General features: G+C 46.5%; 51 protein-coding genes, 1 tRNA gene and 3 pseudogenes (2 of these 55 running past the window's edge). 24 read left to right on the forward strand and 31 right to left on the reverse strand.

What is annotated here, in order from left to right:
• The 3 genes in view from ACGHVY_RS00490 to ACGHVY_RS00500 are tightly spaced (at most 34 nt apart) and all read right to left on the reverse strand, a layout consistent with a single transcriptional unit that may run on beyond the window.
• Nucleotides 1-392: the start of a hypothetical protein gene (locus ACGHVY_RS00490; RefSeq protein WP_175628409.1), read on the reverse strand. Its footprint begins 466 nt before the window's first position; the window shows 392 of its 858 coding nt (coding positions 1-392); its start codon is at nt 390-392; its stop codon lies beyond the left edge, outside the window.
• 34 nt (nt 393-426) lie between these two features.
• Nucleotides 427-1,101 (reverse strand): 16S rRNA (cytidine(1402)-2'-O)-methyltransferase, encoded by a 675-nt coding sequence (gene rsmI, locus ACGHVY_RS00495; protein ID WP_390596290.1) that lies wholly within the window; start codon nt 1,099-1,101, stop codon nt 427-429.
• A gap of 10 nt (nt 1,102-1,111) precedes the next feature.
• Nucleotides 1,112-1,711 (reverse strand): hypothetical protein, encoded by a 600-nt coding sequence (locus ACGHVY_RS00500; protein WP_390596291.1) that lies wholly within the window; start codon nt 1,709-1,711, stop codon nt 1,112-1,114.
• A 139-nt stretch (nt 1,712-1,850) separates the two neighbouring features.
• Between ACGHVY_RS00500 and ACGHVY_RS00505 the strand changes: the two genes are divergently transcribed.
• The 3 genes from ACGHVY_RS00505 (at nt 1,851) to ACGHVY_RS00515 (ending at nt 3,769) form a co-directional block, all read left to right on the forward strand.
• On the forward strand, nt 1,851-2,450 hold the full coding sequence (locus ACGHVY_RS00505; protein ID WP_277134362.1) for a thymidine kinase: 600 nt from the start codon (nt 1,851-1,853) through the stop codon (nt 2,448-2,450).
• Between the two features lie 18 nt (nt 2,451-2,468).
• On the forward strand, nt 2,469-3,578 hold the full coding sequence (locus tag ACGHVY_RS00510; protein WP_390596294.1) for an AI-2E family transporter: 1,110 nt from the start codon (nt 2,469-2,471) through the stop codon (nt 3,576-3,578).
• Nucleotides 3,579-3,696: 118 nt separating this feature from the next.
• Nucleotides 3,697-3,769: transfer RNA gene (locus tag ACGHVY_RS00515), tRNA-Lys, on the forward strand.
• A 364-nt stretch (nt 3,770-4,133) separates the two neighbouring features.
• Here ACGHVY_RS00515 and ACGHVY_RS00520 read toward each other — a convergent pair.
• From ACGHVY_RS00520 to ACGHVY_RS00535, 4 genes are all read right to left on the reverse strand, one after another.
• Complete coding sequence (locus ACGHVY_RS00520; protein WP_390596297.1) at nt 4,134-8,429, reverse strand: two-component regulator propeller domain-containing protein; 4,296 nt, start codon at nt 8,427-8,429, stop codon at nt 4,134-4,136.
• 531 nt (nt 8,430-8,960) lie between these two features.
• Entirely contained in the window at nt 8,961-10,706 is a 1,746-nt protein-coding gene (locus ACGHVY_RS00525) for a phospho-sugar mutase (RefSeq protein WP_308745837.1), read from the reverse strand.
• Between the two features lie 162 nt (nt 10,707-10,868).
• Nucleotides 10,869-12,512: a C69 family dipeptidase gene (locus tag ACGHVY_RS00530; RefSeq protein WP_308745838.1), complete on the reverse strand. Its 1,644-nt coding sequence runs from the start codon at nt 12,510-12,512 to the stop codon at nt 10,869-10,871.
• Nucleotides 12,513-12,538: 26 nt separating this feature from the next.
• On the reverse strand, nt 12,539-14,194 hold the full coding sequence (locus tag ACGHVY_RS00535; protein WP_390596300.1) for a M23 family metallopeptidase: 1,656 nt from the start codon (nt 14,192-14,194) through the stop codon (nt 12,539-12,541).
• A gap of 196 nt (nt 14,195-14,390) precedes the next feature.
• On the opposite strand from ACGHVY_RS00535, the gene ACGHVY_RS00540 reads away from it, so the two are divergent.
• The 6 genes and pseudogenes from ACGHVY_RS00540 to ACGHVY_RS00565 all read left to right on the forward strand — a co-directional run bounded on the left by ACGHVY_RS00540 (nt 14,391) and on the right by ACGHVY_RS00565 (nt 23,524).
• Entirely contained in the window at nt 14,391-17,024 is a 2,634-nt protein-coding gene (locus tag ACGHVY_RS00540; RefSeq protein ID WP_308745840.1) for a zinc-dependent metalloprotease, read from the forward strand.
• A 33-nt stretch (nt 17,025-17,057) separates the two neighbouring features.
• Nucleotides 17,058-20,384: a SusC/RagA family TonB-linked outer membrane protein gene (locus tag ACGHVY_RS00545; protein WP_390596303.1), complete on the forward strand. Its 3,327-nt coding sequence runs from the start codon at nt 17,058-17,060 to the stop codon at nt 20,382-20,384.
• Between the two features lie 18 nt (nt 20,385-20,402).
• Nucleotides 20,403-21,734 carry a RagB/SusD family nutrient uptake outer membrane protein gene (locus ACGHVY_RS00550; RefSeq protein WP_308745842.1) on the forward strand — a complete coding sequence of 444 codons (1,332 nt, stop codon included), beginning with the start codon at nt 20,403-20,405 and terminating at the stop codon, nt 21,732-21,734.
• Nucleotides 21,735-22,738: 1,004 nt separating this feature from the next.
• A complete protein-coding gene (locus ACGHVY_RS00555; protein WP_117703491.1) occupies nt 22,739-22,915 on the forward strand; it encodes a ribonuclease P in 177 nt (58 codons plus the stop codon).
• Nucleotides 22,916-22,928: 13 nt separating this feature from the next.
• Nucleotides 22,929-23,258 (forward strand): annotated as a pseudogene (locus ACGHVY_RS00560) (molybdenum ABC transporter ATP-binding protein).
• A gap of 8 nt (nt 23,259-23,266) precedes the next feature.
• Nucleotides 23,267-23,524 (forward strand): hypothetical protein, encoded by a 258-nt coding sequence (locus ACGHVY_RS00565; protein ID WP_117703371.1) that lies wholly within the window; start codon nt 23,267-23,269, stop codon nt 23,522-23,524.
• 361 nt (nt 23,525-23,885) lie between these two features.
• On the opposite strand, the gene ACGHVY_RS00570 is transcribed toward ACGHVY_RS00565, so the two are convergent.
• A complete protein-coding gene (locus ACGHVY_RS00570; protein ID WP_195426036.1) occupies nt 23,886-24,074 on the reverse strand; it encodes a hypothetical protein in 189 nt (62 codons plus the stop codon).
• Nucleotides 24,075-24,216: 142 nt separating this feature from the next.
• Between ACGHVY_RS00570 and ACGHVY_RS00575 the strand changes: the two genes are divergently transcribed.
• The gene (locus ACGHVY_RS00575; RefSeq protein ID WP_390596307.1) at nt 24,217-24,600 is read left to right on the forward strand and encodes a single-stranded DNA-binding protein; all 384 of its coding nucleotides are present in this window, start codon (nt 24,217-24,219) and stop codon (nt 24,598-24,600) included.
• A 94-nt stretch (nt 24,601-24,694) separates the two neighbouring features.
• Here ACGHVY_RS00575 and ACGHVY_RS00580 read toward each other — a convergent pair whose 3' ends face one another.
• Nucleotides 24,695-24,988 carry an HU family DNA-binding protein gene (locus ACGHVY_RS00580; protein WP_259296626.1) on the reverse strand — a complete coding sequence of 98 codons (294 nt, stop codon included), beginning with the start codon at nt 24,986-24,988 and terminating at the stop codon, nt 24,695-24,697.
• Nucleotides 24,989-25,266: 278 nt separating this feature from the next.
• Complete coding sequence (locus tag ACGHVY_RS00585) at nt 25,267-25,881, reverse strand: recombinase family protein (RefSeq protein ID WP_117703375.1); 615 nt, start codon at nt 25,879-25,881, stop codon at nt 25,267-25,269.
• Between the two features lie 238 nt (nt 25,882-26,119).
• Between ACGHVY_RS00585 and ACGHVY_RS00590 the strand changes: the two genes are divergently transcribed.
• The 9 genes from ACGHVY_RS00590 to ACGHVY_RS00630 all read left to right on the forward strand — a co-directional run bounded on the left by ACGHVY_RS00590 (nt 26,120) and on the right by ACGHVY_RS00630 (nt 33,659).
• Entirely contained in the window at nt 26,120-27,169 is a 1,050-nt protein-coding gene (locus ACGHVY_RS00590; RefSeq protein WP_390596310.1) for a hypothetical protein, read from the forward strand.
• A 26-nt stretch (nt 27,170-27,195) separates the two neighbouring features.
• Complete coding sequence (locus ACGHVY_RS00595; RefSeq protein ID WP_390596313.1) at nt 27,196-27,642, forward strand: hypothetical protein; 447 nt, start codon at nt 27,196-27,198, stop codon at nt 27,640-27,642.
• Nucleotides 27,639-28,040 (forward strand): hypothetical protein, encoded by a 402-nt coding sequence (locus tag ACGHVY_RS00600; RefSeq protein ID WP_289757081.1) that lies wholly within the window; start codon nt 27,639-27,641, stop codon nt 28,038-28,040. Before ACGHVY_RS00595 ends, ACGHVY_RS00600 begins: the two co-directional genes overlap by 4 nt.
• A complete protein-coding gene (locus tag ACGHVY_RS00605) occupies nt 28,031-28,621 on the forward strand; it encodes a hypothetical protein (RefSeq protein ID WP_390596316.1) in 591 nt (196 codons plus the stop codon). The genes ACGHVY_RS00600 and ACGHVY_RS00605 overlap by 10 nt, the downstream gene beginning before the upstream one ends.
• Nucleotides 28,611-29,456 carry a MarR family transcriptional regulator gene (locus ACGHVY_RS00610; RefSeq protein WP_390596318.1) on the forward strand — a complete coding sequence of 282 codons (846 nt, stop codon included), beginning with the start codon at nt 28,611-28,613 and terminating at the stop codon, nt 29,454-29,456. Before ACGHVY_RS00605 ends, ACGHVY_RS00610 begins: the two co-directional genes overlap by 11 nt.
• A 219-nt stretch (nt 29,457-29,675) precedes the next feature.
• Nucleotides 29,676-31,133, forward strand: a complete 1,458-nt coding sequence (gene mobV, locus ACGHVY_RS00615) for a MobV family relaxase (RefSeq protein WP_390596321.1) — start codon at nt 29,676-29,678, stop codon at nt 31,131-31,133.
• A gap of 53 nt (nt 31,134-31,186) precedes the next feature.
• Entirely contained in the window at nt 31,187-32,596 is a 1,410-nt protein-coding gene (locus tag ACGHVY_RS00620) for an OmpA family protein (RefSeq protein WP_390596324.1), read from the forward strand.
• A gap of 359 nt (nt 32,597-32,955) precedes the next feature.
• A complete protein-coding gene (locus ACGHVY_RS00625) occupies nt 32,956-33,432 on the forward strand; it encodes a hypothetical protein (protein ID WP_390596327.1) in 477 nt (158 codons plus the stop codon).
• Nucleotides 33,429-33,659, forward strand: a complete 231-nt coding sequence (locus tag ACGHVY_RS00630) for a hypothetical protein (RefSeq protein WP_390596330.1) — start codon at nt 33,429-33,431, stop codon at nt 33,657-33,659. Before ACGHVY_RS00625 ends, ACGHVY_RS00630 begins: the two co-directional genes overlap by 4 nt.
• A 227-nt stretch (nt 33,660-33,886) precedes the next feature.
• Here ACGHVY_RS00630 and ACGHVY_RS00635 read toward each other — a convergent pair whose 3' ends face one another.
• The 17 genes and pseudogenes from ACGHVY_RS00635 to ACGHVY_RS00715 all read right to left on the reverse strand — a co-directional run bounded on the left by ACGHVY_RS00635 (nt 33,887) and on the right by ACGHVY_RS00715 (nt 49,826).
• On the reverse strand, nt 33,887-35,569 hold the full coding sequence (locus tag ACGHVY_RS00635) for a zincin-like metallopeptidase domain-containing protein (protein ID WP_390596332.1): 1,683 nt from the start codon (nt 35,567-35,569) through the stop codon (nt 33,887-33,889).
• Nucleotides 35,570-35,574: 5 nt separating this feature from the next.
• Entirely contained in the window at nt 35,575-36,186 is a 612-nt protein-coding gene (locus ACGHVY_RS00640; protein WP_186976179.1) for a hypothetical protein, read from the reverse strand.
• An 83-nt stretch (nt 36,187-36,269) separates the two neighbouring features.
• On the reverse strand, nt 36,270-36,446 hold the full coding sequence (locus tag ACGHVY_RS00645; RefSeq protein WP_186976180.1) for a hypothetical protein: 177 nt from the start codon (nt 36,444-36,446) through the stop codon (nt 36,270-36,272).
• Between the two features lie 12 nt (nt 36,447-36,458).
• Nucleotides 36,459-38,015, reverse strand: a complete 1,557-nt coding sequence (locus ACGHVY_RS00650) for a glucosaminidase domain-containing protein (RefSeq protein ID WP_390596335.1) — start codon at nt 38,013-38,015, stop codon at nt 36,459-36,461.
• Between the two features lie 11 nt (nt 38,016-38,026).
• Nucleotides 38,027-40,288 carry a zincin-like metallopeptidase domain-containing protein gene (locus ACGHVY_RS00655; protein WP_390596337.1) on the reverse strand — a complete coding sequence of 754 codons (2,262 nt, stop codon included), beginning with the start codon at nt 40,286-40,288 and terminating at the stop codon, nt 38,027-38,029.
• Nucleotides 40,289-40,315: 27 nt separating this feature from the next.
• Nucleotides 40,316-40,912 (reverse strand): annotated as a pseudogene (locus tag ACGHVY_RS00660) (hypothetical protein); the annotation flags it as partial.
• Nucleotides 40,913-41,193: 281 nt separating this feature from the next.
• A pseudogene (locus tag ACGHVY_RS00665) lies at nt 41,194-42,112 on the reverse strand (hypothetical protein); the annotation flags it as partial.
• Between the two features lie 9 nt (nt 42,113-42,121).
• Nucleotides 42,122-42,403: a hypothetical protein gene (locus tag ACGHVY_RS00670; protein WP_186976184.1), complete on the reverse strand. Its 282-nt coding sequence runs from the start codon at nt 42,401-42,403 to the stop codon at nt 42,122-42,124.
• 23 nt (nt 42,404-42,426) lie between these two features.
• Nucleotides 42,427-43,257: a M23 family metallopeptidase gene (locus ACGHVY_RS00675; protein ID WP_390596340.1), complete on the reverse strand. Its 831-nt coding sequence runs from the start codon at nt 43,255-43,257 to the stop codon at nt 42,427-42,429.
• Nucleotides 43,258-43,282: 25 nt separating this feature from the next.
• A complete protein-coding gene (locus tag ACGHVY_RS00680) occupies nt 43,283-43,948 on the reverse strand; it encodes a hypothetical protein (protein WP_390596342.1) in 666 nt (221 codons plus the stop codon).
• Between the two features lie 11 nt (nt 43,949-43,959).
• The gene (locus tag ACGHVY_RS00685; protein ID WP_288911762.1) at nt 43,960-44,643 is read right to left on the reverse strand and encodes a hypothetical protein; all 684 of its coding nucleotides are present in this window, start codon (nt 44,641-44,643) and stop codon (nt 43,960-43,962) included.
• Nucleotides 44,644-44,656: 13 nt separating this feature from the next.
• Nucleotides 44,657-45,364 (reverse strand): hypothetical protein, encoded by a 708-nt coding sequence (locus ACGHVY_RS00690; RefSeq protein WP_390596345.1) that lies wholly within the window; start codon nt 45,362-45,364, stop codon nt 44,657-44,659.
• Complete coding sequence (locus tag ACGHVY_RS00695; protein ID WP_390596348.1) at nt 45,345-45,839, reverse strand: PH domain-containing protein; 495 nt, start codon at nt 45,837-45,839, stop codon at nt 45,345-45,347. Before ACGHVY_RS00695 ends, ACGHVY_RS00690 begins: the two co-directional genes overlap by 20 nt.
• A complete protein-coding gene (locus ACGHVY_RS00700; protein WP_390596351.1) occupies nt 45,836-47,224 on the reverse strand; it encodes a toprim domain-containing protein in 1,389 nt (462 codons plus the stop codon). The genes ACGHVY_RS00695 and ACGHVY_RS00700 overlap by 4 nt, the downstream gene beginning before the upstream one ends.
• Nucleotides 47,225-47,227: 3 nt before the next feature.
• Nucleotides 47,228-48,799 carry a hypothetical protein gene (locus tag ACGHVY_RS00705; RefSeq protein ID WP_390596354.1) on the reverse strand — a complete coding sequence of 524 codons (1,572 nt, stop codon included), beginning with the start codon at nt 48,797-48,799 and terminating at the stop codon, nt 47,228-47,230.
• A 24-nt stretch (nt 48,800-48,823) separates the two neighbouring features.
• Nucleotides 48,824-49,048, reverse strand: a complete 225-nt coding sequence (locus ACGHVY_RS00710) for a hypothetical protein (protein WP_117703399.1) — start codon at nt 49,046-49,048, stop codon at nt 48,824-48,826.
• A 19-nt stretch (nt 49,049-49,067) separates the two neighbouring features.
• Entirely contained in the window at nt 49,068-49,826 is a 759-nt protein-coding gene (locus ACGHVY_RS00715) for a DUF4099 domain-containing protein (protein ID WP_390596357.1), read from the reverse strand.
• A gap of 220 nt (nt 49,827-50,046) precedes the next feature.
• Here ACGHVY_RS00715 and ACGHVY_RS00720 point away from each other — a divergent pair, with 220 nt between their 5' ends.
• On the forward strand, nt 50,047-50,727 hold the full coding sequence (locus ACGHVY_RS00720; protein WP_390596360.1) for a M23 family metallopeptidase: 681 nt from the start codon (nt 50,047-50,049) through the stop codon (nt 50,725-50,727).
• On the opposite strand, the gene ACGHVY_RS00725 is transcribed toward ACGHVY_RS00720, so the two are convergent.
• From ACGHVY_RS00725 to ACGHVY_RS00735, 3 genes are all read right to left on the reverse strand, one after another.
• Nucleotides 50,719-51,726: a nucleotidyl transferase AbiEii/AbiGii toxin family protein gene (locus ACGHVY_RS00725; RefSeq protein WP_390596363.1), complete on the reverse strand. Its 1,008-nt coding sequence runs from the start codon at nt 51,724-51,726 to the stop codon at nt 50,719-50,721. The genes ACGHVY_RS00720 and ACGHVY_RS00725 overlap by 9 nt on opposite strands.
• Nucleotides 51,723-52,331, reverse strand: a complete 609-nt coding sequence (locus ACGHVY_RS00730) for a DUF6088 family protein (protein ID WP_390596365.1) — start codon at nt 52,329-52,331, stop codon at nt 51,723-51,725. The genes ACGHVY_RS00725 and ACGHVY_RS00730 overlap by 4 nt, the downstream gene beginning before the upstream one ends.
• A 68-nt stretch (nt 52,332-52,399) precedes the next feature.
• The gene (locus ACGHVY_RS00735) at nt 52,400-52,543 is read right to left on the reverse strand and encodes a hypothetical protein (RefSeq protein WP_390596368.1); all 144 of its coding nucleotides are present in this window, start codon (nt 52,541-52,543) and stop codon (nt 52,400-52,402) included.
• 157 nt (nt 52,544-52,700) lie between these two features.
• Here ACGHVY_RS00735 and ACGHVY_RS00740 point away from each other — a divergent pair, with 157 nt between their 5' ends.
• Nucleotides 52,701-52,925, forward strand: coding sequence for a hypothetical protein (locus ACGHVY_RS00740; RefSeq protein WP_390596371.1), 225 nt, complete (start codon nt 52,701-52,703; stop codon nt 52,923-52,925).
• 28 nt (nt 52,926-52,953) lie between these two features.
• Nucleotides 52,954-53,580, forward strand: a complete 627-nt coding sequence (locus ACGHVY_RS00745) for a hypothetical protein (RefSeq protein WP_390596373.1) — start codon at nt 52,954-52,956, stop codon at nt 53,578-53,580.
• A 140-nt stretch (nt 53,581-53,720) separates the two neighbouring features.
• Here ACGHVY_RS00745 and ACGHVY_RS00750 read toward each other — a convergent pair whose 3' ends face one another.
• Nucleotides 53,721-53,927 (reverse strand): hypothetical protein, encoded by a 207-nt coding sequence (locus ACGHVY_RS00750; RefSeq protein ID WP_186976196.1) that lies wholly within the window; start codon nt 53,925-53,927, stop codon nt 53,721-53,723.
• Between the two features lie 250 nt (nt 53,928-54,177).
• Here ACGHVY_RS00750 and ACGHVY_RS00755 point away from each other — a divergent pair, with 250 nt between their 5' ends.
• Nucleotides 54,178-57,219: an N-6 DNA methylase gene (locus tag ACGHVY_RS00755; RefSeq protein WP_390596375.1), complete on the forward strand. Its 3,042-nt coding sequence runs from the start codon at nt 54,178-54,180 to the stop codon at nt 57,217-57,219.
• Between the two features lie 112 nt (nt 57,220-57,331).
• Nucleotides 57,332-57,671: the 5' portion of a tyrosine-type recombinase/integrase gene (locus ACGHVY_RS00760; RefSeq protein WP_008655076.1), read on the forward strand. Its footprint extends 872 nt past the window's final position; the window shows 340 of its 1,212 coding nt (coding positions 1-340); its start codon is at nt 57,332-57,334; its stop codon lies beyond the right edge, outside the window.

Here is a 57,671-nt window from a genome sequence, read left to right on the forward strand (position 1 = left end):
GCAGTCAAAGCGGCAACAGCCTTTTTCATCTGTGCAGAATTGTAACTGCTATTCTTCAACTGAGCCTGCAATTTGGCAATCTGAGCCTTGTTTTCTTCCATCTGTTTAGAGATGAACTCGATGTCAGAAGCTATCTGCTGTTTGGCGCTGGCTGAGTTTTCAGTAATCGTCCCGCGTTGTAAGTCCACGCGGCTTTCGGCAGCATTGATCTTACGGAAACCTTCCTGTACTTCATTGAAAGTTCCCATCATATCATCCAGTTCAGCATTGCGCTGGGTCAGTTCCATCAAAAGAGAATCATTTTCAGCCTTCAGGTCTTTGCTTCCACCTTTAAAGCTATCACACGAAGCCAACATGGCTGCGCATACAAATAAAACTGCTAACTTTTTCATACGTTTACGTTTTACGTTTTTAAATGAAGTTATTTTAATCGTCTATTCCTGCTAATACTATCACAATCTCGCCCCGTGGTTCGGTGGCGGTAAAGTGTTCTATCAGTTCTGCCAAGCTGCCGCGAACCGTCTCCTCATGGAGCTTGGATATTTCACGCGACACGGTTGCCTGACGTTCAGCACCGAAATATTCGGCAAACTGTGTCAACGTCTTCAACAGACGGTGGGGCGATTCATAAAACACCATGGTACGGCGTTCTTCTGCCAATGCCTTCAGTCGTGTCTGACGTCCTTTCTTTTGGGGCAAAAATCCCTCGAAGCAAAACTTCTCGTTCGGCAGTCCCGATGCTACGAGTGCCGGAACAAAAGCCGTTGCTCCCGGCAAGCATTGCACTTCGATACCATTGCGTACACATTCACGAACCACCAGGAATCCGGGATCCGAAATCCCGGGCGTTCCGGCATCCGAAATCAACGCAACCGATGCACCGCCCCTTATTTTATAAACAACACTTTCCACCGTTTTATGTTCATTAAATTTGTGGTGAGATTGCATTGCATTCTTTATTTCAAAGTGTTTCAGCAAGATACCGGAGGTACGCGTGTCCTCTGCCAGAATCAGGTCAACCTCCTTCAGAACTTTGATAGCCCGAAAGGTCATGTCCTCAAGATTTCCTACCGGCGTAGGTACTACATACAACTTTCCCATATATTTTTGTTTATGCTGATTGGTTAAAATACTTCTTCAATAACTCCAAAAAGTCAACTACCGCTTCTTTCTCTTCGTCTATTTCAACTTTCGAGGAAAGAAATGCGACAGCAGTTTTATAGGAACCCATTACCGATATCTGCTCAATCACACGATTCATCAAATCAGTATCCCCTTTAAATAATTCGCGTGAGAAACGGAAAGAATCATTCAAGCTGATAGAATGACGCAAACCGGCAGCCAGTTTGATACTTTCTCCCAACACTGAGGACTTTGGCTCTTCCTTCTTTATAACAATAGGGGCTTCTTCGGAAATAACAGGCTGAGGGGATTGAATAACAACAGGTGACTGTTCTTCAGAGACAACAATCTCTTTTTCTTCCACTATTGTTTCTTCTACAACAGTTTCTTCTATGATGGAAGAAGGAACATCACTCACCACAACAGAACCTATTTCCTGCGACAGTTCATCCAGACGTCCCTGCATACGCGCAATACTCCGCTTCAACAGTTCAGACAAAGTCTGATTCGGCTCTTTGGAAAAAGACTCCATGAGACACTTTAACTCATGAACATCCAGTTCGATATCTGTTAATAGCTTCTGTTTCATGTCTATCCATTATTAATATGGTGCGAATGTAGGAATAATTTATGCAATAACTTAAAATAATGGATATTTTAACAGTTCTTGCACATTGAATTGTTTACCTTTGTGCAGTCATTATTTAATCAAGAAAGCACAAAATCACATGGTATTATTTTCAGAAGACCACATACAGGAGACCAAAAGAAGAGGTCGAATTGAAGTTATCTGCGGTTCTATGTTCTCAGGAAAGACAGAAGAGTTGATTCGCAGAATGAAACGGGCAAAGTTTGCACGTCAGCGTGTGGAGATATTCAAACCGGCTATCGACACCCGTTATTCGGAAGAGGATGTCGTTTCGCATGACAGCCATTCCATCGCTTCCACCCCTATCGACTCATCGGCAAGTATCCTGCTGTTTACTTCCGAGATAGATGTGGTAGGCATCGACGAAGCGCAATTCTTCGACAGCGGACTGATAGACGTATGTAATCAGCTCGCAAATAATGGAGTTCGCGTCATTATTGCAGGCTTGGATATGGACTTCAAAGGGAATCCTTTCGGACCAATGCCACAACTTTGCGCCATAGCCGATGAAGTATCCAAGGTGCATGCCATCTGCGTAAAATGTGGAGATCTGGCATCATTCTCACATCGTACAGTCAAGAACGACAAGCAAGTCCTTCTGGGTGAAACAGCGGAGTATGAACCTCTTTGCAGGCAATGCTATCTCCGGGCGTTGGAAGAGGACGGGCAAAAGATATAAACTCAACAGAAAACAACTATGGAAAGGAAGAAGATAACATTCGACAGTTTTATACGTGGTGCCATCGGATGCATGATGGTGGTAGGAGTCTTAATGCTTGTAGAACGACTGAGCGGAGTGCTATTACCTTTCTTTATTGCCTGGCTGATTGCCTATATGGTTTATCCGTTAGTCAAGTTCTTCCAATATAGGCTGAAGTTGAAAAGCCGTATCCTTTCCATTTTCTGCGCTTTGTTTCTGATCACTGTTGTGGGAGTGGCATTATTCTATCTGTTAGTCCCGCCTATGGTTTCCGAAATAGGCAGGATGAATGATTTATTGGTAAGCTATCTCACAAACGGCGGTGGCAGCAACGTCCCCAAGACGCTTTCCGAATTTGTCCATGAGAACCTCGATTTGGTGGCATTGAACAAAATGCTGAGTGAAGAGAACATCCTTGCCGCAATCAAAGAAACTGTACCTAGAATGTGGGCTTTGCTTGCAGAATCACTCAATATTCTGTTCAGTATCTTCGCTTCCTTTATCATATTATTATATGTAATCTTTATATTACTGGATTATGAAGCCATAGCCGAAGGATGGCTGCACCTGCTCCCCAATAAATACCGCAAATTCGCTTCCAACCTGGTTTATGACGTGCAGGACGGCATGAACAGATATTTTCGTGGACAGGCACTGGTTGCATTTTGCGTAGGTATTCTTTTCAGTATCGGTTTCCTGATTATTGATTTCCCGATGGCTATTGCCTTGGGACTTTTCATCGGAGCTCTCAACATGGTTCCTTATCTGCAAATCATCGGTTTCCTCCCCACTATCGTATTGGCTATCCTCAAGGCTGCCGATACCGGACAGAACTTTTGGATTATCATCGCGTGCGCATTGGCTGTCTTTGCCATCGTACAAATTATACAGGACACTCTCCTAGTCCCCAAAATCATGGGAAAAATTACCGGACTGAATCCTGCCATCATCCTTTTATCTCTTTCTATTTGGGGGTCTTTAATGGGAATGTTAGGAATGATCATCGCGTTACCTTTAACCACTTTAATGCTTTCCTATTATCAACGCTTTATTATCAACAAAGAAAAGATAAAATATGATGAAGCAGAAATTACTGATAATCAATAGACAAGCAGTAAAGAAGAAAAATAATTGAAACTTTTTTCTACGAAACACTTGCAGATTAAATAAAAGTCACTACCTTTGCACCCGCAATCAGGAAATAACTGATTTGCAAATAAGGATTGATTCGCTAGCTCAGCAGGTAGAGCACAACACTTTTAATGTTGGGGTCCTGGGTTCGAGCCCCAGGCGGATCACTTTTTAAAACAGCAAAAATGCATAAAGCTCTGATAATCAAACTTATCAGAGCTTTTTATTTTATATCAAACCTGCATTTTACCGCAAATTGGAACACCTAATACAGGTGAAATCGTTCTTTTCACTACCAACATCAGGAACATAAGATGAAAACTCTTGTAGGTTCATATGGCGATATAGTTTGAGATTGCAGAACAAATATAGGCATAGAACAACACAGGAAAAAAGGTTTTATAGGTTTTTCAGAGAGAAGATGAAAAAAAGTCAAAACTATGTAGAGATTATTGAGCGGGTGCCCTGTTTTGGCTTACTCTTTCACAAAGGGAAGGATTCTGACATGGTTTATTATGTCAGAATCAGTTCTTATTCCTGTGGCTCCGAAGAAGCAGCATCCGTATTCACCCCACGTTGATAAACAGACGGCGCTACGCCGAACTGCGCCTTAAAACATTTACTGAAATAGAACGGGTCGCTGATACCAACTTTATAGGATACTTCCGCAACAGTCAGGTTATCTTCCGAGAGTAGCAGTTCCGCTGCTTTTTTCATACGCACCACACGCAGGTATTCATTAGGCGAATATCCGGTCACGCCGCGCAGTTTCCGATAGAAGACCGTTCGTCCCAACTTCATAAGCTGCGCAAACTCGTCAATAGAAAATTCAGGACGGGCGAGATTCTGTTCAAGTATAGCAGCCAGCCGGTCGGCAAATTCCTTATCCCGGTCAGTGGTACACATGGCAGGACGCACGATACCCGGTTCATTGGAAAACTTCTCACGCAGTTTGTCGCGTTGCTCTATCAAACGGAACACACGTGCCAACAACAGTTTTATGCTGAACGGCTTTGCGATGTAAGCATCCGCTCCCGCTTCAATACCTTCCAAATGCTTTTCCGGTGAGCTTAGTGCAGTCAGCAGAATGATAGGAATATGGCTTGTTTCAAAATCAGATTTCAACTTCCGGGTTACTTCAAATCCTGTCATTCCCGGCATAAGTACGTCACAGATTATCAAGTCTGCCTCGGACGTACGCGCCTTCTCAAAGCCGGATGTCCCGTCGGCAGCAACTTCTACTTCAAAATATACACCGACTTCCTCTTTCAGGAATTCACGAATATCGTTGTCGTCCTCAATAATCAGGACTTTCCGTTTATTCAAAGGAGCAGGTAGCTTTTCCGGGTCGGGAAGTTCTTCCGAGAGTTGCAATAAATGATGCGCCTGTCCGTCCGCTTCTTTCAGTAATACGTTGCCGGGAATCAAAAAGTCCTTCTCTGCATAAACCGTCTTATCCGTCGGGATACATACGGTAAATACGGAACCACCGCCTTCGTTGTCCTTATAGTCAATCGTACCTTTATGCACCGACACCAGTTCGTGGCTCAAATGCAGACCTACGCCGATACTGTCACCGGAGAAGTTGCTCTGCATAAAGCGTTTGAACAGTTCATTCTGTTTCTCTTTAGGAATACCTACTCCTGTATCCGATACTTGAATCTGCAATGTTTTCTTGGCTTCGTCCACGCTCACCGCAAGGATGATAGTGCCGTTGGAAGGCGTATATTTAAATGCATTGGAAAGCAGGTTGTAAGTCACCTTATCCAGATTCCCCTTGTCAATGAACATCTTATAGGACGGCACAGAAGGCAGAAAACGGAAATTCATGTTCTTCTGTTCCGCCACGTCACCGAAACTCAGGAATATTTCATAAAGGAAAGAAATCACATCGGTTTCTTCCAGAGAAAGTGCCAGTTTATTGTTCTGCATCTTTCTGAATTCCAGCAACTGGTTGATTAGTCTCAACATACGTTGCGTGCTCTTATCCATCGTCTTCAACGGATATATAAGTTCACGCGGAATATCCGTGACGCGCTGTATCTTCTCCAGTGCTCCTTGAATCAATGTAAGCGGGGTACGGAATTCGTGGGAGATATTGGTAAAAAACACCAGTTTATATTCGGTCAACTGCTTCTCTACATTGATACGGTTGCGCAGCCCGTTAAAGTTGCGGACAATACGGAATGAGAAATATAAAGCTATAATCAAGAGCAACACATAGCACAGCATCGCCCAGGTAGTCTTCCAAAATGGGGGGACAACCACAATCTTCAAAGTAGTCTCGCTATCATTCCAAATACCCGACCCGTTGCTCGATTTTACATGAAGCACATACGTCCCCGGATTCAAGTATTTGAAAGAAGCGAAATTCAAGGGAGAGGGTGCACTCCAATCCTGGTCGTAGTTCTCCAGCCAGTACATATACTTCGTATGCCCGCTATCGGAATAATCAAAGGTAGAGAAATCTATCAGGAACGAGTTCTGATAATATTTCAAAGTGATTTCATCCGAATAGGCAAGAGACTGCTTCAACGGAGAATCTTCCATTTGCGGATTCATCTGAGTCCCGTTGACATACAAATCAGTGAAGACTACCGGAGAAAAAGTCTCGCTATCCTGAATCTTTTCGGGGTCGATGACAATCAGACCGTAGTTTGTTCCAAACAACAGCTTTCCGTCTTCGCGCATACAGGCGCTATTCTCGCTATACACATTCCCCAGGGTATAGGAAGAGAAGAAGTAGTTCTCGAATGAACGATTAGCCGGATTAAACTTGGAGATACCATATTCGGTAGCCACCCACAGATTTCCGTTCTTATCTCCCAGGATAGATTGAATCACATCGTTGACCAACCCTTCGGAAGTGCCGTAGTGCTCATACTTCAAGGAATTGTAATTATCCTGAGGCTCACAAAGATTCAACCCCGAACCGGAAGTACCAATCCACATGCGTCCTTCCGTATCCCGATAAATGCACTTGATTTCGTTACTACAAAACTTGCCGTTCGTGTAACTGAACAGGTGATAATTATCAGAATCGGCAATCAATGAATCGGGATGAAAGATACAGATTCCTTCGCTGGTTCCTACCCAGACCATTCCGTTCTCGTCTTCCTCTATCACGCGCACCATTCGCATTCCGAATGTCTGCTGGAAGAAATGACGGAATTTATATTTTCCGTCGGGCGTAGGTTCTGCCAGTTCGAGTCCGCCGCCAAATGTTCCTATCCACATACGGTCTTTACGGTCGCGATAAATAGTAAAGACATTATTGTCGGACAAAGCCGTGAGGTCGGAAGGATTATTATAATACCACGTATCCCCTACTTTCAGTCCGTTTCCACGGGTTCCCGTCCACATTCGTCCCTGCCCGTCTTCGGCAATGGCGTAAATATTGGAATGGAAATACTGATTGGTCATCTTCGAGCGGAGATTGGAGTCAAAGGTGTAAAGTCCCCCTTTACGCGTGCCGACACAAATATCCCCGTTCGACATTTTGGTGAGCATACGGATGGTGTTCGAACGGTCGAATAAATCACGGGATTCGGGATAGATGCGGGAAGTCCCTTCATTCAAGACGGATATACGGGATAGTCCCGAATACTCGGAAGCTACCCAAATACCGCCGGCACGGTCTTCCATGACGTAAAGCAGGAAGTCCGAACTGATATGGCTTTGGTCATTTATATTGGCTACGAAGTGTTCCAGTTTGTCTTCAGCAGTATTATAGGCAAAAAGTCCGTTTCCATAGGTTGAAATCCATATAATTCCACGGGAATCATGGACGATATGATAACGTTCAAAGTCAATATATCCCATCTTGTCCTGCGGAATCAACTGGAAGTCCTTGATTTCTCCCGTTTCGGCAAGCACATAAGTAAGATGTCCCGTATGGTTGTATATCCAATAGTCGCCGCGATTGTCACGTATCAGTTCGCCTTTCTTGATGTCCATGCGGGAATCTGCCTGAATGTCACCAGTGTTAAAATCGTACGTATATACTCCGGTGGTAGTCAGAATGACCCATTTATCCTTTAGCAAGAAGTTTCCGGTCGGCGAGGTCTTACCTGCGACAACGGCAAGGGAAGCCAGTTTCTGCATCTTTTGAGTGGCAGACTGATAAAGGTAGATATCCCCGTCGGCTGTCAGGAAATACATATCATTCTTGTAAGCCAGAGAAGAAGTGAAATGGATTAACCGGTCTTCTATCCGGTATTGTCCGTTGGTGACAGAGACTAGTCCGCATTGCGTTCCAATCCAAATACGACCGCTGGCGTCTTCATTCACGAATTTCACCCTGTTGTCCGGCAAGTTTCCACGTTCGGTTCTGAATACGGTAGAGGTCATTTCACCGTCGGGTTGATGGGTCATCTGGCGACAGCCATTTCCTGAATGTGACAGCCAAACATCCCCGTTGGCAGCAACGAATACGGTCGAATAGTTCTGTCTCGACTCACCGCAACCGGTATAATCTATAAAGCGGGCACGTTGCAAATCGTAGCAGCTATATAATTCCGGTGTAGTGGAAATCCACAGGAAACCGTCTTTATCTTCGGTAAGGTCATAAATCCGGTTGTCCGCCAAAGAGACTTTGTCTCCGGTTTCCGGTCGGAAAGTAAGGAAAGAGTTGCCGTCATAACGGCTCAATCCGTTCAAGGTAGCCAGCCACAGAAAGCCTTTGCTATCCTGATAGATATAACGGACAGAGTTATTGGGAAGACCGTCACTGGTTCTCATTTGTGTAGAACGGAGTTCTATTGCACCATAAGCATTCAAAACGAGGCTAATAAAAAAGATGAAGACAAAAAAGCATCTTTGTGTCATATAGATTCCAAGATTAATAATAAATGATGAGCAAAAATAGTCAAGATAATTGAAATAATAAAGAAACAGCTCACAAAATAACATTGAAAAGACACTTGTTTTTGCCAAACATCTTCTAACATTTATTCAACCGACTATAAAAACAATCTATATGAAACACTTTTAGTAAAAATATAGTATGAGAAATAAAGAAAGCAGGCTACGAAATACACTCAAACTACAAACGAACAACTTATGAATATGAAACTGAACGTATCACTCTAAAGCATCAACAAAACATGTGTATCCGCAGCCTGCCTGTTGAAATTGAGATGATGCCAATAGAACAAGATTCTTCTAAGAATGATTAGAAAGTCGGCTTAAAGAATGCAAAGGAATTGAAAGAACTGTGCTTAATCGGGCGAAACGCTTGAAAACAGGGGAAATCAAGACTATCATATAGATAAAAAAGAAACGCCTCTATACTCTTCGGAAAGATTATAGAGGCGATTTTATTATTGTTCGATTCTGAAACTATCAGAAGAAACAGAATCAGATACCCAATGACTTCTTCACTGCTTCAATTTTTTCCATAGCGGCAGATTCGGCAGAAGCGAAACAGTTACGACATCCCATTTCACCTTGAACTTCCATATAGAACTTAATCTTAGGTTCTGTTCCGGAAGGACGGACTGAAACTTTACTACCGTCTTCTGTGAAATACTGAAGAACATTTGATGATTCCGGCATATCAATTGCCGTTACATTTCCCTTGTCGTCTGTCTGCTTCAGAGTCTTGTAATCTTTGCTCAGGATTACTTTAGAGCCACCCAGTTCTTTCGGCGGGTTAGCACGGAAGTTTTCCATCATGGCTTTGATTTCTTCAGCACCGCTCTTACCCGGCTTCACAACGTTTACGGTGAATTCTTTAGAGAATCCGTATTCTACGTAAATATCGAGCAGTAATTGATACAGTGACTTACCGTTATCTTTTGCCCAGGCAGCAACTTCGGCAATCAAGCAACAAGCTGAAACAGCATCTTTATCGCGAACGAAGTCTTCGGCAAGGAAACCGTAGCTTTCTTCACCACCACCGATGTATTTCTGTTTGCCTTCACGCAGACGGATTTCACGTGCAATCCATTTGAATCCTGTATAGCAGTCGAGCATCTCGATGTTGTTCTTGTCGGCAATCTTCTTGATAAGTTCGGTAGTTACGATGGTCTTCACACAGAATTCATTACCTTTAATCTTGCCCAGTTGTTTGTACTGAGTAAGAATATAGTAAAGATACATCATGCAAGTCTGGTTACCGTTGATAAGTACCCACTCGCCTTTGTCATCCTTGCAGGCAATACCTACACGGTCAGCATCCGGGTCGGAAGCCATTACGAGGTCAGCGTCAATTTCTTTGGCCAGGTTCACAGCCATAGAAAGAGCTTCCGCATTTTCCGGGTTCGGCGATACAACAGTCGGGAAGTTACCATCCTTAATCATTTGTTCGGGAACAGTGAACACGTTTTCGAATCCCCACATCTTCAACGCACGCGGAATCAACATCATACCTGTACCGTGAATCGGAGTATAAACAATCTTCATATCCTTGTGGCGGGCGATAGCTTCCGGATCAATAGAAACAGTTTTCACCATATCCAGATAAATCTTGTCGATATCTTCACCGATTATCTGAATCAAATCAGGATTACCCTGGAATTTGATGTCGGCAGCGGAAGCAATAGCATTTACTTCATCGATAATACCCTTATCGTGCGGAGCCAATACTTGCGCACCGTCATCCCAATATGCCTTGTAGCCGTTGTATTCTTTCGGGTTGTGGGAAGCAGTCAGGATAATACCGCTCTGGCAACCGAGGTGACGGATAGCGAAAGACATTTCCGGGGTAGGACGCATATCATCGAACAGATATACTTTAATACCGTTGGCAGAGAAGATATTGGCAGAAGTTTCCGCAAACAAGCGGCTGTTGTTACGGCAGTCGTGGCCAACCACAACAGAAATCTGCGGCAGGTCTTTGAAGTTCTTCTTCAGATAGTTGGAAAGTCCTTGAGTAGCGGCACCCACCGTATAGATATTCATACGATTGCTACCTACCCCCATGATACCGCGCAGACCACCTGTACCAAATTCCAGGTCTTTGTAGAATGCTTCAATTAGTTCGGTCTTATCATCGTTTTCCAACATACGTTTCACTTCAGCCTGAGTTTCGGCATCATAAGCCGGGGTCAGCCATTTTTCGGCTTTCTCAGTGACCTGTTTAATAAGTTCCTGATTTTCCATTTCGATTATTATTTATATGGTTAATGAATTATTTACTGTTATATTCTTGAGCACACAAATGTAAAATAATAAGTTTATAATTCCTATTCTTTTAATTGAAATTTGAGAATTAAGAATCAAAAAAAACAATATACTCAATACCTTATATCCAATACTCATTATCTATTCTTGCGGCACTTTATATCTCTCTCCGGTCTGTTTGACATATTCCTGCAAGAATTCCTTCGGATAACCGGGACGGAGCACTCCGGCAGGCTGTCCGATAGAATTACGTTCAAATTGTCCGTCCTTCACACGTTTCACCACTCCATCGTTATACTTCACAATCAGGAAAGTACCCAGTTGCTTCCATGTATCGAACGTACTCTGGGCAGTCATGCTGGTATAGTTTGTCAGGAAATCAACAGCGGCGTTCTTATCTTTTTCCAACAATTTGGCTGCCATCTCTTCAATACCTTGCTGCGCGTTGTTAAAGGTCGTTTCCATCTCCTTCTGTGCTTCGCGTACATCACCAATCATCAAATCATAACGCGGATAAACCATGTTTGATACCCAGTTGAAAATCCAGAAAGCAGAATTCCAAGAGAAGGTTATATAATCGGCTCCGTCCACACGCGTATAGCATACCGGCACTTTCGTAGCACAGCAATAGACAGGAGTAAATACTGCCATATTCGCATCGTCCACACCAAACCAAAGAACGCCGCCTATCGGGTCGGGCATATTAGCACGCATTTGTGCAACAAATACAAAACCACTTTGTTGAGTAGAGATAGGACGTTCGTTAAAATATTCCTGACCGTCCACCTTGAAGTTCAGCGGCGAAAGACGGTACGGAGTTTTGTAAGGGCCTGCTCCGAAGTCATTAGAGATGTCAAGCGGAGTTCCCTCGTAATGGTCGCGCATCATGTCTTTTACATCTTGCACGGACAGCTTCTGTTTCGGTTTCACGAAAAGTGGCATCGGGGTGTTGGATTTTCCTTCGATATAAGGAAGATAATCTTTTCCGTTATCAGTGAATTTATTGAAATAACTCCATACGCGGGCTTCGCAGAAACGGCGTGCACCGAAATCGAGGGGCGCATAAGCAAGCGAGAAACTAAAATCTTTGTTTACTCCGTTGAAGTAACCTCTTTCACGTGCGAAAGAAACAACATCGGGAGAATATATGCAGTTTTCCTTATCGTTCATGTCAAACTGATGGATGCGCGACTGGTTGGCATGAGCTGAAATACAATCATCGGGCACACGTACAGCCACCCAAACAGCTCCGCGGATACCCGGACCTTTCCCAATCATTTCCATAATCCATATTTCGTTCGGGTCGGCAATGGTAAAAGACTCCCCACTGCTATAATAGCCGTATTGCTGCACCAAGTCAGTCATTATCTTGATGGCTTCACGGGCAGTGCGCGAACGTTGCAATCCGATATAAATCAAGCTTCCGTAGTCAATGATGCCTGTAGAATCCGCCAATTCGGGACGTCCGCCGAAAGTCGTTTCACCAATCGTAACCTGATATTCATTCATATTGCCGGTCACATTGTAAGTCTGCCGTGCCTGCTCTATTTCTCCCAAGTATTTACCGGTATCCCATTCATACACTTTCATCATGGTTCCTTTCGGATAAGTAGCTGCCGGATAATGGTACAGTTCTCCAAACAGACCATACGAGTCGGCAGAATAGGAAACGATGGTCGAACCGTCGGCAGAGGCATTCTTGCCGACTATCAGATTGGTACAGGCGAAAGTATCCGCCACAGCCGCCACCAGTATGGCAGCACACAAAATAATTCTTCTCTTCATAATTATATAGGATTCACTTTTAATAATTACCAGACAAAAGTCTCACGGGCTACAGTCTCATTCCCGCAATGGTCGGTCACAGTAAGTTCGACAGTATGTTTGCCGCCTTTCTTCACACGCTTCGGATCAAGTTTACACTCCCAATATGACTTCACAATATTAGGCCGTCCGAAGAGCGCATACTCTCCATCTATCGTTCCCCGATAGGAAGCTATTCCGGCTCCCTCGTCTTTCAACCGATAGACAATCTTGCCGTTTCTTCCCCACTGGTTCTTATTGATAGGGGTGATTTCGGGCGGAACTGTATCAATAGCAACGGTATAAGTCCCCAATTCACGGACAGATGTTTTCATATAACCGTCTTCATACTTCCCGCCTACACTGTACTTACTACCTTTTGGGGTCACACGGGCTACATAATATTTCGTACTATCAGCAACCGGCTTTCTACGCAGCCCGATACGAAGCTCGCAACCCGCATGAAGCGGAACGGGTGTATCATTTATCTGATAAGTAAATGCCACTGCCCCACTGTCGGCTTTCACCTGATAGTTAAGAGGAACATCGTCATACAACATTCCCTTTGGCACAATCAGGCTCAATCCCGGTTCTTGCAGATAATTCGTCTTGTCCCAGGAAAAGAAGTATTTCTCCCGATGATTCAAAGGTTCAACCGGCTGCTTCCGCCCACGTACGGTAAAACCGTATTTGGAAGTATTCCCGAAAGCATCTTTTAAGGTATATAAGAACTGATAATCCCGTTCTTCATCAATCGTCACCAAACCACGGTTATCATTCGATGCCTTCAGCAGACGTAAAGTATTCCCCGGTTCAATAAAAGATTTCATGTATTGCCCGCACGTCCATGAGTTTATCATTCGGTTTTCATCTTGAGAAAAGCGGTCTACCGTACTGCGGAACACTTCATTTCCATCTACCGTGAGAACAACGGAATACACTCCGTAATGATTGCTGACCCCATCCATGTAATCATATGCCTTGATACCTGTGCCTATCACTCCCCATGCTTCCACCGGACGCTCCGCGTTCGGAAGAATCGTTTTGACCTGCTGTTTTCCATCCACCACACCTTTGCCAAGCTGTGGGAAAAACATAATTCCGTCGGCCTTCGGGGCACGCGTATCTTTGATTTTTGATTTAAAGAAAGGCATCGGGTCGATATAATCCCCCGATTCTGTTTCGAACACATCCAAATGGAGATGCGGGCCGAATGAATAGCCGGTATTCCCGCTCCATGCTATCTGCTGACCGCCTTTCACCGGATATTCATCCGGTTCGGGAATAATCTCCACTTCCCAACTCTCATTCTCGTATTGAAGTTTCTCCACCCTTTCGGCAATAGGGGAAATAAAACCGTTCAGATGCCGGTTGATAGTAGAATAACCGTTGTGATAACAGACATCAAGTACATACCCCGAACCATTGGTGACACGGATACGTGAAATATACCCGTCGGCAAGGGCACGGACAGGTTTGCCAATAACTCCGCCTGTCTTAAAATCCAATCCGCCATGAAAGTGGTTAGAGCGGATTTCTCCGAAGTTTCCGCTCAATGTAAGAGGAAAGTCAAAAGGTGGCACAAAGGTGGCTTGCTTCTTTTCTTGTCCACAAACTCCGATGCAACAAGCCAGCATCAAAGCAGTGATATATTGTTTTATCATTCCATTCACTTTTTTACTCCCCGCAAATGTACACTATTCCAACTAAATTACGAAATATCCGGGCGGATATGATAACCGGAGATACTAGTTAATATTTCTTTTTATTATTATATTCATTGCAAACCTGTATCTATTATGTTATTTATATTAGTACTTTTGCATCCGTTTTTAATTTTAATTAAATATAAAGAACTCAATGAGAATGTATGTAAAAGTAATGGCAGCGGTCATTGCATGTATGCTGCTGGGCGGTGAAGCACACTCAGCATTTGCAACTACCCCCGCTACAGAAAATCTGAGTTGGTTTAAAAAGAAAAAGAAGAAACCAGAAGGAAGAGAGGAGAAGAGTAAAAGCGACTACGAAAAATTAGTGGAAGGCAGCAAAACAACCAAAGGAATGTTTGCTGTACATCAAAAAAAGAATGATTATTATTTTGAAGTTCCCACATCCCTTTTAGGACGTGATTTATTAGTTGTCAATAAACTGCAAAGAGTTCCTGCCGAACTGAACGACGCAGGTGTAAACCGTGGAGTAAACTATGAGAATCAGATGGTTTGCATGGAATGGGATAAGGCTAGCGGAAAACTGATGTTCCGCCAACAGCGCCCGTTGCCCCTGGCTCCTCAGAACGATGCCATATTCCGTTCGGTAAAGGATAACTTTATCTCTCCGCTGATTGCCGCATTCAAAATCGAAGCAATCAATGCGGATTCTACTGCATTGGTAATCAAGGTGAATGATATTTATGATGGTACGGAAACCAGTATCAATAATGTATTTACCAATATTAATCTGGGTACTTCGGCTATCAAGAACTTATCACGTATCCTTTCTATCAAATCTTTCTCGAACAATGTCGTGGCGACTTCCGAGTTGACCACCCGGGTGACAGAAGGAACCACAACCGTATACGTTACGGTGGAAGTCAGTTCTTCCATTCTCCTGCTGCCTGAAACACCGATGATGGGACGTTTCGACAATCAGAAAGTCGGATACTTCACCAACCCGCTATTAAGTTTCAGCGACGCACAGCAAAGAACGGATAAAACGCAATATATCACACGTTGGCGCATGGAGCCCAAACCGGAAGACCGGGAAGCTTACCTGAAAGGGCAAATTGTGGAACCTGCCAAACCTATCGTATTCTACATTGATAATTCAACTCCTTACCAATGGCGTTCGTATATCAAGAAAGGAATTGAAGACTGGCAAACCGCTTTTGAAAAAGCCGGCTTCAAGAATGCGATTATCGCCAAAGAAATCACGGACAGCATGCATGTAGATATGGATGATGTCAACTACTCCGTGCTGACTTACGCCGCTTCGGAAAAGAAAAACGCAATGGGCCCTTCCCTATTGGACCCACGTTCAGGAGAAATCCTGGAGGCGGACATTATGTGGTGGCATAATGTGCTTTCTATGGTACGCGAATGGATTACAGTGCAGACGGGAACCGTTTGCCCGGAAGCCCGCAGCGTGCAGTTGCCTGATGCCTTGATGGGCGACGCCATCCGTTTTGTGGCTTGCCACGAAGTAGGTCACTCTTTGGGATTGCGTCATAACATGATGGGGTCATGGGCTTTCCCGACAGATTCACTACGCTCGGAAGCCTTCACTTCCAGAATGAATTCTACCGCTTCATCCATTATGGACTATGCACGTTTCAACTACATCGCCCAGCCGGGAGACGGCGTGAAAGTACTTTCTCCGCATATCGGTCCTTATGATATGTTCGCTATCGAGTATGGTTATCGTTGGTATGGCAAGAGCACTCCTGAAGAAGAAAAAGACCTCTTGTTCGATTTCCTGAGCAAACATACAGACCGTCTTTATAAATACAGCGAAGCACAAGATGTACGCGATGCCGTAGACCCACGTGCGCAGAATGAGGATTTAGGAGACGACCCAGTTCGTTCTTCTTTACTCGGTATCGAAAACCTGAAACGTATCGTCCCGCAAATTCTTCAGTGGACTACAACCGGAGAAAAGGGACAGACTTACGAAGAAGCATCCCGTCTCTATTACGCTGTTATCAACCAGTGGAACAACTATTTGTATCATGTACTTGCCAACATCGGTGGTATCTATATCGAGAATACAACCGTAGGAGATGGCGTAAAGACTTACACATTCGTCGAAAAAGAGAAGCAACAGGCTTCACTGAAATTCTTGCTTGATGAAGTATTGACTTACCCTAAATGGTTATTTGATACGGAAGTGGGAGAATACACTTACCTGCTCCGTAACACTCCGATCGGACAACAGGAGAACGCTCCTACGCAGATATTAAAGAATGCCCAAGCTTATATTCTTTGGGATTTGCTCGGCAACACCCGTCTGATGCGTATGATAGAGAATGAGTCTGTCAACGGAAAGAAAGCCTTTACAGTAGTGGAACTGATGGACGGACTACACAAGAACATTTTCGGTATTACCGAACGCGGCGGTATTCCCAACGTGATGGAGCGTTCTTTACAAAAGAACTTCCTGGATGCCTTACTTACTGCTGCCGCAGAACCTGAAGCCGTGAAAATCAACAAGAAAATTGCAAACGAGCATTTCTTGCTTGACCATGCCACTCCTTTCTGTAGCTGTTATGCTGCCGAACAACGTGCACTTCGCCAGGAAGACCGGATGGGCGCTCCACGTGTACTCAATTTCTACGGCAGCCAGCTCAACCGCATCTCTGATGCCATTTCTGTGAAACGCGGTGAATTATTACGCATCAAGAAGTTATTGCAGAATCGTTTGGGAACTTCCGATACTGCTACACGCTACCATTATGAAGATATGATTTTACGCATTAATACCGCTTTGGGAATCAAGTAAAACAAACCTATTAATTAAACTATCTTACAATTAATGAGAATCAAATTTTTGTGCATTATTATATGCTTATTTGTGAATGCACTGGCTTTCGCCAGTGCTGCCAACCGCACCATTACCGGAGTCGTAATCTCCGGTGAAGATAATGAACCTCTGATCGGTGCTTCCGTTTATGTCCATGCAGACGATTTGAAGAAAGCCGGAGCATCACAGACTTCTTTGGGTACCATAACTGATATTGATGGTAAATTCTCTATTTCCGTTCCGGAAAAAGTAACTCGTATTCATTGCAGTTATATCGGTTTTGAAGAACAGGCAATTGCATTGCAAAGAGATAAAAAAAGTTATCGCATTGTACTTCAACCTTCGGCACATGCTTTAGCGGACGTAGTGGTAACGGGGTATCAGACATTGGAACGTAGAAAGTTGACTGCTGCTATCTCAAAAGTTGAATTATCAGATGCGATGGTAGGTGCTACCAAAAGCATTGACCAAGCCTTGACAGGACAAATTGCCGGTGTAGCTGTTACAAATACTTCGGGTGCTCCGGGAGCTCCGGCCAAAATTCGTATTCGTGGTACGGCTTCATTAAATGGGACACAAGATCCGTTGTGGGTATTGGATGGAATGCCTTTGGAAGGAACAGATATTCCAAAATTAGATGATGCAACAGATAATGACATTACGAATATGCAACAATCATCTATCGCAGGATTAAGTCCCAATGACATAGAAAGCATTACTATCCTGAAAGATGCCGCAGCTACTGCTATTTATGGTGCACGTGCTGCTAATGGAGTAATTGTAGTTACTACCAAACGAGGAAGAACAGGAAAACCTGTTATCAACTTTAATACCAAATTGACTTATACGCCTAATTTGAATACTTCCCGTTTGAATCTGCTAAATTCACAAGAAAAAGTAGATTTAGAGTTACAATTAATGAATGAACCATTAGATATGTTTGGTCTTCAGGTTTATCCCAGCAAGGGAGGAGTGGCCTCTATCCTCAATCAATATAATCTAATGAACATTTACCGTGAAAAAGGCTGGAACGGATTAACTCCTGAAGCGCAAGCTGCGATCAACCGGTTAAAAACAATTAATACCGACTGGAATGACATCTTGTTTAAAGATGCATTTACACAAGAATATAATTTTAGCATTTCAGGAGGTAGTGAGAAAGTAACCTATTATAACTCTCTCGGCTATACAAAAGAGAACGGTAATGTACCGGGAGTAAGTATGAGTCGTTTTAATCTGACAAGCAAAACCTCTTACCAACTCAACAAATTATTAAAGATTGGAATTTCACTCTTTGCCAACAGACGTAAAAATGAGAATTTCGTAACTGATAAATACGGTTATTCTAACCCTGTATATTATTCACGTACCGCAAATCCTTATTTTGAGCCATATGATTCAAACAATAATTATCAATATGACTATGATATCATAGGTACAAGTGATAACACCCCTGATCCCAAACGTGGATTCAATATTTTTGAGGAACGGGACAACACCCAAAATGAAAAGATTATAACTGCAATCAATTCTATCTTTGATGCCGAATTAAGATTCAATGACCAATGGAAAGTAACAACCCAAGTCGGAATACAATGGGATCAATCTTCTCAAGAACAATACATCGGACAAAATACATTCAATCTTCGTAACATTCGTGAGGATAGCTACAATAAAGTAGACCAAATATATATCATACCGGAAGGTGGAATGCATAGAGTTGATAACAGTACAAGTTCACAAATTACCTGGAAATTACAAGGCGAATACAAAAACACCTTCAATGATATTCATTCTGTCCAATTCATGGGAGGATCGGAAATTCGTAAGAACTGGTACGAAACTCAATTTACCGCAGGGTATGGATACGACCCAAAAACATTGACTACCAAACCATTAATTTTCCCAGATGAAACAGTAGCAAAGAAGTATCCCTTGCATAGCAAAACATATCAGGAAAATGCGTTTGCCTCTTTTTACGCAAACGGTTCATATACATTAATGGAGCGTTACACTCTAGGCGGCAGCATACGTTTAGATGGCTCCGACCTCTTTGGTGTAGACAAAAAATATCGGTATTTGCCTATATATTCAGTAAGTGGTTTATGGCGTATCTCCAACGAATCATTCTTGAATCACCCCAAATGGTTGGACAACCTCGCATTCCGTTTCTCATATGGTTTACAGGGAAATATAGACAAGAACACTTCACCATTCCTGGTTGGTGTATATAACAATGTAAGTATCCTACCCGGAAATACAGAAGAAAATATCACAATCAGCAGTGCTCCCAATGATAAACTGCGTTGGGAAAAAACAGCTTCTTACAACCTTGGTTTAGACTTTGCGATACTCAACCAAGCTATCAATCTGTCAGTAGACTATTATTATCGTAAAGGTACAGATCTCATCGGGACAAAAATGTTACCGCTGGAAAACGGCTTTACAAGCCAAAGCATCAACTGGGCCAGCATGGAAAACAAAGGGATAGAAATAAACTTGCAGACACGCAACATCACTACTAAAAATTTCTCATGGTACACAACATTCAACTTTGCTTATAACCAAAACAAAGTCTTGAAAGTCATGACACCTGAAAATCAAACAACACCTGGTTTGCAAGGTTATCCAGTAGGTGCCATTTTTGCATTAAAGACTCAAGGAGTAGATCCTAAAAACGGACAAATACTTATTGAGACAAAAGATGGACAAACAGTGAATATAGAAACACTATATAAACTAACAGACGAAACCGGACTCGGATTCTATGCACCCAACGTGACTCCAGCCGAAGAAAGAGAATTCTACAGCTATATCGGAACTTCCGACGCTCCTTACACCGGAGGATTTATGAATACATTCACTTATCGTAATTGGGAACTGAATGTGAACTTCTCTTATAATTTAGGAGCACACGTACGCACCAGCCCTTCCTATGACTTGACTTCATTTGACCCGGGACGAAACACCAACCGGGATATTCTAGACAGATGGACTCCTGAAAATACTGACGGAAAATTCCCCGCATTAGTAAGCCGTAATCATAATATAGCAGATTACAGTTTCTTTGGTGACCGGAGAGATGTTTATCGCGCACTGGATATTTGGGTAAAAAAATTAAGTTACGTACGTCTTCAAAATCTACGCCTTGCTTATCGTATACCATCAGAATGGTTGCATAAACTCAGTATCGGAGGAGCAACAGTAGGGATAGAGGGACGCAATCTATTTGTATTTGGTTCCAGCTACAAAAACTACATGGATCCTGAATCTATGAGCAACTTATATGCTACTCCTGTAGCCAAATCAATCACATTCAATTTAAATCTTAACTTCTAAAATTCAGAGAAATAAGTTATGACGAAGAATATATATATAATTTTGGCATTATTAACCAGCATCCTGTTCTCTTCATGTGACAGTTTTCTGGATATACAGCCTGTTGGCAAGGTTATCCCTAATACATTGGCAGAATATCGTGCGTTGATGACTACTGCCTACAAAACCAATCAATTTCAGGACAAAGCTTACAGCGAAATGCGCACAGACGAAATTGTCATCAGCAGTGACCGTAATGACCAAAGTAGTTTTTCTGCAATTGAAACATGGAATGATCTTAATTCTCCCAGTGGTACTGCAACTTTTGGATGGAGTAATTACTATAATGCCATTTTCTATGCCAATTCCATCATAGACAAGAAAGACCAAATCACAGAAGGCAGCAAAGAAGACATAGAGCAACTAGTAGGAGAAGCTTATCTATTCAGAAGTTACCTGCATTTCATACTGGTTAATTTATATGGCCAACCTTATACAAAAGACGGAGCCCCGGAAACCAAAGCAATCCCCCTAAAACTAAGCGTAGATTTGGAAGAAGTACCTTCACGCAATACCGTTAAAGAGGTTTATACTTCTATTCTATCTGATATACAGACAGCACGAGGGCTGATCCATCAAAAAGAATGGGAATCCAAGTACCTTTATCGTTTTTCAGTACCGTCCATTGATGCTTTTGAGGCACGGGTACGCCTATATATGGGAGAATGGCAGAAAGCCTATGAAATGGCAGAGCAGGCTTTAGCACAAAAGTCCACATTGGAAGATATGAATGGAGAAATGCTTCCTAATAACTTCGAATCTACTGAAATGATTACAGCCTACGAATTCATGTTTAGTGTTTCTTCCAATAAGGCATGCCTCGTTTCTCCCTCGTTCTTGCAAAAATATGATAATACGGATTTGCGACTAACAAAATACTTTACAGCTCCGGACGAGGAGAATAATCGTATTAGTGCTAAAGGAGGAGAAGCTAAATTCACGTGCACTTTCCGTACAGGAGAACTTTATCTGAATTCAGCCGAAGCCGCCGCCCGTTTGGATAAACTTCCTGAAGCCCGTGCACGCTTATTACAACTAATGGAAAAGCGATACACTCCAACAGGATATGACAATAAGAAAAATACAGTAAACGCTATGAGCCAGACAGAATTAATCAATGAGATCCTTGAAGAACGTGCCCGCGAACTTATTTTCGAAGGTCATCGTTGGTTTGACTTACGCCGTACTACTCGCCCTCGCATTCAAAAAGAATTAGGCGGAAGCATATATGTACTTGAACAAGACGACGCACGCTATACATTACGTATTCCACAAGAAGCTATTGATGCTAATCCGGGGTTAATGAACTAAGAACATATATTATAAATCTGATAAAACTCCTCTTGCAACCTCATTTGCAAGAGGAGTTTTTTATCCTCCGTCACCACCTATCCTACATTTCCCACACACATCCCATTCACTTCTGAAATCTTTATCCCCCAAACGCATTGCCATATGCCAGGAAAATAATATCTTTGTAGCGACTTATTACGATAAATAACGTAGAAGCGTTTAGAATATTATCTCTATTCAGAATCTGGTAAATGTTATTTTGATATATAATAACATATTATAAATGAGAGTTTTATATAAATGTTTCTCGAAATAAAGAAACAAAACAGGAACAAAAACATCTTTTTTACGATTTCCCGTTTTTTTTGCTTGCACTACTTTTCATTCCTTTCAGTTGTTCACACTCGAAGTCCTTTTTCCAACCTTCTTGCATAATCTTTGTCTTCAGACAAGCATCGCAAACCTCAAAGTGCAAACCTCGATTTTCTTTCAAGGAACATCCGTTTTACAAAGATACGCTTTTTTATAAAGACATAAACATACGGACAGGTAAATGTACCTGCCTATATTTAGTTTTATTTAGTTTAGCATATATATATGACTAATATCCTAAACTAAACTATTTCTTCGGTTCTTTTAGTGGTATATTTTATGCAGCCAAAAGAGAAGAGAATCCCACAGCCTGTATTTTCTCTTTTCGCTGCAATCCTATTTTATTTATTCCCTTTTATCGGATCTCCCGTTGTGGGAGTTGCACCATTGCGTACCGACTTTCGGTCTGTCTGATGAGAATTGTGTCGCAAAGGTATATGTCCTGTCTTTCTTTTGTGCAAGGTCGGAGCCTGACGGTTCACGACCAAATCTCCACACTCTGCAATCAGAGGTAGTATTTGCTTGTGAAACCCTGCATAAAGAGCCAAGACACCTTATGAGGCGACATAATTTCAATCAATCCCGAAAGTAGTAAATACTACATGAGGGATAAAAAAGAAAATCAAATGACAACAGAAAACAGCAATCGTATGTACGAATCAGAAGAAGTAACCGAAATTATTGGCGCACATTGCAGCCTACTCGTTCCATACAAAGGATACACAGAGGGAACGGTTGTGGGAGATTACGGCAACAAAATAGTCGTTCGTCTCAACAATGGTAAGGAGATAGCGGAATACCGTGATGAAGTAATTATCTATGATTAAAAAGGGGGAAGTTATGGGACAAATAGCATTCAAATTCGTCAAATGGGATGTGCCGGAATTGGCGACACTGAAAGACTGCAAGGTTTACAGGTTACGAGAGTGACTCAATAATGGAGGCAAATTGACCCGTGATGACAAAAATTGGATAACGGAACAAGTAAGAGGATGCTGCCGTTTTCAGAAAGGCATCGCATTGATGGGCTATTACTTCGATTTCTCGGATGTTCTCAAGCGATATTACGTCAAACAGTACGGACATATTGCTGAATATTACGCAATCGACAAAACAGCCTTGCGTTCCTCACTTTACGGGAGAATTGAGAATATTATTGAAGTTAAATAACCAAGAACATGAAAGTTACAATCGAACATGTCTTCTGTCGTTACAGCGATGAAGCAACGGACATTTATTTCCGCATCATCAACACAATCCTTTTTTCAATCGACGAAGCGGAATTGCGTGCCAGCATGGAACGTCTGAAAACGGAAACACATCTTGACGATTATTTCGTATTCGGCTACGGGGCACATCATCTGTGGGTCTGCCAAAGACGCCCCAGCGATCAGGCTAAAATTTTTGAGAACCGGGTAATCATGGCTGAATTTTGATGACGGTGGGAACAGGCTGAAATGGATAACGGACAATTTCAGCCACCCGCCATTTCCTTTTGTATAATCCTATCTTTCTTTTTTGGCTGCGCCATATCCTTTTGTAAAACCGGTCATTCGTGAAAAGCGGACTGCCGCTTTGCCGATAAGACAGGTGTTGCCTTTTTCTTCCCCTCTGCTCCTTTCATCTCATCCAGTCGGGACATGATAACCACCTCGATATGCTACCACGCCTTTTTGTCGCGACTTCGTTGATATTCCCTCACAGTCATGCAACGTTTGGCGAGTTGGTGCTCCTCTTCTTGCTGCCTCAAATCAAGTCGAACTGCCCCCAGTTCCAATCCTGCCGTTTCTTGCGGACTTACCGCCGAAACAGACTACATGATGTCAACGGACGGATATGCTCTTTCATGTAACTGAACCCGAAGCTGCTGTCCTCTGCTCTTTTTCGGAATGGCTTTCCGGCGAAGTCATCATCATTTTTCCGTTGCAAAGATAGTATGCAGCCGGGAACGACTTCCGGAAGTCTTGACCAATGGCGTAGCCGCATCAATCTTCCTTTATCGAGCCTTGCGGTTTTACCTTCGGTAAAAATAAAGAGTATTGATACGCTATCCTTGGTGCATCCCTTTTCTGCACCTACTTTTTGAGGCAGCGTAAAATTGATTAAAAACTTCTAAAAGCAATTCATTATGAAAAAGATTGGAAACAATTTCGCAGTAACCGGATTCGTAGGTAAAGATGCAGAAATCCGTCAGTTTGCCAACGCCAGTGTAGCCCGTTTTTCTTTGGCAGTAAGCCGACTGGAGAAGAACGGCGAGGAATCCAACCGCGTTTCCGCCTTTATGAACTTTGAGGCATGGCGCAAGAACGAGAACGCCGGGGCGTTCGACCAGCTGACCAAGGGCACGATGCTTACCGTCGAGGGGTATTTCAAACCCGAAGAATGGAGCGACGATGCTGGTGTGAAGCACAACCGCATCGTGATGGTGGCAGTCAAGTTCTATCCGACCGTCGAGAAGGAAGAAGCCCCCAAGGAACCTGTTAAGAAGGGGAAGAAAAAAGGCAAGAAATAATCTCCTGCATTACATGAATAAAGCGGCGTAATAGCCGCTTTTGTTTTACTCATTGCCAATCTATCCTATTATAGCAATTCTCTTGTAAACACGATTACTTGTTCTCTTTTACTGCATTCACGAATGATTTGGCTGGCTTGAATGCAGGGATATTATGGGCGGGAATTTTGATTGTTGTGTTCTTAGAAATATTCCGAGCCGTTTTTTCAGCTCTACGCTTTATGATAAAGCTGCCGAATCCGCGCAGGAATACATCGTTGCCTGCGATCATCGACTCTTTTACATTTTCCATGAATGCCTCTACCACAGTCTGTACTACCGCTTTCTCTATTCCGCTCTGCCGTGAAATCTGAGCGACAATTTCTGCTTTTGTCATTTTCTTCTTGATTTTAATGAATACCCTGCAAAATTACAAAATATCGGCTTGATACAACTATCCGCCTTATTTGTCATCCCGGAAGCTGCTCTTGCTGAAACCACCAAACACTCCTTTCAGGAGTTTCCCAACAACAAAGAATACTAACAATACAATTATAATATCTCCCATAACTCTTTCATTTTAGTTAAAATATCTCAATATAAAGGTACGAAAAAACTGCGGATAATGCAAATAATCAACTGATTTTCAATGTGTATTATTTCGTTCAGATATTGCATTGCTCCTGTCTATTTCCGTAGTCCCGGTACACGTCCGGGTTTTCTGTTAAGTTGTACCCTGTATTTATTGAGTATGCCATACACTGTACTTTTGCTCCGGACACCGCTCTCTTTCCATATGTCCCGGATTGAATAACCATCGTTATACATGTCCACAATCTTCTTATCCCGTTCCGCTTTACTCAAACTCTTTTTGGTAAGTATGGACGTATTGATACTTTGTTGCAGGCGCATAATCTTATCAGATGATTTTCGCAGTACGGCCACTTCCTCTGGAAGTGCCCCGAACATCATCAACACTTCTGCAGGTGTCGTATCGGCAAACAGTTCGTTACATGTGTCAATCTTATCATGTATGGAGATGATGCGCACCACTTTAATCCGGCATAACTCGATCAAGGCCGCCAGTTCCCGCAAGCCGCGCACGGCATTGCTGAATTTCGATACCACCAGTTCGTCCCCTCTTTCAAGATTCGACATGAGTTGTTTCCACTTCGGTCTAAGCGTCTCGTGTTTGACCGATTCCTCTATCACTTGTACACAACCGTACTGGAGCATCCATTCCTTGTCTGCGTCAAACGCATCATAGGAGTTTGCCTTGAATATATAACCAACTTTTGCCATGTCAATATACAATTCCGATGATAATAAGTGCAAAGATACGAGTTTTATTTGAGTGTTCAAATCATACTATATTAAAAAACAAGAACAGACCTCGAATCATTCTTTTTCTTTCACTTGTTTTCATTGGAAATCATACTATTAAGTACGATATTGAAAAATGCGCAAAATACGATTTGAATGATACGAAGTATCGAAAATTATATATAGTTTTGCGCAAAATAGTACGAAATAATATAGTATGAAAACATTAAAATCGAACTTAAAACCACACATGATTATAGCCAAAACAATTGCCGTTTCTATTGCCATACTCACGTGTACATCGTGCGATAGCGGAAATGGCAAACGTATGGCGAATGTCAAAACCGACCCTGCCGGAACATACAGGGAATATCTGTCCGATGTACGTAAGCTGGACAACCTTTCCATTAAAGACTTGGCCGAACACCTCAAGCAATGGCAAACCATAAGGGATTCCGTTTTCCGGTATCTCGAACGAGACACGCTCGCCCGGCTTCATTCAGTCCATATTGAAGATTGCAAACGGACGCATGATTCCATCCGAATGGAATTTTCCCGACTGGCTTTGTCGAAGTCCCGTACTTATAAGGATGTGCTGCTGGTCAAGGAACAGGTCTCACTACATCTGAAAGATGCAGAACTGCATCGTGAGGCTGAAGCAATCCGCCCGTTCTTTACCTCGTTGGACAGCCGCCCCGTCTGTCCGGGGAATCGGCAACGTGTTCTTGCTACCTATAGGGACGTACTGACACAAACAATTGATTACGGCATCCACTGTATAGCCGACCTGACAATTTATATCGAAAAAGAGGATGCGGCATTCCGTGCTTTCCTCTCACGTCTGCCCGATTTCGATGGTGTGGATCTTTCCGATATCACACATAATACGGAGCGATGCTGCTCACAGGTATTCCTTGCTGCCGAGCGGAACGACATCACCTATCAGGACGCAATGGTCTATTTGGCCATGCGCACCAACCGCAGGTTGATTCAGAATGTTCAGACCTGTATCGACAACATCCGCGATAAAAAAGTCAGGACACCGGCACAGGCGCAAGCCTATATCTGGATGCTCCTCCAGCCTTATTCTTCAATGGACGGTTTTTGTATTTCATTGCTTTCATCCGAGGAGAGACGGCGTCTTGACACGCTTGCTATGCAGACCTCCGACGCTTTCGAGGTTTTAGGTAAAATCCTGCAATCTGGAAACAATCGACTGGACGAGTTGCCCGGAATGCTGTTGGAGGCATTCATACACACCCTGTAACGATATAACACGAAAACAATATGATTATGTTACGACACTTCTATGATGACTTTATGACGTTCGTTCCCTTGCAACTGCCCCAGTTGCTCGATGTGACGACTATGGAGGAACCGCAGTTCTACGGTGACTATGTACTGCTTACGTTTCCGTTGCACAATCCTTATGATTTGGACGAGGTGATGGATATGTTCGAGGACGATATGGAGCTGATAACGCTCTATCACCACATCCCTATGCGCTCCGAGAAATTCGGTCATAGCACCTGTGCGTACTCGAATCCGGCTTTCGGGCAGATGTTCAAGATGAACGCCAAGACGGATACTGAGGGCAAGGTAAACAGCATCATCGTCGCGATCTATGATTCTTTGGAACAGATGTACGGAGACTTGTGCCTCGATTTGGAACTCCATTCCAAAGGCGGATTCTTGAAGTATAAAAAAGACAAGGCCGATGTGCTGATGAATTTTATATGAGGAACACACTGTACAGACAAATGGTCTATTGCATCAACGCCTACCGGACGTGGATAGAGGTTGTCGATGACAATCTTTACAAGGAGAATATCATTTCGAGAACCGACAGGACTGACTATCTCGTTTCCCGCACGCTGGTGTTGCGTGCATTCAAAACGCAAGGTGAATATGCTGAAGGGACAGTATGGCATATTCCGGAGCATGAACTGGACAAAGCGTTGGCAACTTATCGCAAGCAGAACCCCCAATTCAAACAACGCATCAAAAAGGCGGCGATGTACCTTTCTGCAGCAGATGCCGAAACCATTATCCGGTTGGCGACTTATGGCACTGTACAATTGGAGCTCATGGTGCGTCCCATTCACATACCCGAAAAACCATACTACCTATGTTATTGAATATTCTGCAACTCATTTTCTATGCTATACCCTTTGCGGTGTCGCTGACATTGTACAAGAGCAACAAACGGTGCATGGCAGTCTTTTACATGGCAATGGCACGAAGCGACAAGGCTCGCAAACTCTATGCGCAAATTTGGCTGATATGCCTGTTACTTTTTCACTATGTATATGCGTGCGGTCATATAGGCGAATTTGGCATCCTGTTATCTACCGGAGTCTGTGCCGCCATGTTCTCGTTTAAGCGAACGGATAACTGGTTCCGCAAGTTGCTGGATTGCCCTCGTGCATTTGTCATCCTTGCATTGGTAACAGTGGTCATCGGATTCGTACCGCATTTGTACACGCTGTCGGTAACTGTTACCTTTCTTCTTTTGGCTGCTCTGTTCTATCCCTCTGTTCGGGTCATGTCCGAATGCAAGGATGCGGAAAAACGTACCGAATGGGTGAAGTATTCTCAAACACTGTCCGAATCATATTACGATAATCATCACGCAGGGTTGCCGCATAATGCGGATAACGGCAACTCGGTTCATCCGCAAAATAATAATCATCAAAAACAGGACGATAATGAAAAATAAGCAAGAAATCCCTGCCGTCATAGTGGCGGATGTAAAGGTGTTCGACTACCTTAAAGAAAAAGTCGGCGAACGAAAGACGCGGACGGAAGCCTATAGTGACCTGCTGGACAAATCGCTGGCAGGTTTTATTTCCCCTTTTCTAAGGAAACAGGACTACGACCTTCAGCCTTGCCAGTGTCATGTGACCATTTCCGACCTTGCGACGGAGTGGCATTGGCATCGTGCCACTGTCCGCTCGTTTCTGGAAACGTTGGAGGCGTTCGGACAATTGAAACGCACCAGGCTCGCAAAGAGCATAGTCGTCACTATGCCCGTGCAATCCGGTCAGTCTTCGGCTGCATCCGTTGTACAGCGACAGCCGGACTTTGCCATACAACTGCAAGAGGTATTGTCCGATTGGATAGTTGGCAAAATGACCTCTGCGGATGTCGGCAATATCTGCGGTCAGGCCGTCCGTCAGGCGATGGCCGGAATGACCAGATACGAGAGCCGTCACTGTCTGGACAGTCATATCGACACAGCATCGGCACACGCCAATAAACAGGAAGAGGAGATTCGTAAGACCGCCTTGGGATGTATTGCCCACGCAGCCTTGCAACGAGTATTGCGCAAATCGAGATTCGATGACAGCTCGCCGCTCATTGAGTTCTTTCGTCATGACCTCGATGAAGAATGGGTATCCTTCATCGAGGCATCCAAAGAGCTTGCGGAGCTGATTCTCGATACCGAAGCGTGTGAAACGACCTTCGACACGGACGATGACAAAGAACGCCTCAAATCGCTTCGCAAACCCTTTTTATCGCTTTTGGCAAGGACACAGGAGCCAGCGGATTAAATCGGAAACCGGAAACAGATCGTATAACCTCGAACAATCCGCCGCTATCCCGTTACAGGTATCCTGCCGGTTATAGGAGACACACAGGCTTGCCCGTATGCCACGAAACAAAGGGAAGGGGGAGCCTAATACCCCGACCGACATTCGTCGGCGGGGACAGTGTCCATACAGGCAGCAAGCTGGGACATGGCTGATTGTCCACAATAACAAAGAAACAGTATGACAAATCAGAAACAAGTGCTTGATGTGCATGTGTCGAAAGGCATCACCGCCGCCCAAAGCAACGAACATCTGCGTGATCGTAGCGAACGTGCGGAGAAATACGCCATGAGCAAAGGCAACTACGACCCCACACGCAAACACCTGAACTTCGAGATTGCACCCGGAGGCAAGATACGCCCCATTGACACGACTCGCAACATCCCGGAACGGATGGCGGACATATTGAGCCGTCGCGGAATCAAAGACCCCAACGAAGGATTGGCTGAACCGAAGTTCCGCACGGTGGTAAATATCATTTTCGGCGGATCTCGTAAGCGGATGCACGAACTCGCATTCGGTACACAGCAGGTGGACTTTGAAAACGGTGCGGACAATACACGCATCAGGAGGGAGGGCGACATCGAACGTTGGGCAAAGGACGTGTACTCATTCGTTAGTGGCAAGTACGGCGAACAGAATATAGCCGCATTCATTGTACATCTGGACGAGTTAAATCCACACGTGCATTGTACGCTTCTGCCAATCAAAGACGGACGGTTTGCGTACAAGGAGATTTTCGCCGGAAAGGACAAGTTTGAATATAGTGCGAGGATGAAACAGCTCCATACCGACTTTTTCGCTGAAGTCAATACGAAATGGGGAATGTCGAGAGGAACGAACATATCCGAAACGGGCGCACGCCACAGGACAACCGAAGAGTATCGCCGTATGCTCTCCGAGGAGTGTACAACCATCGAGGAAAATATCGACCGGCATCGGAAGGCTCTCTCCGAACTTCAATCGGACATCCGTCTGGCAGAGCGCAGGGTCAAAGGACTTACGACAATGGTCGATAACCTTGAAAAGTCAAAAGCGGAAAAAGAGGCTTTGCTGTCGGCAGCCGAATTGGATTTGAAAGCGAATAGCGGTAATGCGGCAGAGTTGGCAACCCAGATTCAAACGTTGGAAAAAGAGTTGGTAGGCATCAACAAACAACTGGCAGACAAGCAACAGAAGTTACAGGCCGCTGACCGGCAACTGACCGACCTCAAGGAGGACATGGATGCCATTAAGGATCGTACCGAAGAGCTCAAAGAAGAAGCCTACAAGTATTCACGTGATGTTCACTCCAAAGTGGACACTCTGTTCAAAGACGTATTGCTGGAAAGTGTGGTCGGTGAATACCGGAATGTATCGGCACAAATGGACATGTCGGAACGGCAGCTATTCGACGGCTCACTCGTTCAATCCATCGCGGAACAGGGCGCAGACATAATGCACTGTGCAACGATGTTGTTCCTCGGAATGGTCGATGATGCCACCACGTTTGCCGAAACTCGTGGCGGCGGAGGCAGTAAAAGCGACCTGAAATGGGGACGTGACGAGGACGAGGACAACCGTGCATGGGCACTCCGCTGCATGAGGATGGCAAGCCGTATGATGCGTCCGGCCATCGGCAAAAAGCCCAAACGGTAAGTGGCACACATCTTACGATAAATCAAAAGTATAACGAATAAAATCATTGGAATATGACGAAACAACTCATTCTTATTTTCGCTGTGCTCTGCTCGTTTCAGGCACACGCAGGTGTACACTCCATACAGGGAGATACTGTCCAACCTCCGTCATTCTATAATATCACGGAGGAATTTCAACCGATGCAACCCGTCTATCTCGACGGAGTGGTTCTTCCGATGTCCCGTACCGGCAACTGGTTTGTCAGCATTGCCGGAGGTGCGACCGCATTTCTCGGTACGCCACTCGGTTGTGAAGATCTTTTCGGACGCCTGAAACCCTCGTACAGCCTTGCCGTCGGCAAATGGTTCACGCCATCGGTCGGTGCGCGTATCAACTACAGCGGTTTACAGTTCAAGGATGGTGCATTGTCCACTCAGGACTACCATCATATCCATGCGGATTTGCTATGGAATGTACTCGGCCGCAGGTATGCCCGGCAAGATCAAGTGCGCTGGAATCTCGCACCTTTTGCCGGAATCGGACTCCAGCATAATGCCACGAATGGGCATACCCCATTGGCTATCTCATACGGGGTGCAAGGACAATACCGTATTTCCAGACGGGTAAGTGCCCTGTTGGAACTTTCCGGCACTACCACCTTTCAGGACTTCGACGGCTACGGACACCCGAACCGTCTCGGTGATCACATGCTGTCGCTGACAGCCGGCTTCACATTTCACCTCGGAAAGATTGGCTGGAAACGTGCCGTGGATGCAACGCCTTACGTCCGTCAGAACGAATGGCTCGTGGATTATGCCAACTTCCTGTCGAAAGAAAACAAACGTTATGCAGACTTGAACGACCAGAACCGTCGGACATTTATTGAATTGAAGAAGATTTTAGAGATTGAGGGACTGCTCGACAAATACGGCAGTCTTATAACGGAAGACAGCATTGGCAAGCGTCAAGGTTATCCCACCAATAATTACAGTGGGCTGAACTCACTTATGGCAAGATTGAGGAATCGACACTGGGACGGTATTTCCCCACTTGATTCGACAAATACCCGATATGTCAATAATGACCGCTTACCCGAAAAAATGGCCATAAACGGTTCAGAAGATATGAAACTCATGCAAGTCGGAGAATGTATCGGCTCGCCTGTTTATTTCTTTTTCAATCTGAATACGGTTCATTTGACGGATGCCTCGCAGATGCTTAATCTCGATGAACTGGCTCGTGTGGCGAACAAATACGGATTGTCCGTAAGAGTAACAGGTGCGGCAGACAGTTCAACGGGAACTCCGGTTCTCAATAATTCTTTAAGTACGTCGAGGGCAGACTATATCGTTGCGGAATTAGGACGACGCGGTATCCCGGTTGAAAGAATCATCAAGGTGAGCAGAGGCGGAATAGCCGACCATGTACCGGCTGAAGCCAACCGACACACGAAAGTGGAGCTGTTTTTCACCGAGGGATAATAGCCCTTTTGTATTAACTGTTATAAATAGCCAGAGTGTCGTTCTGCGGAATGACACTCTTTTTTATGTACCTCAGTATTCCACAAATCGCAGTATCGGCTATTCTTGTTCGGTGAGATTTTGTATGCAAAGGTACAGTGTTCGGTCGATTGCCAAGTACCGCTATCGCTAACGGCATCCGGATTCTCCGACAGCCTTCCGCAAATCGCAGATTTGGGTATTCCGTAGAATCAGTCCGCTGTTTATTTGTCTTATTCGCCCTTTTTCCACTGTTGATTCAGCATAAAAATCAATCCCGACAAGGAAGCCGAAATAGCTTCGAAAAAAGGGAAAATAAAAAATCAATAAATCAAAAGACAATGGGTAAATACGATTACATCAAAAACGGCAATCTCCTTTATTGGAATGACCCCGACAATGGCAAGTCTGACGGAGAGTATAAAGTGATTTCCGCACCTGAAGAAGTGGATAGTGACAGCATTATTCTGATTTCAAGCGGTGCTTCGGAAGCAGAAGTTTTTGCGTCGGAATTATCACCGATACCCACACCGAGAAGTCACAAAGAGGAGTTCCGGAAATGGAGAGCGGAACGGGAGGCAGAAGGCATGGAGTTTTTCAATCGGCTTTCAGAGGTGATGGAAACAGACATTGATTTGGCAGTTGGCGATATGGTAGCGTTCACGAATGATTACGGAGTGGTATTCGGCCCCAAAGAGGTATTGGCTTTCAGAAAGCCTTGGAATGGCGACAGATGCGTGTATATAGACAGTGATGCCTATTGGTTTCCAGACCGTCCGAACCAACTCTCAATTCTAAGTAAAGGAGATGTGAAATGACAATAAACGGCACTCTCAAACGACTTTGCGGCAATATTGCCGCTGGTCGTTTCAATTGGCGGAAATACTGCAGCCCACAACCCTATTTCGGCTATGAAATATGTGTGACACCATTGCATTGCTCTTACGGACAGATAGGTTATACTGTTCATTTCCCTTATACCAATATGCCGGAAGTGGAATACGATTGGGAATTGAAAAAGCTGACTATTGACGGTGAGAAATGAAAAAATTACTTACATAATCAACAATAAAAATCAATATGGCACAGAATTTTTATACCAAATGGCAGGACGGAATCAATATTGTGACCTGTCAGACCTACAGTCAATGATTGACTACTTATTGAACCAATAATATGAACAGCCTGCATCGTATCTATGGCATCGGTGCAGGCCATAAAAACGTGGAGCAGACTTTTACAGTCCGCTCCACATCGCTTATACTTCGCCTTCTAACGCCGCATTCCGCCGCTGTATTCTGCCTCTTGTAGCTCTTCCCGATATTCTTCCATTTCGTTCAGCCTTTCATTTACCTTTTGCAGATTGGCAGCCAATTCAATATTGTGGTCATACGGAAAACGATGCTGAGTGATCATACCTGCATTGGCAGCCTGTCCCACATCCAGCGTGTCCGATTCCCGGTTATATGCGACATACAGCACGTCACCGTTCGGCATCTCGAATGCCGGTGTCTTTTGCTGTGCCATAGCGGAGAACTGCTCTGCGGCCATATCCTTGGCAACCTCTTTGATTGTCTCTCCGGCAAGATCGACACCGTAACGCCGGATATGGTCACGGACTTCCTGCTCCGTGAATTTCAACATCACTTCGTATGTCCCTCCGACACTTCCATTGTACACTACGGCAAAATTCTTATCCTCGACAAGAAGGTCGTCACCCTTGTTGTTCGTAGGCGATGAATATGTGTATTGCTCGTTGATGCCGTTGCCGTCGTAATACTCCTTGGCGAGCGTCAGCAATCCCTTATAGTCCCCTTTGTCCTTGAGTTCGTCAAGTTGTTTCGTGTCATCGGTGGACTGGAGATAAGCCACCGATGAATAGTACACCTTTTCTTTCGTGGCAACCTCTTGTTCCTTGCCGATGTGCTGCTCCAATTCCTGCGCAATCTTATCCACTCTTTGCGTAATAAGCGAGGCCGCTTTTTTCACATCGAGCAGCGTGGTCTTGATGAATTGAGGCGATTCCTTCAACTCATCGAGCCACCCTTTGAGATACGCGCAACTGTCTTCCTTGATATGCTTGGTCATACCATAACGTTGGGCTACCAATGCACTGCCGAGTTCGGCTACCAGTTCCTCGCGTGCATATTCCGGAGAACCGAATGAAGTCGGCTTGAACCGGTCGAGCACACTTTCCGCACCGGTCGAGTGCGTCATCTCGTGGAAAAGCGTTCCATAGAACGATTCCCCCGATTTGAACTGATCCTTTTCTGGAACGATGATTTCATTCTTCGTGATGGAGTAGTAGGCACTGTCCTGATGTTTCGGCGTAATCGGACAAATCCAAAGATTATCCTTTATCATCGTATCGACGGGTGCGAAACAGAAATGCTCGCCACCCTCGATTGCCGGACGCACATTTTCCTCCTCCAACTTTTTCCACAGCTCCGGACGTGCTTCCTGCAAATTGGTCTGCGCCACATTGAAGACCCGGAACACCTTCATATTCGGATAGACATTATACTCCTTTTTTTCATCATCGGAGAGTTTCTTGTAATCCTCATACTTGATTTTCTCTTTCGTCTCTTTGTGGATACACGTAAACGTGGTTAGCATGACCGGAAAGGACTTCTCGCCGCGCAACACGGAGACACGAGGCAGTTCCTTTCCGTCCTTGCCGGGATTATTGAGCCGTTGCACACAGTCGAACGTGCAGAAACGTGGAATCTTATATCCCTCATTCTCACAGTGCAGCAACAGCATAAAAGCGTTCATGCCGTTATACTCGCGCCCTGAAAGATTTTTCGGCCATTGCAACGCGCCCTCGGTGAACCAAGGCTTTTTCCAGTCCTTACGGATGCTCTCGATTTTCTCGATCATCATTTCCGCGAACAGGTCAAGAGCCTTATCCTCGCTGTTAGGCCCGTCGGCATTCTTTTTTCTGTACCCAGCCATAAGCGTCACTGATTGTGGTTAGACGAATCCGACACATGCTGTGTAAGCTCTTCTACTTTGCAAGACAGGTTGATTTTACCGTTGTGTGCCGACAGGTTCATTTCCCCTTTGGCGTCCACCTTCACACCGGACTGCAACCACTCCTCACGTTCGTAACCGAAACAGAAGAAGCGTACCCACTGGTACTCGAAGCCGTTCTCGACCTTCTCCGCACTGAATGCCGAGAACACCGTGTAGGGATGTTCTTTCTTATCCTTTTTTTCCTCGATGTTCTGACCCACCTTACCACGAAATACCAGTTCGCCCTTGATACCATCCGCATCATCCGCCGAAGCATTGCACACCTCATTGGCGAAAAGGTTGAAATAGAGTTTCTCACTCCGGCGTTTGAGATACATCGTACCCTTCACTTCGACATGCGAGCCGTTCCGATAGCCGGCGGTCTCTTCCTGACTTCCGTCCTTGCGGACATCCACCTCGATATTCATATTCTGGCCGCCCGTTCCCGGAACCGTGACCTTGAGCGGAAAGGTCAGAAATGCCTTTCCATCCTTGTTCGTGCGCATCGACGCATCGCGGCTGATAATGCCGCATACCGTAACATTACATTTAATCATCTGTTTTCTGTCTTTAATGATACATGGATCATCCGACAAGTGAGACATGGGGTTTATTGATGTTGAACTATGGAAGCATGGGACTAATCGGGAGCGCGTATCATCGCCCAGACTATCCATCCGGCGATAACCAGTTGCACGCCCACGATAACAAGCGTCGCTATCCATCCGAACAGATGATAGCAGAACAGGACGTGCTGGGCAAGAATGGAAATCCCTGCCAGACATTTGCATAGCTGTATCATCACGCATTTTATCATATCGCCATGCCTTTATCTTCTCAGGTTCTCCGTCTGACCCTGTTGTTGGGACATCCCTTGCTCGAAATTCTGTGAGGCCGCCTCCGACAGGATAATCGTGTTCAGCATACCGGCAATACGCATCCGTCTGGTCTCCTCCGGAAGAGCGAGATTGTTCAACGTGGCCGACAACCGACTCAGTTTGGCGGCAGTCAGCTCACGTGAGACACGCAGTTCTCCATTGTCCACCTGTAGAATGGCTTTGCCGTTCTCACCGATGGTCAGGTCGCAGTTTTTCATGTTCGGTAACAACGGCTTCAAGTCGATGTTCCGGGAGTCCATAGCCACCGATATTGCCGCTTTCTGCTCTTCCTCGTTCCGATTGTCAATCTGTGTTGCCAGAAGCATCAGGGAGGCGAAAGCGGTCATAGCCATTTCCACAATCGGGTCGTTGCATCCCGACAAGCCCACGCCGCTGTCCTCCGAGGAGAGCAGTTTCTTCATCCATCCGTCGGGTGAAAGATTCTTGTCGGCCGACAACTCTTCAATTCCCTTATATTTGGCAAGCAGGTCATTGCCGTTGTGCAGCATTTGTTGTTTGAGCTGTCCCTTTTGGGCGATTTCCGCCAGATACGCTGCTGGGTCTATGTCACGGCGTGTCCCGTCAGCATAAATGTTCACCACACCGAAGTGCAGATGCTCACCCGTTGTCCGTGTCCCCGTGTTGCCAGATATGCCGAGCCGCCCGCCGGCTTGAACCAAATCGCCGACTTTTACGGAAACCTCGCGTAGGTGCATATAGGTACATTGTACCTTGCTGCCATCGGCACGGGCATATTCCACCGTCAGCGACTTACCGCCGGGCGTGTTCTTATTGTGATTGACGGCTATAACTTTGCCGCCATTCTCCGTTGCCAGTACTGTGTCGCCGTTACACCGTATATCGACACCCTTGTGCATCTGCTGCTTTGAACCGTCCATCGGGTCTTGCCGCATACCGAAAGGTGAGGTCACGAAAAGGAACTCTTTGCGTTCGACAGGGAACGAGTAGCTGTTTGCATTCGTCACCTCCCCGGATGCACGGAGCGGATTGTTCTCCACACCGAACTCCCTGCCTTGAGCCGCCATCTCCTGCATGACCAACCGGTCATACTGCTGCAATCCGTTCTGTTCGATGATTTTTTGCAGATTCTCGGCGTACCTGCCACCAGTGGCGTAACCGGCCTTCTCGATGCTTTGTGTCCAGCCCTTGTAATCGTCCGGGGACAGCTTGAAGCAACCGGCATAGCGGCTGTTCTCCTTCAAAAAACGGGAGTGGTGTTCGTATGAATCGCCCACGCTGTCATAGCTGCAAAATTTTTCGTCGGGTTTGTCGTCCGAATACAGACCGTATCTGCCGCCTTCGGCAATCCATGAAGGCGTGGCTTTAATACCGAAGTGGTTGTTCTCGTTCTGTGCCAACCGGCTTCGTCCGTTGCTACTCTCCAAAATTCCTTGCGCCAATGTCACCGAGGCGGGTATTCCGTACCTGCGCATCTGTTCCATTGCATACTCCGCATACTGCTGTGCATATTCCTGATTTCTGCTCATACTACTTCTCCTTATCTACGAATCCCCCGATGTGTTTCCTGCTCGATGTCTTGTTGTTCTGCAGCTTGTTCACAGATAGCGACACGCTGGCCGGCACGCACGAGTTTGGGCAGATGGCTGTCAAGTTCTTCCTTCGGGAACTCTGCGGAAGACGAGAAGCTACGCTCCGGATTTTCTTTTATCGCGATACCCAATACCTCCGCACCCTTTACGGCATCCTCATTATAGAGCCGGTACACTTCACCTGTGCGGATCAGTTGCAGGGCATCGGGGTGTTGTGCCTTGAGCTTGTCCCAGAACTGACGCTGTACAGAAACCTTTTCTTCGTTTTTCGTCTCCTCCGTATGATTTTCCACCACCGTCTCATTCTGGTGTTGTACATTTTCTTCCTGTTTCTGTTCTCCGACTGACTGCCCCCTTTGCAGTACGTCAGCAAATAGCGTGGCAGCCAGATGGCGTTTATATTCGTTTTTGTCTTCCGCCACCCACATCCGCTGCCATTGCTGCGGAGTAACGCTGCGGGGCTGCAGCTTCTGTCCGTCTATGGTTGCCACACACTGAATACCGTCCTGCTTGGTTTTGAAGACGGACACACGTTGAATCCGGTTCAGGTCAATTTCCGGTGTCGGGCTGCCGAACAAATCCACTTTCAGATCGGGCTTGACCTCTGCCAAAGCGTAATACTTGTATGCCAGTTCCATGCGCACCTTATCGAGATTATCCATCGCCTGCTTGAGCGTGGAGAAAAAACGGTTCACATCCTCCTTTTCGGGATATACACTATACCCGTTCTTGTTTTCCGGTTTGATATAGAGTGCCCAGCGGTTTTTGTCATCCTGAATCATTTGCACGGTATCGAAACCGACCTCGTTCGCCCGTTTGACGGCTGACGACACATCCAGTGTCGAGAGCATTTCCAACGTGCGGTTCTTTAACCGGGCCAATGTTACCAATTTCTCTGCAAAGTAACCGTCATCGGGTCTGTACCCCAATGCACCATTGTTATTATAAAAATACACCTGATCGATTCCCTCTTTCCGCAAAGCCCGTTCGATACGTCCTTTGTTCATGCCCGAAATCTCGTTGTCCGTCTCTGAGGAAGCTCCGGCTGGCAGGATGACATCCGCAGATTTATTCTGCCGGTCGATGACGAGGACGATGCTTTTTGCCTCTTTGTCGGGATGGCGGCTGATTTCGTTCGCCACGAAATAGTGCTTGGGCATCTGCTCCTGCATGGTCGATGTCTGCCGTCTGTTGCGCATCGTGGCATACTCGATTTTCTCGCCACGTTCCGCTTTACGGATGACTTCGAGCGCATTGTTCACATCGCTTTCGAGCGCATCCATCAGGCACGGATTCTCCTTGAACTCCCGACACCAGTAGTCCACCGTCTTAAGGCTTTCTTCGGACAGGCGGGCAGGCAGTCCCAGCTCCAACATTTTGATTCCGGAAGCCACTTCCACGACAAGCCGTTCGTATTTCACCGCATCCTCCGATGGAGCCGTGCCGTTTTTCATCACCATGCCTTCCCGTGCAAGCCGTTGCTGGTGTCCTGTAGCACTCACGATCTGCCGCAACGCTTCCTGCACATAGTCGTGGTAATGCGCGAAATCCTTTTGGCGCGGCATATAGACCGCATCCTTGTCCGTCTCGTAATGAGGGACACCGCTTCCGTCCGAGCGCACGGGAACGAGATTGTCCCGCATTTTCTGCAGAAAATCATTGAACCGGCTGCGTAGCCGGCGGTTGTCCGCCTCGGCGTAGCCTCTTTCTTGGGCTGTACCGTCCTGTGCCACCGCTTCCTCGTAACCTTCCTTGTCCACGTATGGCTGTGTCGTCTGGTCGATATTGAAAAGCGTGCGGATCTCCCGGTTATGGATGCCCTTGAACTGCGCTTTCTGCTCTTCACTTAATTGAAGATAGGCAGTACGGTCGATGGTCTCTTCCGGATTGTTCCGATTGACATATTTGTTCCAGTTGTAGAAAAGGAACGGGACACCCTGCTCATGCTCCCTTACCGCCGTGCCTCGCGCCTTGGCATCAGTGTAGAGCGTGAACAGGTTGGTTTTGCAACCGTATCTGTCCGAATGCAACGCCATGAACAGTGCATTGAACGGGCTGGCGGATACCCCCTGCGGATAAAGGCGCGGAAATTTCTTACCCGAAGCGTTCAGCCAGTGCCCTCCGGCGTTCGATGCCTCACTCAAGGCCTTGGACAACAAGTCGGTTTGCTTCTCCTGGGCTTTCTTTTCGATTGATGACTTTTCTTTCATATAATCATACTTTTATTGTTCGTAAAATTATTGGATGCCTCGCGTGCGAACGATGGTTTCCTGCTGTCCGTCATCGTAATTCTGCGATGCAATCCGGCGAAGTTGGTCACTTTTGGCAAGCACGGCGTTGGCCAACGTATTCAATGGTAAGGCCCCGGCACGGTAGGCATCCGCAACGGTCGGCATGAGTTGGATAGTGCAGGGCACACGGTCTATCGTGGCTATAAGGGTGCTGCCTTGAAGAATCGGATTTATGATGCGTGGATTCAACGGCTCATCCGCATAGCGTCGGTACTGCACATCTTTTCCTGCAACCGCCTGCAGTTTTCCCTCTGCTCTCCCTTGTAAAGCCTCGTGTCCTGCTTTGTTCAGCAAATTCATGCCGCCCAGACCAACAAGGAGCATTTTTAGCAATGGATTACGCACGAACATACCCGCCACGATACTCGCTATCGGTAACAGGTTATCCACGAAGCGCAACGATTGTGTCTTTCCGGTAAATGCCCCCAACAAAATATCTGGCAACATAGCCATGACATATCCGAGGTTACCCGTAATATCGCTCATGCCATCCAGTCCCAACGTACCGAGCAATCCGCTCCATCCGTTCGTGTTGGCCTGTTCCGTCTGTTCTCCCGGTATGTTTTTGTCTGGGGAAATAACGGGCTGCCTGTTTTCAGTTTCAACCTTTTCCTTCTGTTCCATTTCCGGTCGCGTTTGCTCCAGCTTGGTTTTGACCTCCGTGCCGTTCATTTTCGCTAAATCGTTCAGGTAGGCTTCTTCTTGCCCCGGTGCGACAACCAGAGGTACATTCTTGTACCCTGCATCTTTTCCACGTTCCTTTTCATTGAATCCGCTTATTCCGAAAGGATTGTTGTTCCAAGAGTGCATCCATCCTGAAAAATCAAAATTTGATACAGGTATTTTCTTCTTCATCTGCTTATTGGCCGCTGTTATAAGCTCGCTCTTTCCGGTCTGTATCGTTGCCGCTTCCTTACGGAAACCGTCGAATACATTTCGTTCGCTGCCGAACACTCCTTTGCTGATGCACTGCTCCACAGAGAGCGTTTCTGGTTTCTCCGGCTCGAAATGGGAGGCAATAGCCGATATTGCCACGTCCGCACCAATGAACTTGGCAAGCGATGCCCATGAACCCACACCGCCCATCATGACGGCATCCGCCGATGCGCCCAGTACGTGCCCGGCTCCTTTTTCCAGTTTGCTGGGACGGTAGGCCGCTTCTCCGCGAGCTTCAATCTCTTCGGCAAGCGGCGAACGGCTCAACGTTTGCGACAATCCGAGAAGGCTCGACTGCGCCGCCTTTCGTATGATGTAGTCGGCCGAAGTCTTGGGCATACGCTCCTTGACCAGTTTGTCAATCATCAGTTGCTCCACACGGTAGTCCATGTATGCGTAGGCAAGGTCGCCGCCGAGCTGTTCAGACAAGGCGTCGTACCGTTCCCGTCCCACCTCCTGTACGACAGAATCGCGCCATTTCCCAGCCAAATATGTAAGATCCTGCTGTATATCGGTAGCCTTGGAGATCTTCTCCTTGCACATTACAATGTAATCTTCTGTTGTTTTCGAGTTCCATTCGCCCGTAACTTTGAGTACCTGATAAGGGTCGCTCATCGGCTGTGCCGAAGACGCCATCATGCTCAGTATGCCGCCCAAAGAGGTGGAATACTCCTTCATTTCCTCGCTCTGTTTCTTCGTGAGATAAGCCTGTGTCTTCGACATGACGGGTGCGAGGTGGCACTGGAAATAGTCGCTCACAAGGCGTTCTATCTCCGCAAATTGCCGGCTATGCTTGATTCCATCCATATAGTATCCTTATATATTTATTTGTTTCAACAGTTGTTCTTTCGTCTGCTCGATGGCGTTGTGATAAACCTCCATCTGGCGTGGGAAGAACTCTTCCAGCCATTCGTCCTTTTCGATGTTGTCATGTATGAAGCGTATAGCCTGTTCCCGTTCTATCTCTACAGAGGTTTCACCCTCTTCACGGTTATTGAACCATGCTTTCGTCCACCACCGCACACCTGCCCGGTCGGGATATACCGAAACAATCCTCGGTATATCGAAACTCTGTATGTCGATATCCAGTTCCGCCAACGGGTCGATGAGACTGCCGAACGTTACGGCTTCGTCATAAAGTTTTTTTTTACGTCACCGCCCATTGAGGGGAGGTAAACCTCATGCCGCAAGGCGAGATAATTCAGGAAGTCCCCGATGAGCAGGTTCTGCACCTTGCAAGCGAGAGGCATGGCTTTATGTCCCAGTCCGAGCGGATTGGCCATACTCGGCATATTCTCGTAGAAATACTCCTTCATCGCACCCATCGTGAAGATATGGCGGAGTGATTGTTCCGTATGTTCGGGCAGTTTGTATGCTCCACGTCGCAAATCCTCCATGTAATACGGCAGGAAACGTAGCATCAGTTCTTCTATTTCCCTCTTATCCTTTTCATAATCAGTCTGGAATGCCATGCCCGAATCGAATGAAGAATCCGTATCGTATCCTCCCGCCTGACGCATTGCCCGGATATTCCCGTACAGCATGGTCAGGAACTCCAACGGGTTCAGCTCCTCGTCTTTGAAGCGGACTTCAAGATGCAACTTCTCACCGCTCAGGGATACGGTCTGTCCAGCCTTGACCCGCTGCCCGAATTGGGCAAAGATGTTCGACAAGTGCCCGTATGTCACTTCATACGCTCCATAACGGATGGTCTGGCAGATGCCGTGTACAGGGTCGTTGCCCACGCCCGACACGATACCGCTTGCTATGGCCGAAAGCATATAGCACCGCACGTTGAAGTCGATGCCGTGATGAAAGAATTTCTCTCCCGTAGCGGAATCCGTCTGCTCGCCGTAACCGAGCGACAGCTCCACGTCCTTTCCCTGCGGTTCCTCGAAAGGCATACAGTAGCCGCTCTCGGAGTGCAGAATCATTTCTTCTGTATATTTCATTCCTTATTATCGTTGGTTCGTTATACTATCTTCTCATCCCTCCGCTATGGTTTTGTTCCTCGACCGGAACGGACGGTGATTGCCCTCTCGCTACGCTCTCCGGAACCGATGTGCGAAAGACACCGGCATTATTGCCGATAAGCATCATGCCGAGGAACGCGCCTGCAATCTTGCCTAACCATCCGAAGCGTCCGAATATGAGGAATGCGGCGGCGATCAACCCCGCAATACTCAGTCCCGACACGTTGCCGCTGCCGAGGTTGCGGAAGAAGTTGCCGAACATATCGGAGAGACCGCCGCCGGAAGCTCCGCGCAGAAAATTCGATACACCGTCCAGTTTGTTGTCGATACCGGCCACCGCACCGCTTACCGTACTGACCGCTTCCCTGGCCTTGTCTTTCATCTCACGCACATTGTCTGCCGTGCCTGCGATAGCGTCAGTGACGGATTCGCCGACAACGGCATCACTCACGATACGGACAACGCTTTTGTCGGAGGTTAGCTTTTCCCAACCCACATAACCGACCGCTCCGCCGATGGTTGCGGTTTTGACGGCCTGACCTGCGCCGCGTAATGTCTGCGAGGGGGGCAGTATTGCCTTGCCCACACTCTTGCCGGTTGCCGTTGTTGCCGTACCGACACCTTTTGCGGCCTTGCCGCCGTATTTCAATACTGTGTTCCAGAATCCCATACATCTCTTTTTTATGGTCTTACATTTCTTCCTATCTGCCGCCAGCGTCTTTTGGCCGCTTCCACGATGTCCCGTTTGTCGGTGACGGGGCGGGAACCTTCATCAATCTCCCGCCATATATCGCCCATCGTGGTATATTTCACCGCCTTAGTGAGCCGTTGCAGTTTCTTGTTCATCATCTTGAGTTTCGGACGGATGCCGAAGACGATTTCCATGCGCTCCTTTTCCGTCATCTTGTTATCCGACAGGCACGCCATACGGATGTCATTCACGATTTCCACACTATTCATAATCAGTTCCCGGTAAATTCGATTCCGTTGCGTCGAGAGAGCAACTGCCAACGCATTGGGACTGTTTCGGCTTACCTGCCTGGTAAAGTCGCCCATGTTGTCCGTCAGCTTTGATATTTCATGGTAGAAACCGTAAATCTGCGCTGCATAGCAGACAATCGAGCGGAAGGAGTCCAGATAATTGTTGAACTCCCGTTGCAGGTCGGTCGTGGCTTTCACTTCCTCTTTCGTCCATAGATGGCCGGTGGTCTGCATCAGCATGACCTTTTCCTGATTCTTCAGCTCCTTTTCAGCCTTATCGGTATAGAGCAGGATCATACCGGCAAGCACGGGGTCGTTCTGCGCCTGCACCCTGCTGATACCGATGCACAGCAATAGAATACCTATCCAAATTGTCCTTTTCATCTTCGGTTTCATTTTATCGTACAAGGGCGGCTGCCCTGCGCCAACGAGACATGGCCATGCGTGCCGCTTCCCCGTTATTGCGGTCGAGCATCCCGGCCGTCACATTATTCCATAAATCATTGAGAGTATAATACCGTATGCTCAGATAGAGCAGGTGCAATTTCCGACTGAAAGCGGAAAGTTTGTCGTTCAATGCCCACAGTGTCTTGCTGCGTTCTGCGCCCGTGAGCATATTTTCATTGCCGCCCTTGGCTACCGCTTCATTCAGGAGCGTGAAGACCGAAACCAGTTCCGTCGCCGTTTCGATATACAGGTTGTTCATACTCATGCCGGCGATGATGCCCTGCGGATTATTCCGGATGGCTTTGCCCAGTTTTCCCAGCGTAATGAAGATTCTCACGCCGTCATTATATAGGTGAGTGCAGGCTTTCAGTGACGACGCATAACCGCTGGCCGTCTTGAGATAGTTGTTGTACTGCTTCTCCCATTTGTGGATGCGGTTAAACTCGGCGGCGATGCTGTTCTGCAGCAATGCCGTCTGCGTCTGACCCTTTATCTGCTTCTCGATTTGGCCGTTTATCACCTCGTTGCCCTCTGCCAACGCCATCCATTCCAACGGATTGGACGCCGCGATCTGTGCCTTTGCCGCTTGTGGTAGCAAACCGGCAAGCAACGCCACAAGCACGGCTATGATATGCTGATTAGTGATTCGTAATCTCATAAATTCCCTTTTTTCGTTTATTGTATTCGACCCGTTCGCGGATGAGCCTCACAACATCAAGATTGCGCCTGATACCGACCAAATCAAGCTGGGGCGTGTTCCTGTCCGTTGAGAAGATGCGTACCGTCTTCAATCCGCAAAGCTGTTGCATGAAGCTCTGGTGTTCCACAAAATCCACGATGCGGTATTGCTCCATATAGTCCGTCTTTCGGGACAATACTCCGTGTTTGCTGATAATCTGCTCGCTGCCTATATAATAGCGTGTCCGACGCAGATAGATGAGCCGGTACAGCAGCACAAGGGAGAGCAAAACGGCGACCCATACGGCAAAAGCGGTGAAAGGTCGTCCCTCCATTCCTCCGTAAATCCATCCTGCGGCACACACGATAATGGCTGGCAGTTCGTCAATGACGAATTGTATCCGGTGCGGTTGCAGCACGATACTCTGAAAGCGTATGGGCTGGTTGGGCATCATCGGTGAAAACGTGTTTGTTGTTCTTCCTCTGATTGTTGCTCTCGTGTCAGCGTTTCATCGACCGATTCTTCCTGTTTCTGTTCAGACAGCAGTTGCTCATTCCAGTCCTTGTTTGGATAGGTCGGTTGTTCGCGGACATAGGATATATCCTTTGCTTTGTCCAGACCGAGAAACTCCCGTAGTCCATCACGGAACTCCTTGTAATGCTTGTTCATTACATCCACCTGATCCTGTATATCGTCCGGATGGCAGAGGCCGCTCGAACGCATGGACATGGCTTCTTCCCAAGCGGATTCGTACTTTCCATAACTCGACTGCAATTCCTTGGGTAATTGTTCGATGTCGCCACTGTCCAAGTCCTTGTCATTCGGGACAGTATCAAGATAGGGCTTGCATTCGGGTGTTTCCTCGATAATGGAACGAACCACCCGACATTTTTCATCCATTAGGTTTTTGGTAAAATCCATTCCCGCAAGGTCGGTATCGAAGCAGATGTGCTGCCGGGCAGGAAGAGTGGCAGAAAGCACACCGCGCATCTGTTCGACCGTCGGGTTGCCACCTGTAGATACGAATACCGCTTTGCGCAAATCCTTGTTCTGGGCCTGATGAAGTTGGTAATAAGCCATTGCGTCGTAGGCGCTCTCGAACCAGTAGATATGCTTGGCTGCCGAAAGAGGTGTCCGGGCAGGGCTGGCGATCCACAGACCTTGGCTCGAATTGCTCCCCTCGGCTTTGCCTTTGTAGCTGCCGCTGCCGTCCATGCGCTGCCGTCCGCGTTCCTCAAAGCCAACAACCGTCCCGTCACCCTGCGGAAGTGTCATGTGAAACGACAGGTTGGTGTACTGCGTGCCGTCTGCGCGATGCTTCGTTGCCAGACAGAAATCCCGATGAAAGGCATATTGCGTGTAAAGGTCGATGCCCCGATGCTTGAAGAAAGGATAGAACTTCTTTTGTGTCGCCCGATCCTGCGGATTGAACTTATGGATGTCATAGTCCTCTATATTGAATGGCTTGATGTCCTTTTGGGGACGGACAATCCGTGTTTCCCGTTCCGCTATGGGATGGTTCAGCAACCGGTTGCATACGAGATTCACAAGCCTGTCCGGAGAAATGCCTGCATGGTATTCCGCAAAGAAATGCGGATGTTCCTTGATAAAGGAAATGATATTATATGATTTCTGCTGTTGCGGTTTGAAACAGCACTTGCCCTGCTGCGTCACGATGAACTTGTCGTTGCGGATGCGCCGTCCGTCACTGTCCAACCGGACATACGAGGGATAGCGCAAACCGTCTCGGCGGTTCAGGTGGTAACCGGCATCTATAAGCACATCCTGAATGTTCAGCCTGCTTAAAAAATCGTTATAAGTCAGTTCGCCCTCTCTCATATTCTACCTCCCCATTCTCATGTCATTGACTTCCCGGTTCATCTCTGCCTCGAAGCATCGGATGGCCACATCCCTCGGCGTATCGACACCGGGCTTGAAGTAAGGGCGTGGAGGGCCGCCGAAACGTTCACCATAGAACTCCGGCGCATGGCGATGATGGTGGAAGCCGTGTGCAACATCCGCTGCGACCACCGCACCTGCGGTCAGGGCGGCAAAGATTTTCGTGCCGATGCCTCTCTGCGCTTCCGGGCGTGTTTTCATGTCCACTTCGCTGAAAATCTTTGAAAAGAGCTTCATCCGATGATAATCATCCACTGCAAGAAACTTGTCATAATCCCGTTGGGTTATCTCGTGGCTGATAACTTGTCCGTCTATAACGGCGGTCATTTTATATTTCCCCTCTGTTTCTGCCGGTTGTACGGATATCTCGCCGACTTCGACCTCCCGACCGTGTTTCTCTTCCCGATACCAGCCTTTACCATCATTTAGCAGCTGCAGGTCACGCCCGTCCACAGCCGCACCGATTCCGTTCTGCATATCCTCGTGCTGTACGGTTGTTTCCTGCGGCACGAATAATTCCTGTTCCTGTCGTTGCCGGTGTTCCAAATCCTGCTGTACTTCAGGATGCAGGACTACGGATATGCGCTGCTCGCTGTCGAGATGCCCCATTGTCACCTTTTCGGAAAAATCGGCTCCGATAACGTTGTTCAGAATTTCCAGCCGTTTCTCGATGGGCTGCTCCTCGATGGAATTGGAGGTCAGCACGACAATCTCATCATCCGTCAGGTCGTACACCATGTCGGCTGAAGCCTTTTCGGATTGTACGGTAAGCGTCCGTGCCTCGGTATCAACGATAAGACCGTGAGAAGCAAGGCACTCCTGCCATTTCTCGTTGGAAAAATAGACCGGAGAGGTAATCAGTTCCTTGTAAGGCCGTGCAGGTTCCTGATTGCGCGGACGGCTGACCATCGGCGTGATGACCGCCTGCAAGTCCTGCAGTACGTCTCGTTGTTGCAAAGGCTGCGTCTGTTGTCCTCCTTTGTAGTAGAATCCGTAGCCGCCCGATTGCAGTTCGCCGGGCTTCATGCGACCGTCCGGTCGTTCGGGGACGATGGACGGCCCCGGAAAGAAAAGCTGGCCACCGACCCTGCGCAGGTGGAAACCCCACTGGTTGCGAGGTGTCCAGCCGAGAAACGGCGGGGGCATACCCAGCCGTCCCATGTGCCCGTATTCGCTGATGCCGATGCGGTAGCCGTGCAGCCCCATCGCCACACGCCCGTTGGCATTGCGGGCATGTACGAAGTTCTTAGGCAGGTAAAAGTCCTTGGCAACGATGCTCGTAAGCACGTTGTAGGCTTTCTTGTTGACCGTGTTCGTTCCCCAGTCTGTCAGAGCCAACATCTGACGTTCGGTAATCGGATAGACCAGCAACGGCGAATCATGCCCCTGCACGATCAGCCGGTAGCCCCCTCCGTCAAACGCAATATGGGCTTGCAGCCCGTTGCGCATCAGCATAGTGCGCATTTCGGGCTGCAAGTCCATCTGCCGGGGATTGGTATTCGTTCGTATCGCCATAGTCTGATAGGATGATTGTTGTTATTATGCGTCGCCGCTTTCCATTGCCGCCTCCAATTGTTCATCCTTGTGGCGGACGAACGCGGCGGCGGAATCGTTGCAGACAGTCAGATTGTTTTGCCGGCAATAGCCGACATATTCTTCCTGCCATTCGGCGGAAAAATGATTGACGTAATCGAGCCAGCCGTACTCACCGCTCTGCATCTTCTCGATGAGCACCTCTTCGGGATAATATTCGTTTTGTGACATAGCTTATGAATTGATGGTTCTACTTGTGGAGTGCTGCCGCACGGTTACGTTCACCGCTTTTCTTCTGCTCGTTCCACATCTCTTCGGTGTAGTCCTCTTCCGAAACATAGTCCAGATTCCCGTCGTTATCCATTACCCAGCAGCCGTAACAACCGAAGGTGTACTTGTCCCACTCGCGCTTGGGCTGGTTGCGCCATTGCTGCGCATCACCCGAACAGAAACGGATGCCGGTCTTGGCGTGCAGATCGATTCCCACAGTGGCAGGTTCATCGTCCATGACAACCGTCAGCGGTTCGCCATGCTGCATCCCGTTTATCTCCACTGCACCGAGGCGCATAACCTCGGCCAGCACCTTCAGGTTGCGTGCGATAATGGGCGTGGGGACATACATCACCTGTTTCGTCCCGGTGTCGATCTGTACGAAAGCCTTGCTGCTTCGTCCGTCCGCCATCTCCACATCGGCGATAATCGCTTTGCCTGCGAGCAACTGTTTCTGTTGCGCTTCGTCGTAACGTTCCAACGGCGAGGATTTCAGTGCCGGATAGAAGACCACATCCGCCTGACCATTGTCCATGCGGATAATGGCGAAGCGGCTCCGGCTCTCGATTCGCTCACCCTTTTCATCAGTGATACGCACGGGAAGTACGGGGGAGTGTCGTCCGTTGCAAATATCGTCCAATACGTGCATTGGCAAATCCTCGATCATCTCACGGGTAAGACCGAATCGTTCCAGTGCCGGAAAGGGTAATTCCTCAAATTCAAATTGTACTTTTTTCATACTATATTCATATTGTAAAATTATACTTTTACAAAGATAGTGTCACCTTATCTGGATAAACAAAAAGCACAACTATATAAATGATTAGAATATAGTATTTTTATGATATTAGTACGATTTTGATGATATAATCGTACTAATTGATGTAAAAAACACAAAACAACAAGACAAAGAGAGGTAATTTATTTCCGCTATAAAGTGGACGTGGTAATTTTGCCGTATGAGAAAGATTTTACTGATGATAATATCGGGGGTCTCGTTATATACAATACCCGTTCAAGCGCAATTCTGCACGATTGCCACGGCACCCCAACGATACAAAGTGGAAACCCTGCATGAGGATATGAAAAAGCCGGAGCCAATGCCCGGAAGCATGGTTCTCGTACAGGAAATGGCATCGGAAGTTTTAAGGGTGGCTGAAACTGCCGATGTCCGCAAGAAGATATGGATCGACCGTTATCTCAGCGTGTCTTATCCGCTGCGTCACATCCGAATTACTTCCCCTTATGGCTATCGTAAAGACCCGTTTACCGGAAAGAGGAAGTTTCACGGAGGCATCGACCTCCATGCCCGAAGCGAAAAGGTATTGGTTATGATGGACGGTGTGGTCGTGAAAGTCGGACAGGATAAAACTTCCGGCAAATACGTGACCTTGCAGCACGGAAATTACCTCATTAGCTATTGCCACCTCTCACGGGTGCTTGCTGTAAAAGGCGCGGTGGTTCATCCTCGTGATGTGGTCGGAATCACCGGTTCGACAGGTCGCAGTACGGGCGAACATCTGCATATCACTTGCAAACTCAATGGCAAAAGCATCAATCCCATGCTCCTGTTAGACTTTATCAAGGCCACGCAGCAGGAGTGCGTGTCGGCATTACTGCAAACCCAAAAATCAAATTGAACGGAATCTGGTCTGCAACTCCTCTATTTTTGAGATCAGTTGCTCGAATGTAAAATGCTCGCCGTATATCATAGACTCCTGCATGGCCTTATAGTCATCTTGCCATACTTTCAGCACTTCTTCAGGAGGCAACAGGACGATACGTTTGCGTATGTCGGGCGTATAGTCCACATCCTTGATGGAAGTGAACAGCTCCCTATGATGGTGGATGGTGCTCCATAATTCGTCATCGCTGACGGCTTTTTGTGCAAAAGGCTCGTCCATCATTTTCATCAGATCGTAAAGATGGCGCGACTTGCGGTTGGCATGGCGGCAGCCGTTGGTAGTAAACAGCTCGTGAAGCAGGAATGCTTTTTCCAAAAAGGTCTTTTCCGGTACGGCCGAGATGATATCCACATCCGCAACTGAAGTGTCTATCGTGGAATTTTTACTTACCAAAGACTTTACTTTTGCCTTGGTAGTAGGCTCGAACAACGACCTTGCACCAATTTCCAGCAATACCTCAGATTGCAAATAATCGGGGCCGGTATTCCCAAAGACCGATTCGTAAGCGATATGCACTTTGCGTGGTTCCGGATAGGTTGCATCCCCTTCGCCATCCGGATCTGGCGTTATCGTGCAATGGTCGGCCAGACCTTTCTCATTGACGATTTCCTGCAAATCCATAGCAAAGACCTCCTTGACAAACAACGATGATGCTTTACGCAGTTTCTTCAGTTGCTTTTTGGTCAAGTCACCTTCCAAGCCGAAAACGCTTCGGTCAATGGCAAGGTCAATGTCCTCCGAGAATCTGGAAATCAAATTCCACACCTTGCTCAAAGATGATCCGCCTTTGAAAACTAACTTATCCGCATATGGTAATGTATAGACCGCTTGTATAATCCCTGTTACCCAAATATCCTTTTCTATCGCCTTGGGGTCATCAATGCCCAACCGCAGACTGACTTGTTCGTAGATGGTACGGCGCGTATCCACCGGAAGTTGCAGAAATTTATTCATAATGCCTTCAATATTATAGAGCGAATCCATCCCGGAACAAGTTTCAAGTCCTCGGCAATCAGCTCTTGGGGTTCATTGGATAGTAATTGTTTGATACGGTTGAGTTGTTCCTCACTCACGTTGCCTTGTCCCAGCCTTTGGAGGGCGAATGTAATCAGCATGATAAGTTCTGATTTGAAATTGAGCTTCTTGGGTACGACACGCTTAAAGAGAATACCTCTACCGTTATATATTTTTATTCTTCGGGATGTACCATCGGTGAAATAGACCGCATTCATTGGCACTTGTGTAGAGAGGCCGAGCTTGTTCAATGCAGCGTCCCCGGTAGGCACGATACGACACTTATCTCTTTGGGCAATGGCTTGTGCGACATCATCCACACTGGGATACACGATTCCGAAGCCGAACTCGGTATCGACTTTCGGCTTACAGTAAATACCTCTTGCAAGACGGATTATCTTTCCGGACAACGTGATACGCTCAAAAACCTTGTTGATGGTCTTCTGCTCTCCCATATCCGCGAAATCACTTGCAAACAGTATAGCACCGTGCTTTTTTCTGTTTATAACGGCAATTATCTTTTTATCAATACTTTGAGATGCCATTTTTATTGCTATTTTGTCGTAAAAAACACACTTTTTTGCGACATTTTCCACTGCAAAAGTACAACGTTTTACCGAATCGCCCAAACAAAATTGATGATTTTGTTTCTATTTCCTGTTTTACTCCCATTTCTCCCTTCACCTCGCTGGAGCTGTCCTCCATTTTCATCGGCGAATGTAGGACGAAGCGCATAATCGCCAAACCGCATTGCCATTCGGATAACGAAAACAGACTGTTGCACGGTCGGTTTTCTATCCGGGTTTGGCTTATGATGCCGTAGCTTCTTCCTTTTGTTGCCTCAAAAATAGAGAGTACAGCCCTGCAACTTGAAAGCAGGGAAAGAAAACAAAGTTTAACAATGAGTAAAGAATATGAAAGAAGAAATTAAACAGAATGGCAGAACGGTGTTGTCAAGCACGGACGGCTTTTCAATGCCTATGTTTTTCAACAACTTGTGCGGAAAAAACTTCTCAGGCGAAAAGTACCGTGACTATATCCGAGACATCGCTCTTGGAGAAATGAGCTTCAAGCCCGGAGAAATCTCGTTGTACCGTGACGGCAAACAAGTCAGAACCGGCATAATTCCGAAACTCTGAACATAAACAGACTTAATAATTTGTAGATATGGAAACAGTTACTATTCATCCGGCGGAAGCCTATCTCCGCAACGAACAAAATCCCTCCTGCTTGTATGTACGAATTGGTGGACAACGTAGGCGTTTGTTTATCAACCGAGACGAAAATATCATTGGCATTATTGCACCGAGAAAACGAAAAAGAGGTCATGTTTTCACAGATTGGGCAAGCATTGAGAAAATATATTATCCGTCCCATGACCAGGAAGCGAATACGGACAGGAAGCTGATTCTGAAGTACCAGAAACTTGCACGGCTTGCCACGCATACAAACGACTGGCTTCGCACAATCGCCGATGCGGATTTGGATAAGTCCCTTTACGAAAACCACATCACTACCGGTACACGCATCGACGGCAAGTGTATCGGGCTTGCCACAATCGAAAAATATTGCGGAACGAAAGAAATGCACCTCTTCAGACAGGCAATGAAGAACAAAAAAAGTTTTTCCACATGCCGCTTTGACTTCTGTGGCTATGACGGTACGCTGTGGTGCGAGCCACGAGATAATGGCGACATGGCAGCAGGCTTCAGCAAGGAATACAGAAATTGCGGCAACGGTTATTACTACCTGCTTATCAATGACGAATATATGATTGGTTACGACATTGACTGACAATCATAGCATCGAAAGCAATCCGTGTCAGGCAAAGGCTTGGTACGGATTGTCGCTGCGGTCTGCCGACAGTTTCCTTTTCTACGTGTTACTTTCTTCCTTTTATAGTCTGCCATCCGGCATCGTGCGGCCAGTTTGCTTCAAGAGACTTTCCGCATTTTGTGTAACACGTTACATAAAGTGCGGAAAGCCACTTTTGCAAAAGGACGGACGCGGACAGACTTGAAGTTGCGGAGGACGATATGAATATTGTCATCCGCAGTTCCAAGACAGTCCGCCGGGAAGTCCGTCCGGGCTGTCCGCTTTACTGTTTTACCTATTCTCGATCCTTTTCTAACCATTTCCATTTACCTATTTTCTGCTGCCGTGCAACCTGCCGGGGATTGAATTTTTCCGCGAAGGTAATCTGCCCGTCCCAATCTTGCCAATGCCGGTGTTCCGCCGCGAGTGAACCGCAAAAATCTTCCTCTCCGCTGTCGAACGTGTTTTTACGGATCAGCCTTGTCCGATTGTTCCTGCCACCTTCTGAATGCAGAAAAAATCATCCCGACGGTCGCAAACAGGCCGAACAAAGGGAAATAAAAAACAAGGTTAAATATGAGTTACGACAAATTGAAATCACTGGTAGCCAATGTGGAAGCCATAGAAACCGCAATGAAAATCAAGGTGCAGGGCAGAAAGGCTACACAAGAGGAAAAAGCCGTATTGTCCCGATATTCGGGTTTCGGTGGCATCAAGGAAGTGTTGAACATCGGCACAGACCGACCCATAGGCGGCAACATGGACGAACCAATCCGTAGGTTGCAGGAACTTATAGACGCATATCCCTATTTCTCGGAACCGATGCGGCAAGCCGTCACCGAGAGCATCAAGGCATCTGTCCTGACCGCTTTTTACACACCGAAATTCATTGTCGATGCGGTGGCAAGGCAGATACACACCACGTTCCGACAAAACGGTCTGCAAATGCGCTCGTTTCTCGAACCGTCCGCAGGAATTGGCGGTTTCCTGCCCGTAGCTATGCCAGATACGTATGACTATGCCATTGAGAAAGACCATATTTCGGAGCTGATACTTTCGTTATTACAAGACGATGCGGTAACAAGTACGGGAGGATTTGAGACAATCGGAGAGATGGGTTTCGAGCATACAAAGTTCGATGTCATAGCCTCCAATATCCCGTTCGGGAATTTCCGTGTCTTCGATGCGGAGCTGTGGAAGAAAGGCGGCGCATACGAACAGGCCACCAAAACCATACACAACTACTTTTTCGTCAAGGCTATGGAATTGCTCAACGAGGGCGGTCTGCTGGCTTTTATCACATCAAGGGGCATCGCAGACACGGCAGGCAACAAGTTCGTGCGTGAGTATCTTGTGAACAATGCCGACCTGATTAGCGCAATCCGTCTTCCCGACACACTTTTCATGCAGACAGGCGGCATCGAGGTAGGCAGTGACTTACTTGTGTTCCAAAAGCATACGCACAAAGCGGCATTGTCGCTCCGTGAGCGGTCGTTTCTGCAAACCTATAAGGAAAAGGTCGAAGCGGCAGGAACAATGACAGAGAATACCAATCGGATTTTCACCCTGCCTAAAACCGCATTGGCGACAGGAAGCCGCATTGTGATGAACCAGTACGGCAAGTATGTACGCAAATATCAGTGGCTCGGCGATGAAAATGCCATGTCGCAATACCTTTCCGCATTGCTCAAGCATGATTTTGACCGTTATTTCCGTAAGGGGCTTTTCATGGGCGAAGCTCCGGCACAGATGTCGCTTTTCGGCAGCATAGCCATTGAGACAGCGAACAGAGGCAGACGTGCCTACACAGACAAGCAGGAAGCATGGATGAAAGAGGGCGCAATGGTGGCATTCGAGGGGCAGGTCGGAGTTATCCGCTTCCGCAAGTCAAGCCATTATGAAGAAATGGCAGTCGATTTCGTGCCGGTGGACGAGGGTAAGGTGAACACGGACAGGGCAAACGACTATTTCCCTATCCGTAAGGCATACTTTGAACTGTCAGCCAAAGAACGGGAGGAACAAAAGGAACAGCCGTATTTGCGTGAACGGTTGAACACGCTTTATGACACTTTCGTAACCAAGTGGGGCTATTTCCATGCGAACGATAACAAAGAATTTATCATGCTCGACAGCCTCGGCGTGGAGGTGTTCACGATTGAAATGCAGGTAGGCAAAGATATATTCAAAGCTGACATCATGCGTGAACCCTTAGCGTTCAAGAAGATAGACACCGACAAGAAACTGACCCCTACAGAAGCGTTGGCAAGCTGTCTGAACTTTTACGGCTGTGTGGATATGGATTATCTGATGCAGACCACCGGAAAGGACGAGGAAGAGATTATCGGCGACCTCAAAGACGAGATTTTCTATAATCCCGTCCGTGACGCATGGGAACACAAAGGTCGTTTCCTTGCAGGAAATGTCATCGACAAGTGCAAAGAGGTTGTTTCCTGTCTGCCCGGCCTCTCGGACAAAAGAAAGGAGTGGACGGAAGCCGCCATTAAAGCATTGGAAGCCACCGTACCCGAACCGATACCGTTTGAAGAACTTGACATCAATATGGGCGAGCGTTGGATCGACACGGTTTTGTATGCCGAGTTTGCAGCAGAACTTTTCGGAACGGAAACCAGTGTAATGTACTTTGATGTGAACGACACCTATTTGGTGCGTCTGCAAGGGTATTCTCCCGTAGCCTACAACACCTATTCCGTGCGAAACTACAACGGCGAGGAGTTGTTCGTACACGCCTTGCAAGATACCGTACCCGAAATAACGAAAGAGATAGAGCGCAACGGTGACAAAGTGCGTGTGCCGGACGAGGAAGCCATACAGGAAGCGGCGGCCAAGATACAGGAAATAAGAACCCGTTTCAATGAATGGCTCGACAACCAACCGTCAGAAGTACGTAACGAGATTGCAAGAGTATATAACGAACGCTTCAATTGCTATGTGCGTCCATCCTATGACGGTTCGGCACAGACTTTCCCCGGACTTTCTTTCGAGCAGTTCCCATACGACAGCCTTTATCCCTCACAAAAGGATGCGATTTGGATGATTAAGCAGAACGGGGGCGGCGTTTGTTGGCACGAAGTCGGAACAGGCAAGACGATGATTATGTGTGTCGCAGCCTACGAAATGAAACGTCTCGGATTGGTGCAAAAGCCCTTGATTATAGGCTTAAAAGCCAACGTTCACGAAATTGCCGACACGTTCCGCAAGGCTTATCCATCGGCAAAGATACTCTATCCCGGCAAGGAGGATTTCACCCCTGCAAACCGCAAAGAGGTGTTTTCCAAGATAAAAAACAATAATTGGGACTGTATTATTCTGATACACGACCAGTTTGCCAAGATACCGCAGTCGGAGGAAACGATGATAGAGATATTCACAGAGGAGCTTTGCGATGTCGAGCGCAATCTGGAGGTGCTGGAGCAGTCCACCATGCGCTACCGTAGCGGCAGGATGCAAGAAGGGCTGGAAAAGCGCAAGCAGAACCTTTCGGCCAAACTTCAGGAGCTTCGGATGAAAATCAATGAAAGGAAAGATGAAACAATAGATTTTCACTCGATGGGTATAGACCACATATTTGTCGATGAATGTCATTATCAGAACTTTTAGGAATTTCCGATAAAATTATTCAATTGTTTAGCAATCATTTGTTTTGAGTCTTAATCAGTTCTGATTATATTCCGTCTATAATTGTAGAATAACATTCAAACAAGATGCGATTATGGACATATTTAATCTGAATGAAAAAGTCAAAGGGCTTGTTTCTTATTTACAAGACACAGGTTATTCAGCCATGTACATAGACTATGTGAAGAAAATGGCTGAGTGGTTATCGGGCAATTCCGAACATTACAAATGGAAGAGTCTCGCCGATGTTGAACCGACACTAAAAGAATTGTGGTCCAACAAGTATACTTGCAGAAACAAGGTACGCCTGTTACGTGTAATCTGCCAATATATCGAGAATGGATTATTACCCGATGGATGCAAACACTACATCAAACCTCACCACTACGAATTGCTTGGCGAAGAATACAGGAATGTAACGGACATGGCTTTCA

It is taken from the genome of Bacteroides sp. f07 (assembly GCF_042854785.1).
Lineage (GTDB): Bacteria > Bacteroidota > Bacteroidia > Bacteroidales > Bacteroidaceae > Bacteroides.

Excerpts from the sequence above, each read along its gene's own strand:
- ACGHVY_RS00705 (WP_390596354.1), bottom strand. The coding sequence starts at position 48,799 with ATGGCGATACGAACGAATACCAATCCCCGGCAGATGGACTTGCAGCCC.
- ACGHVY_RS00680 (WP_390596342.1), bottom strand. The coding sequence starts at position 43,948 with ATGGGATTCTGGAACACAGTATTGAAATACGGCGGCAAGGCCGCAAAA.
- ACGHVY_RS00535 (WP_390596300.1), bottom strand. The coding sequence starts at position 14,194 with ATGATAAAACAATATATCACTGCTTTGATGCTGGCTTGTTGCATCGGA.
- ACGHVY_RS00690 (WP_390596345.1), bottom strand. The coding sequence starts at position 45,364 with ATGAGATTACGAATCACTAATCAGCATATCATAGCCGTGCTTGTGGCG.
- mobV (WP_390596321.1), top strand. The coding sequence starts at position 29,676 with ATGACAAATCAGAAACAAGTGCTTGATGTGCATGTGTCGAAAGGCATC.
- ACGHVY_RS00710 (WP_117703399.1), bottom strand. The coding sequence starts at position 49,048 with ATGTCACAAAACGAATATTATCCCGAAGAGGTGCTCATCGAGAAGATG.
- ACGHVY_RS00530 (WP_308745838.1), bottom strand. The coding sequence starts at position 12,512 with ATGAAGAGAAGAATTATTTTGTGTGCTGCCATACTGGTGGCGGCTGTG.
- ACGHVY_RS00510 (WP_390596294.1), top strand. The coding sequence starts at position 2,469 with ATGGAAAGGAAGAAGATAACATTCGACAGTTTTATACGTGGTGCCATC.
- ACGHVY_RS00600 (WP_289757081.1), top strand. The coding sequence starts at position 27,639 with ATGAGGAACACACTGTACAGACAAATGGTCTATTGCATCAACGCCTAC.
- ACGHVY_RS00620 (WP_390596324.1), top strand. The coding sequence starts at position 31,187 with ATGACGAAACAACTCATTCTTATTTTCGCTGTGCTCTGCTCGTTTCAG.
- ACGHVY_RS00500 (WP_390596291.1), bottom strand. The coding sequence starts at position 1,711 with ATGAAACAGAAGCTATTAACAGATATCGAACTGGATGTTCATGAGTTA.
- ACGHVY_RS00735 (WP_390596368.1), bottom strand. The coding sequence starts at position 52,543 with ATGGCAATGCGGTTTGGCGATTATGCGCTTCGTCCTACATTCGCCGAT.
- ACGHVY_RS00550 (WP_308745842.1), top strand. The coding sequence starts at position 20,403 with ATGACGAAGAATATATATATAATTTTGGCATTATTAACCAGCATCCTG.
- ACGHVY_RS00750 (WP_186976196.1), bottom strand. The coding sequence starts at position 53,927 with ATGGAAATGGTTAGAAAAGGATCGAGAATAGGTAAAACAGTAAAGCGG.
- ACGHVY_RS00505 (WP_277134362.1), top strand. The coding sequence starts at position 1,851 with ATGGTATTATTTTCAGAAGACCACATACAGGAGACCAAAAGAAGAGGT.
- ACGHVY_RS00695 (WP_390596348.1), bottom strand. The coding sequence starts at position 45,839 with ATGATGCCCAACCAGCCCATACGCTTTCAGAGTATCGTGCTGCAACCG.
- ACGHVY_RS00630 (WP_390596330.1), top strand. The coding sequence starts at position 33,429 with ATGACAATAAACGGCACTCTCAAACGACTTTGCGGCAATATTGCCGCT.
- ACGHVY_RS00555 (WP_117703491.1), top strand. The coding sequence starts at position 22,739 with ATGTACGAATCAGAAGAAGTAACCGAAATTATTGGCGCACATTGCAGC.
- ACGHVY_RS00700 (WP_390596351.1), bottom strand. The coding sequence starts at position 47,224 with ATGAGAGAGGGCGAACTGACTTATAACGATTTTTTAAGCAGGCTGAAC.
- ACGHVY_RS00585 (WP_117703375.1), bottom strand. The coding sequence starts at position 25,881 with ATGGCAAAAGTTGGTTATATATTCAAGGCAAACTCCTATGATGCGTTT.
- ACGHVY_RS00595 (WP_390596313.1), top strand. The coding sequence starts at position 27,196 with ATGTTACGACACTTCTATGATGACTTTATGACGTTCGTTCCCTTGCAA.
- ACGHVY_RS00720 (WP_390596360.1), top strand. The coding sequence starts at position 50,047 with ATGAGAAAGATTTTACTGATGATAATATCGGGGGTCTCGTTATATACA.
- ACGHVY_RS00640 (WP_186976179.1), bottom strand. The coding sequence starts at position 36,186 with ATGATTAAATGTAATGTTACGGTATGCGGCATTATCAGCCGCGATGCG.
- ACGHVY_RS00570 (WP_195426036.1), bottom strand. The coding sequence starts at position 24,074 with ATGCGGCTACGCCATTGGTCAAGACTTCCGGAAGTCGTTCCCGGCTGC.
- ACGHVY_RS00545 (WP_390596303.1), top strand. The coding sequence starts at position 17,058 with ATGAGAATCAAATTTTTGTGCATTATTATATGCTTATTTGTGAATGCA.
- ACGHVY_RS00525 (WP_308745837.1), bottom strand. The coding sequence starts at position 10,706 with ATGGAAAATCAGGAACTTATTAAACAGGTCACTGAGAAAGCCGAAAAA.
- ACGHVY_RS00745 (WP_390596373.1), top strand. The coding sequence starts at position 52,954 with ATGGAAACAGTTACTATTCATCCGGCGGAAGCCTATCTCCGCAACGAA.
- ACGHVY_RS00675 (WP_390596340.1), bottom strand. The coding sequence starts at position 43,257 with ATGAAATATACAGAAGAAATGATTCTGCACTCCGAGAGCGGCTACTGT.
- ACGHVY_RS00755 (WP_390596375.1), top strand. The coding sequence starts at position 54,178 with ATGAGTTACGACAAATTGAAATCACTGGTAGCCAATGTGGAAGCCATA.
- ACGHVY_RS00590 (WP_390596310.1), top strand. The coding sequence starts at position 26,120 with ATGAAAACATTAAAATCGAACTTAAAACCACACATGATTATAGCCAAA.
- ACGHVY_RS00730 (WP_390596365.1), bottom strand. The coding sequence starts at position 52,331 with ATGGCATCTCAAAGTATTGATAAAAAGATAATTGCCGTTATAAACAGA.
- ACGHVY_RS00540 (WP_308745840.1), top strand. The coding sequence starts at position 14,391 with ATGAGAATGTATGTAAAAGTAATGGCAGCGGTCATTGCATGTATGCTG.
- ACGHVY_RS00685 (WP_288911762.1), bottom strand. The coding sequence starts at position 44,643 with ATGAAAAGGACAATTTGGATAGGTATTCTATTGCTGTGCATCGGTATC.
- ACGHVY_RS00610 (WP_390596318.1), top strand. The coding sequence starts at position 28,611 with ATGAAAAATAAGCAAGAAATCCCTGCCGTCATAGTGGCGGATGTAAAG.
- ACGHVY_RS00575 (WP_390596307.1), top strand. The coding sequence starts at position 24,217 with ATGAAAAAGATTGGAAACAATTTCGCAGTAACCGGATTCGTAGGTAAA.
- ACGHVY_RS00645 (WP_186976180.1), bottom strand. The coding sequence starts at position 36,446 with ATGATAAAATGCGTGATGATACAGCTATGCAAATGTCTGGCAGGGATT.
- ACGHVY_RS00715 (WP_390596357.1), bottom strand. The coding sequence starts at position 49,826 with ATGAAAAAAGTACAATTTGAATTTGAGGAATTACCCTTTCCGGCACTG.
- ACGHVY_RS00725 (WP_390596363.1), bottom strand. The coding sequence starts at position 51,726 with ATGAATAAATTTCTGCAACTTCCGGTGGATACGCGCCGTACCATCTAC.
- ACGHVY_RS00605 (WP_390596316.1), top strand. The coding sequence starts at position 28,031 with ATGTTATTGAATATTCTGCAACTCATTTTCTATGCTATACCCTTTGCG.
- ACGHVY_RS00655 (WP_390596337.1), bottom strand. The coding sequence starts at position 40,288 with ATGAAAGAAAAGTCATCAATCGAAAAGAAAGCCCAGGAGAAGCAAACC.
- ACGHVY_RS00635 (WP_390596332.1), bottom strand. The coding sequence starts at position 35,569 with ATGGCTGGGTACAGAAAAAAGAATGCCGACGGGCCTAACAGCGAGGAT.
- ACGHVY_RS00565 (WP_117703371.1), top strand. The coding sequence starts at position 23,267 with ATGAAAGTTACAATCGAACATGTCTTCTGTCGTTACAGCGATGAAGCA.
- ACGHVY_RS00625 (WP_390596327.1), top strand. The coding sequence starts at position 32,956 with ATGGGTAAATACGATTACATCAAAAACGGCAATCTCCTTTATTGGAAT.
- ACGHVY_RS00740 (WP_390596371.1), top strand. The coding sequence starts at position 52,701 with ATGAAAGAAGAAATTAAACAGAATGGCAGAACGGTGTTGTCAAGCACG.
- rsmI (WP_390596290.1), bottom strand. The coding sequence starts at position 1,101 with ATGGGAAAGTTGTATGTAGTACCTACGCCGGTAGGAAATCTTGAGGAC.
- ACGHVY_RS00520 (WP_390596297.1), bottom strand. The coding sequence starts at position 8,429 with ATGACACAAAGATGCTTTTTTGTCTTCATCTTTTTTATTAGCCTCGTT.
- ACGHVY_RS00650 (WP_390596335.1), bottom strand. The coding sequence starts at position 38,015 with ATGAGCAGAAATCAGGAATATGCACAGCAGTATGCGGAGTATGCAATG.